The organism is Kitasatospora sp. NPDC003701, from assembly GCF_053587085.1.
Genome location: NZ_JBSFNM010000012.1, coordinates 55,773 through 113,443, shown reverse-complemented (window position 1 = coordinate 113,443; position 57,671 = coordinate 55,773). Strand labels below are relative to the sequence as shown.

General features: G+C 72.7%; 49 protein-coding genes and 3 tRNA genes (1 of these 52 only partly in view). 30 read left to right on the top strand and 22 right to left on the bottom strand.

Features of this window, described 5'->3' with window-relative positions; genetic code table 11:
* Positions 1-514, top strand: the 3' portion of a protein-coding gene (trxB, locus tag ACWDRR_RS14395) for a thioredoxin-disulfide reductase (protein ID WP_449772479.1). The gene continues 452 nt to the left of window position 1, outside the view; the window shows 514 of its 966 coding nt (coding positions 453-966); its start codon lies off the left edge, out of view; it ends in the stop codon at positions 512-514.
* 132 nt (positions 515-646) lie between these two features.
* Positions 647-973: a thioredoxin gene (gene trxA / locus ACWDRR_RS14390; RefSeq protein ID WP_449772478.1), complete on the top strand. Its 327-nt coding sequence runs from the start codon at positions 647-649 to the stop codon at positions 971-973.
* Positions 974-1,082: 109 nt separating this feature from the next.
* On the opposite strand, the gene ACWDRR_RS14385 is transcribed toward trxA, so the two are convergent.
* The 9 genes from ACWDRR_RS14385 to rpmH all read right to left on the bottom strand — a co-directional run bounded on the left by ACWDRR_RS14385 (position 1,083) and on the right by rpmH (position 8,052).
* On the bottom strand, positions 1,083-1,700 hold the full coding sequence (locus tag ACWDRR_RS14385) for a GNAT family N-acetyltransferase (RefSeq protein WP_449772477.1): 618 nt from the start codon (positions 1,698-1,700) through the stop codon (positions 1,083-1,085).
* A gap of 125 nt (positions 1,701-1,825) precedes the next feature.
* On the bottom strand, positions 1,826-2,929 hold the full coding sequence (locus ACWDRR_RS14380; protein ID WP_449772476.1) for a ParB/RepB/Spo0J family partition protein: 1,104 nt from the start codon (positions 2,927-2,929) through the stop codon (positions 1,826-1,828).
* Positions 2,926-3,915, bottom strand: coding sequence for a ParA family protein (locus ACWDRR_RS14375; protein WP_449772475.1), 990 nt, complete (start codon positions 3,913-3,915; stop codon positions 2,926-2,928). Before ACWDRR_RS14375 ends, ACWDRR_RS14380 begins: the two co-directional genes overlap by 4 nt.
* 394 nt (positions 3,916-4,309) lie before the next feature.
* Entirely contained in the window at positions 4,310-5,146 is an 837-nt protein-coding gene (gene rsmG / locus ACWDRR_RS14370; protein ID WP_449772474.1) for a 16S rRNA (guanine(527)-N(7))-methyltransferase RsmG, read from the bottom strand.
* 179 nt (positions 5,147-5,325) lie between these two features.
* A complete protein-coding gene (locus tag ACWDRR_RS14365) occupies positions 5,326-5,856 on the bottom strand; it encodes a Jag family protein (protein ID WP_449772473.1) in 531 nt (176 codons plus the stop codon).
* 85 nt (positions 5,857-5,941) lie between these two features.
* Positions 5,942-7,102 (bottom strand): membrane protein insertase YidC, encoded by a 1,161-nt coding sequence (yidC, locus tag ACWDRR_RS14360; protein ID WP_449772472.1) that lies wholly within the window; start codon positions 7,100-7,102, stop codon positions 5,942-5,944.
* Positions 7,099-7,470 (bottom strand): membrane protein insertion efficiency factor YidD, encoded by a 372-nt coding sequence (gene yidD / locus ACWDRR_RS14355; protein ID WP_449772471.1) that lies wholly within the window; start codon positions 7,468-7,470, stop codon positions 7,099-7,101. Before yidD ends, yidC begins: the two co-directional genes overlap by 4 nt.
* Complete coding sequence (gene rnpA / locus ACWDRR_RS14350; RefSeq protein WP_449772470.1) at positions 7,467-7,895, bottom strand: ribonuclease P protein component; 429 nt, start codon at positions 7,893-7,895, stop codon at positions 7,467-7,469. The genes yidD and rnpA overlap by 4 nt, the downstream gene beginning before the upstream one ends.
* A 19-nt stretch (positions 7,896-7,914) precedes the next feature.
* Positions 7,915-8,052 carry a 50S ribosomal protein L34 gene (gene rpmH / locus ACWDRR_RS14345; protein ID WP_449772469.1) on the bottom strand — a complete coding sequence of 46 codons (138 nt, stop codon included), beginning with the start codon at positions 8,050-8,052 and terminating at the stop codon, positions 7,915-7,917.
* A 442-nt stretch (positions 8,053-8,494) separates the two neighbouring features.
* Between rpmH and dnaA the strand changes: the two genes are divergently transcribed.
* From dnaA to ACWDRR_RS14280, 13 genes are all read left to right on the top strand, one after another.
* Entirely contained in the window at positions 8,495-10,345 is a 1,851-nt protein-coding gene (gene dnaA / locus ACWDRR_RS14340) for a chromosomal replication initiator protein DnaA (protein ID WP_449772468.1), read from the top strand.
* 947 nt (positions 10,346-11,292) lie between these two features.
* On the top strand, positions 11,293-12,423 hold the full coding sequence (gene dnaN, locus ACWDRR_RS14335) for a DNA polymerase III subunit beta (protein ID WP_449772467.1): 1,131 nt from the start codon (positions 11,293-11,295) through the stop codon (positions 12,421-12,423).
* A gap of 217 nt (positions 12,424-12,640) precedes the next feature.
* A complete protein-coding gene (gene gnd / locus ACWDRR_RS14330; RefSeq protein ID WP_449772466.1) occupies positions 12,641-13,516 on the top strand; it encodes a phosphogluconate dehydrogenase (NAD(+)-dependent, decarboxylating) in 876 nt (291 codons plus the stop codon).
* Between the two features lie 70 nt (positions 13,517-13,586).
* Complete coding sequence (recF, locus tag ACWDRR_RS14325) at positions 13,587-14,720, top strand: DNA replication/repair protein RecF (protein ID WP_449772465.1); 1,134 nt, start codon at positions 13,587-13,589, stop codon at positions 14,718-14,720.
* Positions 14,721-14,873: 153 nt separating this feature from the next.
* Positions 14,874-15,458, top strand: coding sequence for a DUF721 domain-containing protein (locus ACWDRR_RS14320; protein WP_449772464.1), 585 nt, complete (start codon positions 14,874-14,876; stop codon positions 15,456-15,458).
* 257 nt (positions 15,459-15,715) lie between these two features.
* Entirely contained in the window at positions 15,716-17,740 is a 2,025-nt protein-coding gene (gyrB, locus tag ACWDRR_RS14315) for a DNA topoisomerase (ATP-hydrolyzing) subunit B (RefSeq protein ID WP_449772463.1), read from the top strand.
* A gap of 56 nt (positions 17,741-17,796) precedes the next feature.
* Positions 17,797-20,403 carry a DNA gyrase subunit A gene (gene gyrA / locus ACWDRR_RS14310; protein WP_449772462.1) on the top strand — a complete coding sequence of 869 codons (2,607 nt, stop codon included), beginning with the start codon at positions 17,797-17,799 and terminating at the stop codon, positions 20,401-20,403.
* A gap of 150 nt (positions 20,404-20,553) precedes the next feature.
* On the top strand, positions 20,554-21,300 hold the full coding sequence (locus ACWDRR_RS14305; protein WP_449772461.1) for a DUF3566 domain-containing protein: 747 nt from the start codon (positions 20,554-20,556) through the stop codon (positions 21,298-21,300).
* 269 nt (positions 21,301-21,569) lie between these two features.
* Positions 21,570-22,955: a class I SAM-dependent methyltransferase gene (locus ACWDRR_RS14300; protein WP_449772460.1), complete on the top strand. Its 1,386-nt coding sequence runs from the start codon at positions 21,570-21,572 to the stop codon at positions 22,953-22,955.
* A 16-nt stretch (positions 22,956-22,971) separates the two neighbouring features.
* Positions 22,972-23,048: transfer RNA gene (locus ACWDRR_RS14295), tRNA-Ile, on the top strand.
* A 118-nt stretch (positions 23,049-23,166) separates the two neighbouring features.
* Positions 23,167-23,481: a DUF6191 domain-containing protein gene (locus tag ACWDRR_RS14290; protein WP_387885791.1), complete on the top strand. Its 315-nt coding sequence runs from the start codon at positions 23,167-23,169 to the stop codon at positions 23,479-23,481.
* 276 nt (positions 23,482-23,757) lie between these two features.
* Positions 23,758-23,886, top strand: coding sequence for a DLW-39 family protein (locus ACWDRR_RS14285; RefSeq protein WP_014137031.1), 129 nt, complete (start codon positions 23,758-23,760; stop codon positions 23,884-23,886).
* A gap of 190 nt (positions 23,887-24,076) precedes the next feature.
* A tRNA-Ala gene (locus tag ACWDRR_RS14280) sits at positions 24,077-24,149 on the top strand.
* Between the two features lie 92 nt (positions 24,150-24,241).
* Here ACWDRR_RS14280 and ACWDRR_RS14275 read toward each other — a convergent pair.
* Positions 24,242-25,126, bottom strand: a complete 885-nt coding sequence (locus ACWDRR_RS14275; RefSeq protein WP_449772459.1) for a DUF5324 family protein — start codon at positions 25,124-25,126, stop codon at positions 24,242-24,244.
* A gap of 262 nt (positions 25,127-25,388) precedes the next feature.
* Here ACWDRR_RS14275 and ACWDRR_RS14270 point away from each other — a divergent pair, with 262 nt between their 5' ends.
* Positions 25,389-26,291, top strand: coding sequence for a rhomboid family intramembrane serine protease (locus tag ACWDRR_RS14270; protein WP_449772458.1), 903 nt, complete (start codon positions 25,389-25,391; stop codon positions 26,289-26,291).
* 314 nt (positions 26,292-26,605) lie between these two features.
* Here ACWDRR_RS14270 and crgA read toward each other — a convergent pair whose 3' ends face one another.
* Positions 26,606-26,854, bottom strand: a complete 249-nt coding sequence (gene crgA, locus ACWDRR_RS14265; protein ID WP_360632516.1) for a cell division protein CrgA — start codon at positions 26,852-26,854, stop codon at positions 26,606-26,608.
* Positions 26,855-27,025: 171 nt separating this feature from the next.
* Between crgA and ACWDRR_RS14260 the strand changes: the two genes are divergently transcribed.
* The 5 genes from ACWDRR_RS14260 (at position 27,026) to ACWDRR_RS14240 (ending at position 30,873) form a co-directional block, all read left to right on the top strand.
* The gene (locus tag ACWDRR_RS14260; RefSeq protein ID WP_449772457.1) at positions 27,026-27,787 is read left to right on the top strand and encodes a DUF881 domain-containing protein; all 762 of its coding nucleotides are present in this window, start codon (positions 27,026-27,028) and stop codon (positions 27,785-27,787) included.
* 151 nt (positions 27,788-27,938) lie between these two features.
* Positions 27,939-28,118 carry a hypothetical protein gene (locus ACWDRR_RS14255; RefSeq protein WP_449772456.1) on the top strand — a complete coding sequence of 60 codons (180 nt, stop codon included), beginning with the start codon at positions 27,939-27,941 and terminating at the stop codon, positions 28,116-28,118.
* A gap of 54 nt (positions 28,119-28,172) precedes the next feature.
* Positions 28,173-28,835, top strand: coding sequence for an aminodeoxychorismate/anthranilate synthase component II (locus tag ACWDRR_RS14250; protein ID WP_449772455.1), 663 nt, complete (start codon positions 28,173-28,175; stop codon positions 28,833-28,835).
* 5 nt (positions 28,836-28,840) lie between these two features.
* Positions 28,841-30,016, top strand: coding sequence for a class E sortase (locus ACWDRR_RS14245; protein ID WP_449772454.1), 1,176 nt, complete (start codon positions 28,841-28,843; stop codon positions 30,014-30,016).
* Between the two features lie 56 nt (positions 30,017-30,072).
* Entirely contained in the window at positions 30,073-30,873 is an 801-nt protein-coding gene (locus ACWDRR_RS14240) for a class E sortase (protein ID WP_449772453.1), read from the top strand.
* A 99-nt stretch (positions 30,874-30,972) separates the two neighbouring features.
* Here the strand turns inward: ACWDRR_RS14240 and pknB are convergent, their stop codons facing one another.
* The 6 genes from pknB to ACWDRR_RS14210 all read right to left on the bottom strand — a co-directional run bounded on the left by pknB (position 30,973) and on the right by ACWDRR_RS14210 (position 39,561).
* A complete protein-coding gene (gene pknB / locus ACWDRR_RS14235; protein WP_449772452.1) occupies positions 30,973-33,123 on the bottom strand; it encodes a Stk1 family PASTA domain-containing Ser/Thr kinase in 2,151 nt (716 codons plus the stop codon).
* A gap of 261 nt (positions 33,124-33,384) precedes the next feature.
* Positions 33,385-34,842, bottom strand: a complete 1,458-nt coding sequence (locus tag ACWDRR_RS14230) for a peptidoglycan D,D-transpeptidase FtsI family protein (RefSeq protein WP_449772451.1) — start codon at positions 34,840-34,842, stop codon at positions 33,385-33,387.
* On the bottom strand, positions 34,839-36,215 hold the full coding sequence (locus ACWDRR_RS14225; RefSeq protein WP_449772539.1) for an FtsW/RodA/SpoVE family cell cycle protein: 1,377 nt from the start codon (positions 36,213-36,215) through the stop codon (positions 34,839-34,841). Before ACWDRR_RS14225 ends, ACWDRR_RS14230 begins: the two co-directional genes overlap by 4 nt.
* A gap of 172 nt (positions 36,216-36,387) precedes the next feature.
* Positions 36,388-38,040 carry a PP2C family protein-serine/threonine phosphatase gene (locus ACWDRR_RS14220; protein ID WP_449772450.1) on the bottom strand — a complete coding sequence of 551 codons (1,653 nt, stop codon included), beginning with the start codon at positions 38,038-38,040 and terminating at the stop codon, positions 36,388-36,390.
* Between the two features lie 53 nt (positions 38,041-38,093).
* Positions 38,094-38,639: an FHA domain-containing protein FhaB/FipA gene (locus ACWDRR_RS14215; protein ID WP_449772449.1), complete on the bottom strand. Its 546-nt coding sequence runs from the start codon at positions 38,637-38,639 to the stop codon at positions 38,094-38,096.
* Between the two features lie 46 nt (positions 38,640-38,685).
* Positions 38,686-39,561, bottom strand: coding sequence for an FhaA domain-containing protein (locus ACWDRR_RS14210; RefSeq protein WP_449772448.1), 876 nt, complete (start codon positions 39,559-39,561; stop codon positions 38,686-38,688).
* A gap of 417 nt (positions 39,562-39,978) precedes the next feature.
* Between ACWDRR_RS14210 and ACWDRR_RS14205 the strand changes: the two genes are divergently transcribed.
* Positions 39,979-40,062 (top strand) — tRNA-Leu (locus ACWDRR_RS14205).
* Between the two features lie 87 nt (positions 40,063-40,149).
* Here ACWDRR_RS14205 and ACWDRR_RS14200 read toward each other — a convergent pair.
* Positions 40,150-41,295 (bottom strand): sensor histidine kinase, encoded by a 1,146-nt coding sequence (locus tag ACWDRR_RS14200; RefSeq protein ID WP_449772447.1) that lies wholly within the window; start codon positions 41,293-41,295, stop codon positions 40,150-40,152.
* Entirely contained in the window at positions 41,292-41,963 is a 672-nt protein-coding gene (locus tag ACWDRR_RS14195; protein ID WP_449772538.1) for a response regulator, read from the bottom strand. The genes ACWDRR_RS14200 and ACWDRR_RS14195 overlap by 4 nt, the downstream gene beginning before the upstream one ends.
* 317 nt (positions 41,964-42,280) lie before the next feature.
* On the opposite strand from ACWDRR_RS14195, the gene ACWDRR_RS14190 reads away from it, so the two are divergent.
* Together ACWDRR_RS14190 and ACWDRR_RS14185 are read left to right on the top strand one after the other, a co-directional pair.
* Positions 42,281-44,107, top strand: coding sequence for a phosphatidylglycerol lysyltransferase domain-containing protein (locus ACWDRR_RS14190; protein WP_449772446.1), 1,827 nt, complete (start codon positions 42,281-42,283; stop codon positions 44,105-44,107).
* A 204-nt stretch (positions 44,108-44,311) separates the two neighbouring features.
* Entirely contained in the window at positions 44,312-45,085 is a 774-nt protein-coding gene (locus tag ACWDRR_RS14185; RefSeq protein WP_449772445.1) for a hypothetical protein, read from the top strand.
* 129 nt (positions 45,086-45,214) lie between these two features.
* On the opposite strand, the gene ACWDRR_RS14180 is transcribed toward ACWDRR_RS14185, so the two are convergent.
* Complete coding sequence (locus ACWDRR_RS14180; protein ID WP_449772444.1) at positions 45,215-47,998, bottom strand: SpoIIE family protein phosphatase; 2,784 nt, start codon at positions 47,996-47,998, stop codon at positions 45,215-45,217.
* Positions 47,999-48,302: 304 nt separating this feature from the next.
* Here ACWDRR_RS14180 and ACWDRR_RS14175 point away from each other — a divergent pair, with 304 nt between their 5' ends.
* From ACWDRR_RS14175 to ACWDRR_RS14160, 4 genes are all read left to right on the top strand, one after another.
* Positions 48,303-49,466, top strand: a complete 1,164-nt coding sequence (locus ACWDRR_RS14175; RefSeq protein WP_449772443.1) for a rhodanese-like domain-containing protein — start codon at positions 48,303-48,305, stop codon at positions 49,464-49,466.
* Between the two features lie 187 nt (positions 49,467-49,653).
* Positions 49,654-50,313 carry a DUF5819 family protein gene (locus tag ACWDRR_RS14170; protein ID WP_449772442.1) on the top strand — a complete coding sequence of 220 codons (660 nt, stop codon included), beginning with the start codon at positions 49,654-49,656 and terminating at the stop codon, positions 50,311-50,313.
* A gap of 14 nt (positions 50,314-50,327) precedes the next feature.
* On the top strand, positions 50,328-51,665 hold the full coding sequence (locus ACWDRR_RS14165) for an HTTM domain-containing protein (protein ID WP_449772441.1): 1,338 nt from the start codon (positions 50,328-50,330) through the stop codon (positions 51,663-51,665).
* 10 nt (positions 51,666-51,675) lie between these two features.
* Positions 51,676-53,820, top strand: coding sequence for an FUSC family protein (locus ACWDRR_RS14160; RefSeq protein WP_449772440.1), 2,145 nt, complete (start codon positions 51,676-51,678; stop codon positions 53,818-53,820).
* Between the two features lie 36 nt (positions 53,821-53,856).
* On the opposite strand, the gene ACWDRR_RS14155 is transcribed toward ACWDRR_RS14160, so the two are convergent.
* Complete coding sequence (locus tag ACWDRR_RS14155) at positions 53,857-54,516, bottom strand: hypothetical protein (RefSeq protein ID WP_449772439.1); 660 nt, start codon at positions 54,514-54,516, stop codon at positions 53,857-53,859.
* Between the two features lie 130 nt (positions 54,517-54,646).
* Here ACWDRR_RS14155 and ACWDRR_RS14150 point away from each other — a divergent pair, with 130 nt between their 5' ends.
* Positions 54,647-55,285 (top strand): TetR family transcriptional regulator, encoded by a 639-nt coding sequence (locus ACWDRR_RS14150; RefSeq protein WP_449772438.1) that lies wholly within the window; start codon positions 54,647-54,649, stop codon positions 55,283-55,285.
* A gap of 5 nt (positions 55,286-55,290) precedes the next feature.
* Positions 55,291-56,076 carry a TrmH family RNA methyltransferase gene (locus tag ACWDRR_RS14145; RefSeq protein ID WP_449772437.1) on the top strand — a complete coding sequence of 262 codons (786 nt, stop codon included), beginning with the start codon at positions 55,291-55,293 and terminating at the stop codon, positions 56,074-56,076.
* A 7-nt stretch (positions 56,077-56,083) separates the two neighbouring features.
* Here ACWDRR_RS14145 and ACWDRR_RS14140 read toward each other — a convergent pair whose 3' ends face one another.
* Complete coding sequence (locus tag ACWDRR_RS14140; protein ID WP_449772436.1) at positions 56,084-57,439, bottom strand: peptidoglycan-binding protein; 1,356 nt, start codon at positions 57,437-57,439, stop codon at positions 56,084-56,086.
* Positions 57,440-57,671: the final 232 nt, after the last annotated feature.

Below are 57,671 nucleotides of genomic sequence, written 5' to 3'. Positions count from 1 at the left end.
GGTCGGCGGCGGCGACACCGCCCTGGAGGAGGCCACCTTCCTCTCCCGCTTCGCCCGCAGCGTCACGATCATCCACCGCCGGGACTCCCTGCGCGCCTCCAAGGCGATGCAGGAGCGCGCCTTCGCCGACGAGAAGATCCGCTTCGAGTGGGACAGCGCCGTCGAGGCGATCCACGGGGACCCGAAGCTGAGCGGCGTCACCCTGCGGGACACCACCACCGGCGAGACCCGCGAGCTGCCCGTCACCGGCCTGTTCATCGCCATCGGCCACGACCCGCGCACCGAGCTCTTCAAGGGCCAGCTGGAGCTGGACGCCGAGGGCTACCTGAAGGTCGACGCCCCCTCGACCCGGACCAACATCCCGGGCGTCTTCGGCGCCGGCGACGTCGTCGACCACACCTACCGCCAGGCCATCACCGCCTCCGGCACCGGCTGCTCCGCCGCGCTGGACGCCGAGCGCTACCTGGCCTCGCTGGCCGACCTGGAGGCCCAGGCCGCCACCGTGGCGGTCTGAGCCCCACCCCGACGGACCCCCGGTGGGGGTGTTTCACGTGAAACACCCCCACCACCGGCCGGGCAGAAACAGAACGGGCCCGCCCGTTGTTCTCCTGGCAGCACCCCCTCCGTTCCACCCCTAGGAGTTCCCGTGGCCGGCGCCACCACCACCGTCACCGATGCGACGTTCCAGGCCGACGTCCTGGACAGCGACAAGCCCGTGCTGGTCGACTTCTGGGCCACCTGGTGCGGCCCGTGCCGCCAGGTCGCCCCGATCCTGGACGAGATCGCGGCCGAGCACTCCGACAAGCTGACCATCGCCAAGCTGGACGTCGATGCGAACCAGCAGACCGCTGCCCAGTACAACGTCATCTCGATCCCGACGCTGATCGTCTACAAGGGCGGCGAGCCGGTGAAGTCGATCACCGGCGCCCGTCCGAAGGCCGCGCTGCTGCGCGAGCTGGCCGACTTCATCTAGGCCCCGGCGCGGCAGCCGGGCTCCGGTCCGGCCGGCCACCACGAACGGCGGCGCTCCCCACCCGGGGGGCGCCGCCGTCGTCGTTCCCGCTCCTCCTCGGCGGACCGGTTCAGAACGGCCGCAGCGCCGGCTCCTTCCGGGCTCCGCCCAGCAGCCGCTCCAGCGCACCCTCCACATCGCCGCGCCAGGAGAGCGTGGTCCGGGCCTCCAGCCGCAGCCGCGGGTAGCGGTGGTGCGGCCGGACCGTCTTGAAGCCGACCGCCAGCAGATGATCGGCCGGGAGGACGCAGCTCGGCGGCGTCCTGCCGATCGCACCGAAGGCCTCGATCGCCCGGACCCCGCGCCCCACCAGGTCCTTGGCCACCGTCTGCACCAGCACCCGGCCGATCCCCTGCCGCTGGTACCCCGGGAGGACGCGGCTGATCATCAACTGGACGGCGTCCGGCGAGACCGGACTGGTCGGGAAGGACTGCGACCTCGGCACGTACGCCGGCGGGGCGTAGAGCACGAAGCCGGCCGGGTTGTCGTCCACGTAGACGACCCGGCCGCAGGAGCCCCACTCCAGCAGCACGGCGGAGATCCACCCCTCCTTCTCCAGCTCCGGCTTCCCGGACTCGACCGCCGCCCGACCGGTGACCGGGTCCAGCTCCCAGAACACACAGGAGCGGCAGGTCGTCGGCAGGTCCTCGAGGTTGTCCAGCGTCAGCGGAACGATCCGGCGTCCCATGCCCCGCACCTCCTCGTCCACTCCACAGTCGAGCATTCCCCCCGAACGCCGATGGGTGCATGTTTCACGTGAAACAGCCGCTCACGTGGAACATGCACCCGTCGAGATCCGTCGTCGGCCCCGGCTCAGCCCTGCGACAGCCGCAGCCCGTCCTCGCCCGGTGCCAGGCTGTCGAGGATCCGGTTCAGGTCCTCCACCGAGCCGAACTCCAGGACGACCTTGCCCTTGCCCAGCTTGCCACCGCGCTGCGAGACCTCGACCTTGACCCGGGTGTCGAAGCGGTCCGACAGCCGGCTCGCCAGGTCGTTGAAGGCCGGCGAGAGCAGCTTGCCCGCCTTCGGCCCGGTCGGGCGCTGCGGCTTCTCCTCGGGGCCCATCAGCGAGACGATCTCCTCGGTGGTCCGCACCGAGAGGCCCTCCGCGATGATCCGCTTGGCCAACTGCTCCTGGCGCTCGCCGTCCGGCACCCCGAGCAGGGCCCGGGCGTGGCCGGCCGTCAGCGTCCCGGCCGCCACCCTGCGCTGGACCCCGGGCGAGAGCTTCAGCAGCCGCAGGGTGTTGGAGACGTGCGAGCGCGAGCGGCCGATCCGGTCCGCCAGCTCGTCGTGGGTGCAGGAGAAGTCCCGCAGCAGCTGGTCGTAGGCGGCCGCCTCCTCCAGCGCGTTCAGCTCCGCCCGGTGCAGGTTCTCCAGGAGGGCGTCCAGGAGCAGCTTGTCGTCCTCGGTGGCCCGGATGATCGCCGGGATCTGCTCCAGCCCCGCCTCCCGGGAGGCCCGCCAGCGCCGCTCGCCCATGATGAGCTCGAAGCGCTCGGGCGCGACCTGGCGCACCACCACCGGCTGGAGCAGGCCCACCTCCTTGATCGAGGCGATCAGCTCGGCCAGCTTGTCCTCGTCGAAGACCTCGCGCGGCTGGCGCGGGTTCGGCGTGATCGAGTCCAGCGGCAGCTCCGCGAAGCGGGCGCCTTCCACCTGGGCGAGGGCCGGTCCGGCGGCCTCGGCCCGGTCCCGCTCGGCCAGCTCCCGCAGGCTCTCGGCGGCGGCCTTCGCCGCCACCGTGCCGCGACCGGTCGGCAGCACCGGCACCGCGGCCGGCGACACCGTCCCGGGGGACACCGGCGCGGGCGCGGGCGGGGCCGCCGCGGGCTGTGCCGCCGCCCCACCGGCCGCCGGCGTGGCAGCCGGGATCAGCGCCCCGAGCCCTCGTCCCAGACCCCTGCGACCACTCACCGATTGCCCTCCGTCGTACCGTGCTGTGCCATCGGGGCGCTCTGCCCCGGCTCGCTGCCCTGCTGCTGACCGGCGCGCTGCTGGCCGACCAACGACCCGCCGCCGATGCCCGGTGCCCGCATCGCCAGCTCCCGGGCGGCCTCCAGGTAGGAGAGCGCACCGGTCGAGCCCGGGTCGTAGGTGAGCACCGTCTGACCGTAGCTGGGCGCCTCCGAGATCCGGACCGAGCGCGGGATCGCGGTGTGCAGCACCTCCTGCTGGAAGTGCGTCCGGACCTCCTCGGCCACCTGGGCGGCCAGCCTGGTCCGGGCGTCGTACATGGTGAGCAGGATGGTGGAGACGTGCAGCGTGGGGTTGAGGTGCGCCCGGACCAGCTCGACGTTGCGCAGCAGCTGGCCGAGGCCCTCCAGCGCGTAGTACTCGCACTGGATCGGGATCAGCACCTCCTGGCCGGCGACCAGCGCGTTGACCGTCAGCAGGCCGAGCGAGGGCGGGCAGTCGATCAGGATGTAGTCCAGCGGCTGCTCGTAGGCGGCGATGGCGCGCTGCAGCCGGCTCTCGCGGGCGACCAGCGAGACCAGTTCGATCTCCGCGCCGGCCAGGTCGATGGTGGCGGGGACGCAGAAGAGCCCCTCGACGTCCACCACCGGCTGCACCACGTCGGCGAGCGGCTTGCCCTCCACCAGGACGTCGTAGATCGACGGCACCTCGGCGTGGTGGTCGATGCCGAGCGCGGTCGAGGCGTTGCCCTGGGGATCGAGGTCCACCACCAGCACGCGCAGTCCGTGCATGGCGAGCGAGGCGGCCATGTTGACGGTGCTGGTGGTCTTGCCCACCCCGCCCTTCTGGTTGGCGACCACGATCACCCGGGTGGCGGCGGGCCGGGGAAGCCCCTCGCCCGCTCGGCCGATCGCCTGCACCGCAGCCTGGGCGGCACGCGCGATGGGCGTGTCATCGATCTGGTCGATGGTCTCCGAGTCCTGCATGGGGGTCAGTGTTTCACGTGAAACCGGAGCGGCAACAGTCGCCGCCCGGAAGAGACCAAGCCCGCGGCGAAGCCGCAGATCGAGACTGTCGGAAAGCAGGGAGCGACGTTTCACGTGAAACACCATGCCCGCAATGTCGGAATTCTGACGGTGCGACACTCCGGTGGCCGGGAGTCACCCCGTCGGCCGCCCGCCCGTCACCCCCCGGCCATCACCAGCCGTCGCCCCGGCCCGACGCCTGCCCGCACCGGGACGGACCGCCCCCTACCCCCCTGCCCCTGCCCGTGCCCCTGCCCCTGCCCCTGCCCCTGCCCCTGCCCCTGCCCCTGCCCCGCAACGACGTACGGGCGGGTGGTCCCCGAGGACCACCCGCCCGTACCGGGCATCACCGCACTCAGCGGCTGCGGCGCCGTCCGCCCCGGCCGCGCTCGCCGGCACGCGCGGCGGCCCCGGCGTTGCGCCCGGCCCGGGCCGCCTTGGCCCGTCGGGTCGCCGCCTTGACCCCACCGGGGCTCTCCCCGGCCTTGACCTGGATCACCCGGGTCGAGGTCTCCAGGGTGCCCTCGCCCACCGAGATGACCGTCCACTCGACCGCGCCCAGCTTGGCCAGCCCGGCCCGCGAGTCGGCCAGCTCCTGCTCGGCGCTGTCACCCTTGAGCGCCAGCATCTGGCCGTGCGGGCGGAGCAGCGGCATGCCCCAGCCGGCGAGCCGGTCCAGCGGCGCCACCGCCCGGGCCGTCACCACGTCGACCGCGAGCTTGCCCACCATCTCCTCGGCCCGGCCGCGCAGCACGGTGACGTTCTCCAGACCGAGCTCGCGGACCACCTCCTCCAGGAAGGTCGTCCGGCGCAGCAGCGGCTCCAGCAGCGTCACCGAGACGTCCGGGCGTGCCAGCGCGACCGGGATGCCGGGCAGCCCGGCCCCGGAGCCGACGTCGCACAGGGTCGACCCGGGCGGCAGCAGCTCGGCGAGCACCGCGCAGTTCAGCACATGGCGGTCCCAGAGCCGGGGCACCTCGCGGGGGCCGATCAGCCCGCGCTGGACGCCCGCGGTGGCCAGCAGCTCGGTGTAGCGGACCGCCGCCTCGTAGCGGTCGCCGAAGACCTCCCGGGCCACCGCCGGGGCTTCGGCCAGCCCCTCGGCCGCCGTGCCTTCGCCGCCCGGGCCCTCAGCGGCCGAACTACCGGCACCCGCCGCCGGCTCCCCGGCTGCCGCGCTCTCCGTGTCCATCTCGACCTCTCCGCTCCCCGGATCCACCGACCCGCTCTCCGCACTGTTTCACGTGAAACATCTCTCGCCGGACGTCCGCCCCGCGAAGGGACGACGACCCCGCCCGCACGAGGCGGACGGGGTCGAGTCCTCTGAAGGTCACCGGTCGCCGAAGCAGCCGGTCATCGACTTCCCCGGTCTCAGGCCGGCAGCACGACCACGCACCGCTGGGGCTCCTCGCCCTCCGACTCGCTGCGCAGACCCGCCGCGGCCACGGCGTCGTGCACGACCTTGCGCTCGAAGGGCGTCATCGCCCGGAGCTTGACCTGCTCGCCCGAGCTCTTGGCCTGCTCTGCGGCCTTGGCGCCGAGCTCGGCCAGCTCGGTGCGCTTGCGGGCGCGGAAGCCGGCAATGTCCAGCATGAGGCGGCTGCGCTCGCCGGTCTCCCGGTGGACAGCCAACCGGGTCAGCTCCTGCAGGGCCTCCAGCACCTCACCGTCCTGGCCGACCAGGCGCTGGAGGGAACGGTCGTTGCCGTCGCCGACGATGGACACCAGGGCACGGTCGCCCTCGACGTCCATGTCGATGTCCCCATCGAGGTCGGCGATGTCGAGCAGACCCTCCAGGTAGTCCGCCGCGATGTCGCCCTCCTGCTCCAGACGGGAGATGAGGCTCTCGTCGGCGCTGGCAGCGGCCTCGACCTCGACGGCGGAGGTGGTGCCTTCCGTCACTGATGGACTCCTTCGGGGATGGGCCCGGGTGGTGGGCCGGGAACGAGGTTCAGGGGGCCGCTGGGACGGTCCGGGGCCGGTCGGGTCAGGACTTCTTCTTCGGCCGCTGGCCGCCCTGCCCACCGCGCTTCGGCTGCTGCCGGGCGCCCTGCTGCCGGGCCGGGCCGGACTTGGCCCCGGAGGGCCTGGTCGCGGTCGGCTTGGCGCTGCCGGACTCGGCCGGGACGGCGGCCTCGGACTCCTCGACCGGAGCCGGGGCGTCCTTGGTCAGGCTGGCCGCCGGGGCACCGGCGGAGTGCTGGCGCTGCGACTTGGACTGCTTGCGCGGCTGCTGGCGGCGCACCTGCACCGCGTCCTCGACGACGGCCTCGGCGGACGTGGCCGTCTTCTTCGGGGGCAGCAGGCCCCAGAGCGCGCCCTTGATCTCCGAGCCGTCCGGGTTGATGCGACCGGCCTTCTTCAGGCGGACCTGGCGCTCGTCCCAGGCCTTGCTGCCGGGAGTCGGGTTGTTCCGGATGACGATCAGCTGCTGGCCCATCGACCAGACGTTGGTGGTCAGCCAGTAGACCAGCACACCGACGGGGAAGTTGATGCCCATCACGGCGAACATGATCGGGAAGACGTACATCAGCATCTTCTGCTGCTGCATGAACGGCGTCTTGACCGTGAGGTCCACGTTCTTGGTCATCAGCTGGCGCTGCGTGATGAACTGCGACAGCGACATCATGACGATCATGATGGCGACGACGATCTTGACGCTGACCTCGCTGCTGCCGACGAAGGTCGCCGAGAGCGGGGCGCCGAAGATGTGCGCCTGCTGGGCGCTGTCGAGCAGGGTGCCGTCGATGACGCCGATCGGCTTGCCGTCGGCGACCTTGGCGAGCACGCCGTAGAGGGCGGTGAAGAACGGCGCCTGGACGATGATGGGAAGGCAGCTGGAGAACGGGTTGGTACCCGCATCCTTGTACAGCTTCATCATCTCTTCGGACTGGCGCTGCTTGTCGTTCTTGTAGCGCTCCTGGATGGCCTTCATCTTCGGCTGGATCGCCTGCATGGCCCGGGTCGCCTTGATCTGCTTCACGAAGAGCGGGATCAGGCAGATCCGGATGACGACCACCATCGAGGCGATGGCCAGACCCCAGGCCCAGCCACCGTTCGGGTCGAAGACGTGGCTGTACAGCGAGTGGAACTGGACGATGATCCAGGACACCGCTGTGTACAGGGGATTCAGGAAGGAGAAGGTCACCGGTCAGGCTCCTTGGACATTGGGATCGGCCCCACGGGACCAATGGTCGCCGGGCCCTCTGGGTCCGGACCGGCGGGGGTCGTGGCCACCGGCGGTCCGGCGGCGGACCCGCGGCTCAGCAGGTCGCGCAGCCGGCGGTGCCACACCGGGTGCTTGCGCGGCGGAACATGATCGACTCCACCGGGCGACCACGGATTGCAGCGCAGGATGCGCCACACGGTCAGGCCGCCGCCCTTGACCGCCCCGTGCACCTTCACGGCCTCGAAGCCGTAGTGCGAGCAGGAGGGGTAATAGCGGCACACCGGACCGAGCAGTGGGCTGATGGTCCACTGGTAGACCCTGATCAGACCCATCAGCAGGTACTTCATCGACCTGCTCCCGTCGGCGCCGTGGCGGCGGGTTCCGCCTTCAGCAGCCGCTTGAGCGCCGCGTCCAGGTCACGTTCCAGGTCCTGGTACGAGGCGGACGCGGCCTGGGGCAGCGCACGCACCACTATCAGGCTACCGGCGGGCAGCCTGGACAGACGATCACGGACGAGATGGCGCAGTCGGCGCTTGACCAGGTTACGGACGACCGCCGGACCGACGGCCTTGCTCACGACGAAACCCGCACGCGCCGAAGGAGTCCCCTCGGCGACGTGCGGGCGGGAGTCGCTGGTCCGGTCGGTCGGCCCCGTGAGGTCGCCGTCTCTGCTGAGATGGACGACCAGTAGGGGCCGGCCGGCCCGGCGACCGCGTTTCACCGCGGTCGCGAAGTCCTGGCGCCGCCGCAGCCGGTTTTCGGAGGGCAGCACAACAGACTCTTGGCGCGGATCAGGCGGAGATGGCGGTGCGGCCCTTGCCACGGCGGGCGGCCAGGATGGCGCGGCCGGCACGGGTACGCATACGCAGCCGGAAGCCGTGGGTCTTCGCGCGGCGACGGTTGTTCGGCTGGAAGGTGCGCTTGCTCACTCGGGGGCTCCTGAGGTGAATCGTAGGATGACGGGGAGTCGCTTGGCCGTCACCGTGCGTCCGCGTGATCTCCCCTGATACGGAAATCCGACCCGTCTTCCCAGTTCGGCTGGGGTTCAGGGCAATCCACGGCGCCCGTGCTGCGCGCCTTATGGAGCGGGTGGACCCGCGGACATGCGGCAGCGGCCATCGACAACTCGACCTGGTTACGGTACGCGGGACGGGGGTCGAGGGTCAAACCAGCCGTTCGCGCCCGGCGCTCCGGGGCGTGTCCACGACCTCCGTCGCCCACAGCCTGTGGACAACGACTTGATCCGGCTCTGTTCGCTGACTACCGTTGCAGGACTTGTCTGGTTTTGTTCTTCGTCAACGGACACAGATCCACAGTCTCTTGATCCACCACCCCTGCTGGAGCCGCGGGGAACCGAGAAAGCGTGCACCAGTGGCTGATGTCAACAGCGACCTCGTCCCGGTCTGGGCGAGAGTCGTCGAGCGGCTGGTCAGCGACCCGGACGTCGGGGAGATGGACAAGCAGTGGGTGCAGCGCACCCAGCCGATGTGGATGATGCACGACACCGCCCTGCTGGCGACCCCCAACGAGCGGGCCAAGCAGGTGCTGGAGGGGCGGTTGCTGCCCCAGCTGACCGAGGCCCTCAGCCGCGAACTCAGCCGCCCGGTCCGGATCGCGGTGATGGTCGACGCCAACGCCGTGCCCACCACCCCCGCGCCGGCCCACGACGAGCCGCCGGCCGCCGAGCCGTACCAGCGGGGCGAGGGCGGCGACTACGGGCACCAGGGCTACGAGCGCCCCTACGAGTCCGAGTACGAGCACGACCGGTACGAGGGCGGCTACCAGGAGCACCAGGCCCCGCCGTACGGCACCGGCCGCCCCGGCGGCTACGGCGCCGCGCCGCAGACCCCGTCCTGGGAGAGCCACCAGGACCACCAGAGCCACCAGGGCTACCCCGAGCACGGCTCCGGCTACCCGGAGCAGGAGCCGCCCGCCCAGCGCCCGGCTCCCCGCCCGCTCGCCGGCCCCTCGGCGACCACCCAGGGCGACCTCTTCGGCGGCGCCTACGGCCCCGGCCCCGGTGAGCACCCGCGGACCGCGGCCGGCCGGCGCGGCCCCGGGGGCCGCCCGGCGCCCGGCCGCCCCGCGGAGAAGCCCGGCCCCGAGCGCGCCACCGACCGCCCGGCCGTCCCCGGCGTGCCGGCCCCGCCCGGTGCTCCCCCGGCCGGCGGCTCCCGCAAGGACGAGCCCGCGGCCCGGCTGAACCCCAAGTACCTCTTCGACACCTTCGTCATCGGCGCGAGCAACCGCTTCGCGCACGCGGCGGCGGTGGCCGTCGCCGAGGCCCCGGCCAAGGCGTACAACCCGCTCTTCATCTACGGCGAGTCCGGGCTGGGCAAGACCCACCTGCTGCACGCCATCGGGCACTACTCGCGCAGCCTCTTCCCGGGGACCCGGGTGCGCTACGTGTCCTCGGAGGAGTTCACCAACGAGTTCATCAACTCGATCCGGGACGGCAAGGCGGACGCGTTCCGCAAGCGGTACCGGGACATGGACATCCTGCTCGTGGACGACGTGCAGTTCCTGGCGAGCAAGGAGTCCACGCAGGAGGAGTTCTTCCACACCTTCAACACCCTGCACAACGCGAACAAGCAGATCGTCCTCTCGTCCGACCGGCCGCCCAAGCAGCTGATCACGCTGGAGGACCGGCTGCGCAACCGCTTCGAGTGGGGGCTGATCACCGACGTCACCCCGCCGGAGCTGGAGACCCGGATCGCGATCCTGCGCAAGAAGGCGATCCAGGAGCAACTGAACGCTCCGGCGGACGTGTTGGAGTTCATCGCGTCGCGAATCACCCGCAACATCCGGGAGTTGGAGGGCGCCCTGATCCGGGTCACCGCCTTCGCCAACCTCAACCGGGCGCCGGTGGACCTCGAGTTGGCGGGCATCGTCCTCAAGGACCTGATCCCCGGCGGGGACGAGGACGCCGGACCGGAGATCACCGCGCAGGTCATCATGCAGCAGACCGCCGCCTACTTCGGGCTGGGCGTGGACGACCTCTGCGGGTCCTCCCGCAGCCGGGTGCTGGTGACGGCGCGCCAGATCGCGATGTACCTCTGCCGGGAGCTGACCGACCTCTCGCTGCCGAAGATCGGCGCGCAGTTCGGCGGCCGCGACCACACCACGGTGATGCACGCCGACCGCAAGATCCGGTCGCTGATGGCCGAGCGCCGCTCGATCTACAACCAGGTCACCGAACTGACCAACCGCATCAAGAGCTAGCCGGCCCGGCCCGGTGGCCGTCCACACCCTTCGGAAGGGCGTCAGGAGCGATCCTGACGCCCTTTCGGCACATCCGCAGGTGTGCGTCGCCGACCGGCTGGGCAGGAATGCCACGACGGACGCTCCGCCGGCCCGTCGCCCGCGCCGAACATCTGACCGGTGGTTCGAACACCCCGGGTGCGCAGGGCTGTTGTCCACAGGCCGGGCGGGTTCTCCACCGTCCACAGGCCGTGGGCCTGCGAGTTATCCAGAATTCCTCCACAGGCCGTGCGCCGCTACGCTCTTCCGCGCAGGTCAGGTGCCTGTGGACTTGTGCACAACGGTTATCCACAGGGTGTGGACAATTGGCGGGCCGTCAGGGGGCCATTCGGGTTGTCCACCGGTTGTCCCCAGGGCGGCGGCGGTTATCCCCAGGTTGTCCACAGCCGCGTCCACAGTTCGACAACCGTGGGCCCGCGTTCATGCCCTGGTGTGAAAGGCGTCACGAAATGTTGACCGGCCCCCGTGGATAACCGGGCCCGGATCTGGGGACAGCGCTGGGGATAACCTGTGGATACCCAACGTGCCCTGTGGGTAACGCTCCGCTGTCCACAGCGGGCCCTGCTCGTCCACAGCCGCCGTCCACACCTCCTGTGGACAAAAAACCGGGCCTGACCTGCGGAAACAGGGTTATCCACGGTTTCCACAGGCCCTACTACTACCACTACACCTATAGACCCATTGACTCGCTTGAAAGCAGGTGGGGCCGAAATCTGTGGACAACCGCTCCCCGACATCTGTTCGGCTTGCTTCCGCCCGTCTGCCCCGTCTGTCGGTGGAGTACGTCAGACTGTCCTCTGGCGACTGGATGCGGAGTGGCAGAGCTCGGCGGCCGGCCGTACCGACGACCAAGATCAGAAGAACCAGACTTTGCGAGCGGGAGCGCTCGATCCAGGAGGCGGTTACCGGTGAAGTTCCGGGTGGAGCGTGACGTCCTCGCGGAGGCGGTGGCCTGGGCTGCCCGCAGCCTCCCGGCACGGCCGCCGGTGCCGGTGCTGGCCGGCCTGCTGCTGACGGCACAGGAGGGCAGCCTGGCGCTGTCCGGCTTCGACTACGAGGTCTCGGCCCGGGTCGAGCTGGAGGCGGACGTCGAGGAGGCCGGCACCGTGCTGGTCTCCGGCCGGCTGCTGAACGACATCTCGCGCAACCTTCCCAACAGGCCTGTGGAGATCTCCACCGACGGCCAGCGGGTCAGCGTGGTCTGCGGCAGCTCCCGGTTCACCCTCCCCACCCTGCCGGTGGACGAGTACCCGGCCCTGCCCCAGATGCCGACCGCGACCGGCACCGTCTCCGGTGACGTGTTCGCCTCGGCGGTCAGCCAGGCCGCAGTGGCCGCCGGCCGGGACGACACCCTGCCGGTGCTCACCGGTGTGCGGGTCGAGATCGAGGGCGACCGGATCACCCTGGCCGCCACCGACCGCTACCGCTTCGCCGTCCGCGAGCTGCTCTGGAAGCCCGAGCAGCCGGACATCTCCGCGGTCGCCCTGGTGCCCGCCAAGACCCTGCAGGACATCGCCAAGTCCCTGGGCAGCGGCGACACCGTCTCGATCGCGCTCTCCTCGGGCGGCGCGGGCGAGGGCCTGATCGGCTTCGAGGGCGCGGGCCGCCGGACCACCACCCGGCTGCTGGAGGGCGAGTTCCCCAAGTTCCGCAGCCTCTTCCCGACCGAGTTCAACGCGATCGCGGCCATCCAGACCCAGCCCTTCCTGGAGGCGCTCAAGCGCGTCTCGCTGGTCGCCGAGCGCAACACCCCGGTCCGGCTGAACTTCGAGGAGGGCGTGCTGACGCTGGAGGCCGGCTCGGGCGACGACGCCCAGGCCACCGAGCGGATCGACGCCTCCCTGGAGGGCGACGCCATCTCGATCGCCTTCAACCCGGGCTACCTGGAGGAGGGCCTCAAGGCCATCGACTCCGCCTACGCCCAGCTGAGCTTCACCACGCCGACCAAGCCGGCCCTGCTCAGCGGCAAGGCCTCGGTGGACACCGAGGCCGACGAGGCCTACCAGTACCTGATCATGCCGGTCCGGCTCTCCGGCTGACGGCTGACGGCCGACCGGCGGCCCGGGGGCGGCCCCGGCCCGCCCGGCCGCCCCGCCGACGTCACGCGCGTTACCCACAGGCTGTGTGCACAGCCTGTGGAAGGCCTCCCCCGGTCGGCCCGACCACGGGGAGGCCCTCGCGCTTCAGCGCGTAGGCTCAGGGCAGCGCGGCAACGGCGCCGCAGGCAGGCACGTCACCACAGGTAAGGACTTGGTCATGGAGCTCGGCCTCATCGGTCTCGGCAAGATGGGCGGCAACATGCGCGAGCGGATCCGCCGCGCCGGCCACACCGTCATCGGGTACGACCGCAACCCGGACGTCTCCGACGTCGAGAGCCTCCAGGAGCTCGTCACCAAGCTCCAGGGTCCGCGCGTGGTCTGGGTCATGGTCCCGGCCGGGGCCGCCACCCAGGCGACCGTGGACGAGCTCGCCGAGCTGCTCTCCCCCGGCGACGTGGTCGTGGACGGCGGGAACTCCCGCTGGACCGACGACATCAAGCACGCCGAGTCGCTGGCCGCCAAGGGCATCGGCTTCGTGGACTGCGGCGTCTCCGGCGGTGTCTGGGGCCTGGAGAACGGCTACGCGCTGATGTACGGCGGCGACGCCGAGCACGTCGCCCAGGCCAAGCCGATCTTCGACGCGCTCAAGCCCGAGGGCGACTTCGGCGCGGTGCACGCGGGCGCGGTCGGCGCCGGCCACTTCGCCAAGATGGTCCACAACGGCATCGAGTACGCGATGATGCAGGCCTTCGCCGAGGGCTGGGAGCTGCTGGAGGCGGCCCCCGAGGTCACCGACGTGCGCGAGGTCTTCCGCAGCTGGCAGGAGGGCACGGTCATCCGTTCCTGGCTGCTGGACCTCGCCGTCCGCGCCCTGGACGACGACGAGCACCTGGCCAAGCTCAAGGGCTGGGCCGCCGACTCCGGCGAGGGCCGCTGGACGGTCGAGGCCGCGATCGACCACGCCGTCCCGCTGCCGGCGATCACCGCCTCCCTCTTCGCCCGGTTCGCCTCCCGCCAGGACGACTCGCCGCAGATGAAGATGATCGCCGCCCTGCGCAACCAGTTCGGCGGCCACGCGGTCGAGTCGAAGTAACCGAGAACGGCCGGTGCCCGGGGGCGACCCGGGCACCAACAGTCACAGAAGGCGAGCGCAGTCCACAGCCATGCACGTCGCGCACCTGTCGCTCGCCGACTTCCGTTCCTACGCCCGGGCCGAGGTACCCCTCGACCCGGGCGTGACGGCGTTCGTCGGGCCCAACGGGCAGGGCAAGACCAATCTGGTCGAGGCGATCGGCTACGTCGCCACCCTGGGCAGCCACCGGGTGGCCACCGACGCCCCGCTGATCCGGCTCGGCGCCGAGCGGGCGGTGATCCGCACCTCGGTGGTGGCCGGGACCCGCAGCACCCTGGTCGAGCTGGAGATCACCCCGGGCAAGGCCAACCGCGCCCGGATCAACCGCTCCGACAACGTCCGCCCGCGGGACGTCCTGGGCCTGCTGCGCACCGTGCTGTTCGCGCCCGAGGACCTCAGCCTGGTCAAGGGCGACCCGGGCGAGCGCCGGCGCTTCCTGGACGAGCTGCTGACCGCCCGCGCCCCCCGGCTGGCCGGCGTCCGGCAGGACTACGAGCGGGTGCTCAAGCAGCGCAACGCCCTGCTGAAGACCGCCGCGATGGCCCGCCGCTCCGGCGGCGGAAAGGGCGCGGACCTCTCCACCCTGGAGGTCTGGGACGGCCATCTGGCACGCGCCGGAGCCGAGTTGACCGCCTTCCGGATCCAGCTGGTGGCCTCCCTCCAGCCCCTGGTGACCGCCGCCTACGGGCAGCTCGCGCCCGGTGGCGGGGAGACCGTGCTGGAGTACCGCAGCTCCTTCGAGGGCGAGCTGCCGACCAGCCGCGAGCAGGCCGAGGAGCAGCTGCTCCAGGCCCTGCAGGCGGCCCGCAAGCAGGAGGTCGAGCGCGGTCTGACGCTGGTCGGCCCGCACCGCGACGAGTTGGGGCTGCGGCTCGGTCCGCTGCCCGCCAAGGGCTACGCCAGCCACGGCGAGTCCTGGTCGTACGCGCTGGCGCTGCGGCTGGCCTCGTACGAGCTGCTGCGCGCCGACGGCGGCGAGCCGGTGCTGATCCTCGACGACGTCTTCGCCGAGCTGGACGCCACCCGCCGGGACCGGCTGGCCGAGCTGGTCGCCGGTGGCGAGCAGGTGCTGGTCACCGCAGCGGTCGCGGAGGACGTGCCGAAGGCGCTGGCCGGGGCCCGGTACACGGTGGCCGACGGCGCGGTGCGCCGGGTCGACGCCTGACGCCGCGCGGCCCCCCGCCCCTCCACCGACCCGACCCGTTCGGCCTGCCAGGCGTGCCCGGCGTGCTCCCGTCCCCGTCCGCTCCCGTACGCTGGACGGCTCACCGGCGCGCAGCCGCGACCGTTGTCCACAGGCTGGGGAAAGGAGATCGCCGTGAGCGATCCGACCGGGAAGTCCCCTCAGCCGGGAGCCGCCCCGCCGAGTGCCGCCCAGCCGGGCGCGCCGGCGCCGGAGGGGGCGGAGCTGACCGGGGCCGACCTGGCCCGCTCGGCGCTGCGGGCGGCCCGGGCGCAGGCCCGCCAGCGGGGCGAGCAGGTCCGGGAGAAGCGCGAGGCGAAGCGGTACGGGCTGCGCAGCGGGGCGCGTTCGGACGGCCGGGACCCGGTGCCGCTGGGCGCCGCGCTGAACCGGCTGCTGACCGAGCGCGGATGGGAGTCCTCGGCGGCGGTCGGCGGGGTGATGGGCCGTTGGGCGCAGATCGTCGGCCCGGACATCGCGGGACACTGCGAGCCCACCTCCTACGACGACGCGGCCGCGGTGCTCACCGTGCAGTGCGACTCCACCGCCTGGGCCACCCAACTGCGCTGGCTGGCGCGGCAGTTGGTGGCCCGTCTGAATCACGAGCTGGGCCACGGCACGGTCAAGACGATCAAGGTGCTGGGCCCGGCCGCACCGGTCCGCGGCTACGGCCGGCTGCGCGCGCCCGGGAGCAAGGGGCCGGGCGACACCTGGGGGTGAGCGCGGACCGCCCGGGATCGAGCGGACCGGAATCTTCCGGAACCCCTGACGGCCCTTCCAGGCGCTCTGGGCCCCCGGGGCGAGTATCGGGACATGTGCAGAGGGGATTCAGGGCGGCGTATCTGCCCTCAGGGGCTGCCAAAAGCCCATCTCTGTCAGTCCTACCGGTAGACTGAGAGCCAAACACTGTTGCTAGTGGCAACCGAGTCGAAACGCCGTGGTCGCACGCCCGCCCACACGGGGCGGGGATGCGGCCCGTGCTGTGCCAGAGAGGGCGCTTCGTGGCCGATTCCGGCAACCCCAGCCAGACCCCAGACCAGACCGAGCAGGCGGCCGAGAGCACCTACACCGGAAGCAACATCCAGGTGCTGGAGGGCCTCGACGCCGTCCGCAAGCGCCCCGGCATGTACATCGGCTCGACCGGTGAGCGTGGCCTGCATCACCTGGTGCAGGAGGTCGTGGACAACTCCGTCGACGAGGCGATGGCCGGGTACGCCGACACCATCGACGTCACGCTCCTCGCCGACGGCGCGGTCCGCGTGGTCGACAACGGCCGAGGCATCCCGGTGGACATCGTCCCCGGCCAGGAGAAGCCGGCCGTCGAGGTCGTGCTCACCGTGCTGCACGCGGGCGGCAAGTTCGGCGGCGGCGGCTACGCCGTCTCCGGTGGCCTGCACGGCGTCGGCGTCTCCGTGGTGAACGCCCTCTCCACCCGCCTCGCGGTGGAGATCCACCGGGACGGTCACCGGTGGACCCAGGAGTACAAGATGGGCGCGCCGACGGCCGCCCTGGTCAAGGGCGAGACCACCGACAGCACCGGCACCACCGTCACGTTCTGGGCCGACCCGGACATCTTCGAGACCACGGTCTACTCCTTCGAGACGCTCTCCCGGCGCTTCCAGGAGATGGCGTTCCTCAACAAGGGCCTGACCATCTCGCTGACCGACGAGCGCCCGGAGCACGCGGACGAGGAGGGCAACCCGCTCTCCGTCACGTACCGGTACGACGGCGGCATCGCCGACTTCGTCGCCCACCTCAACTCCCGCAAGGGCGAGGTGATCCACCCCTCGGTGATCGACTTCGAGGCGGAGGACAAGGAGAAGACGATCTCGGTGGAGGTCGCGATGCAGTGGAACTCCTCGTACACCGAGGGTGTCTACTCCTTCGCCAACACCATCCACACCCACGGCGGCGGTACCCACGAGGAGGGCTTCCGCGCGGCGCTGACCGGCCTGGTCAACCGCTACGCGCGGGACAAGAAGCTGCTCCGCGAGAAGGACGACAACCTCTCCGGCGAGGACATCCGCGAGGGTCTGACCGCGATCATCTCGGTCAAGCTCGGCGAGCCGCAGTTCGAGGGCCAGACCAAGGACAAGCTGGGCAACACCGAGGCGAAGACCTTCGTCCAGCGGGTCGTCCACGAGCAGCTGAACGACTGGCTGGACCGCAACCCGAACGAGGCCGCGGACATCATCCGCAAGTCCATCCAGGCCGCCACCGCGCGCGTGGCCGCCCGGAAGGCCCGCGACCTGACCCGCCGCAAGGGCCTGCTGGAGTCCGCCTCGCTGCCCGGCAAGCTGAGCGACTGCCAGTCCAAGGACCCGTCCGAGTGCGAGATCTTCATCGTCGAGGGTGACTCCGCAGGCGGCTCCGCCAAGCAGGGCCGCGACCCGCGCATCCAGGCCATCCTCCCGATCCGCGGCAAGATCCTGAACGTCGAGAAGGCCCGGATCGACAAGGTGCTGCAGAACACCGAGGTCCAGGCGCTGATCTCGGCCTTCGGCTGCGGCATCCAGGAGGACTACGACGAGTCCAAGCTCCGCTATCACAAGATCGTCCTGATGGCGGACGCCGACGTCGACGGGCAGCACATCCGCACCCTGCTGCTCACCCTGCTGTTCCGCTTCATGCGGCCGCTGGTGGAGTCCGGGTACGTCTACCTGGCGATGCCGCCGCTGTACAAGATCAAGTGGGGCAAGGACGACTTCGACTACGTCTACTCCGACCGCGAGCGCGACGCCACCATCGCGGCGGGCGTCGCGGCCGGGCGCCGGCTGCCCAAGGACGACGCGATCCAGCGCTTCAAGGGCCTCGGCGAGATGAACGCCGAGGAACTGCGGATCACCACCATGGACCAGGCGCACCGACTGCTGCAGCAGATCACCCTGGAGGACGCGGCCCGTGCCGACGACCTCTTCTCCGTCCTGATGGGCGAGGACGTCGAGGCCCGCCGCTCCTTCATCCAGCGCAACGCCAAGGACGTCCGCTTCCTGGACGTGTGACGGGGCCCGCCCCTGCCAGCACAGTCCAGTCACGCGTGAAAGGAAACTGACCACCAGTGGTCGACGACAACCGTCCCGACGGCGAGCAGCCGGACGCCAGCACCGCCACCGACCTCGACACCTTCGTGTCCCGGGTCGAGCCGATCGAGCTCGAGACCGAGATGCAGCGCTCGTACCTCGACTACGCGATGAGCGTGATCGTCAGCCGTGCGCTGCCCGAGGTCCGCGACGGCCTCAAGCCGGTGCACCGGCGCGTGCTCTACGCGATGTACGACGGCGGGTACCGGCCCGAGAAGGGCTACTACAAGTGCGCCCGCGTCGTCGGCGACGTCATGGGCAACTACCACCCGCACGGTGACACCTCGATCTACGACACCGTGGTCCGCCTGGCCCAGCCGTGGTCGCTGCGGATGCCGCTGGTGGACGGCAACGGCAACTTCGGCTCGCCGGGCAACGACCCGGCGGCGGCCATGCGCTACACCGAGTGCAAGATGATGCCGCTGGCCATGGAGATGATGCGCGACATCGACGAGGAGACCGTCGATTTCGCCGCCAACTACGACGGCCGCTCGCAGGAGCCCACCGTCCTGCCCGCGCGCATCCCCAACCTGCTGATCAACGGTGCCACCGGCATCGCGGTCGGCATGGCCACCAACATCCCGCCGCACAACCTCCGCGAGGTCGCCTCCGGTGCGCTCTGGGCGCTGGAGCACCCGGACGCCTCCAACGAGGAGCTGCTGGAGGCCCTGATCGAGCGGATCAAGGGCCCGGACTTCCCGACCGGCGCCCTGATCGTCGGTCGCCGCGGGATCGAGGAGGCGTACCGCACCGGGCGCGGCTCGATCACCATGCGCGCGGTGGTCGAGGTCGAGGAGATCCAGGGCCGCCAGTGCCTGGTGATCACCGAGCTGCCCTACCAGGTCAACCCGGACAACCTCGCGCTGAAGATCGCCGACCTGGTCAAGGACGGCAAGGTCGCCGGCATCGCCGACGTCCGCGACGAGTCCTCCTCGCGCACCGGCCAGCGCCTGGTCATCGTGCTCAAGCGCGACGCCGTCGCCAAGGTCGTGCTGAACAACCTCTACAAGCACACCGACCTGCAGACCAACTTCGGCGCCAACATGCTGGCCCTGGTCGACGGCGTGCCGCGCACGCTGTCGCTCGACGCCTTCATCCGGCACTGGGTCAACCACCAGGTCGAGGTCATCGTCCGCCGCACCACCTTCCGCCTGCGCAAGGCGGAGGAGCGGGCGCACATCCTGCGCGCCCTGCTGCGCGCGCTGGACATGATCGACGAGGTCATCGCGCTGATCCGGGCCTCGGAGAGCGCCGACGCCGCGCGCTCCGGCCTGATGGGCCTGCTCTCGATCGACGAGCTCCAGGCGAACGCCATCCTGGAGATGCAGCTGCGCCGGCTGGCCGCCCTGGAGCGCCGGCGGATCATGGACGAGCACGACGAGCTGCAGCGCAAGATCGACGAGTACAACGTCATCCTGGGCTCGCCGGCCCGCCAGCGCGAGATCATCTCGGAGGAGCTCACCGCGATCGTCGAGAAGTACGGCGACGAGCGGCGCTCCACCCTCATCCCCTCCGACGGCGACCTCTCCATCGAGGACCTCATCGCCGAGGAGGACATCGTCGTCACGATCACCCGCGGCGGCTACGTCAAGCGGACCCGCTCCGACCTCTACCGCTCGCAGAAGCGCGGCGGCAAGGGCGTGCGCGGTGCCCAGCTGAAGCAGGACGACATCGTCGACCACTTCTTCGTGACGACGACCCACAACTGGATCCTGTTCTTCACCAACAAGGGCCGGGTCTACCGGGCCAAGGGCTACGAGCTCCCGGACGCCGGGCGTGACGCCCGCGGCCAGCACGTGGCCAACCTGCTGGCCTTCCAGCCGGAGGAGCACATCACCCAGGTGATGGCGGTGCGCACCTACGAGGACAAGCCGTACCTCGTCCTCGCCACCCGGGCCGGCCTGGTGAAGAAGTCCGCGCTCAAGGACTACGACTCCCCGCGCTCCGGCGGTCTGATCGCGATCAACCTGCGACAGGACGAGGAGGGCCGGGACGACGAGCTGATCGGCGCCGAGCTGGTCTCCGCCGAGGACGACCTGCTGCTGGTCTCCCGCAAGGCCCAGTCGATCCGGTTCACCGCGACCGACGACGCGCTGCGGCCCACCGGCCGTGCCACCTCCGGCGTCAAGGGCATGTCCTTCCGCGAGGACGACGAGCTGCTGTCGATGAACGTGGTCCGGGCGGGGACGTACGTCTTCACCGCCACCGACGGCGGCTACGCCAAGCGCACCGGGGTGGACGAGTACCGTGTCCAGGGACGCGGCGGCTTCGGCACCAAGGCGGCGAAGATCGTCGAGGGCCGGGGTTCGCTGGTCGGCGCCCTGGTGGTGGACGACACCGACGAGATCATGGCGATCACCCTCTCGGGTGGGGTGATCCGCACGAGGGTTTCCGAGGTTCGTGAAACCGGACGTGACACCATGGGCGTCCAACTGATCAACCTCGGAAAGCGCGACGCGGTGGTGGGCATGGCCCGCAACGCGGAGGCCGAGGACGAATTGCTGGAGGACGAGGCGGTCGACGCCGAGTCCACCGAGGTGGCCGAGGGTACGGAGACGGTGGGCGGCGAGGAAGCCCAGGCCTGATCCTTACCGCGCAGGCCGGTGCCGCCGCGTCCGTGTACGGGCGCGGCGGCACCGGCCGCCGACCAGTTCCGGGCAATCCCGCCGGGTGCTGGATGACGAGTGACGACGCAGGGCGGCGCCGCCGCCCTGGTGGGAAGTGCGGGAGGACCAGTGAGTGGAGCCACGGGTGCTGCGGGAGGAGCCACCGGCGGCCGTCCGGGCGCAGCACAGGGCGGCGGGGGCTACGGGGTGCCGCAGCCGCCGGCCGAGCACCCCTCCGCGTCCACCTCGCTGATGCCACCGGTCGGTGCGGCGGGTCAGGGCGGCGGAGCGACCTACGGCGGGCAGCAGACTCCCCCGCCGCCGCCGGGTGCGCCGGCCGCGAGCGGGTTCTCGCAGCCGACGACGTACGCCAAGGGGCAGCCGACGCCGCCCCGGGGCACCCGGGTGGGCGGGAACACCCCGCCCGGCGGGACGCCCGTCCCGGGCGGTGCGCCGCGCCGGTCCGGCCCCGCGCCGGCCGCCGGGGGCCCGGGCCTGGGCCGGACCCGCAAGGCCCGGCTGCGCGTGACCAAGGCCGACCCGTGGTCGGTGATGAAGGTCAGCTTCCTGCTGTCTTTGGCGGTCGGGATCATCATCATCGTCGCGGCCGCGGTGCTGTGGATGACGCTGGACTCGCTCGGGGTCTTCGACTCGCTGGCCAAGACCCTCAAGGAGGTCACCGCCGGCGAGGCCCCCAACAGCGGGATCAACCTGATGGACTACATCGGGTTCGGCAAGGTGATGACCTTCACCTCGCTGATCGCGGTGGTCGACGTGGTGCTGCTCACCGCGCTCTCCACGCTCTCGGCGTTCATCTACAACGCGGCGGCCGGCTTCACCGGCGGCATCGAGCTGACCCTGGCCGAGGAGGACTGACCCCGGCCGCGCCGTCCGGGGACTGACCCCCGGTCATATCTTCGTCCCCGGACGGAATGTGCGGGCCCCGAAGGCTGTTGCAGCCCGAGGGGCCCGTCGGCATTTCGGGTGACAGCCGGTCCCCGCGGCGTGCCGCCCGGTTGGGCGTCCGTCGCGGTGGGATTAGCTGGACGCGCTCGTGCCGAGTTTCCGACTGCCGCAGGCCGCCCCCCGGTCCGACCGGCCGGGGCAGGTACGGCTGTGCAGGTACGGCTGGACGGAGGCGCGCGATGGCTCAGCTCGCAAGGCAACTGGTCGAGGCCCTGGAAGGGCTGCTGGGGGTCCCGGTACCGCTGCGGGTGCAGGTGTGGGACGGCAGCGCCGCCGGGCCGCCGGGGGCGCCCACGGTGGTGCTGCGCAACCGGCGGGCGCTGCGCCGGCTGCTCTGGCAGCCGGGCGAGCTGGGCCTGGCCCGCGCCTACGTCTCGGGAGACCTCGAGCTCGCCCCCGGCACCGACCTCTACGAGGTGCTGACGGTCGTCGCGCACCTCGCCGAGCGCCCGGAGATCCGCCGGCTGGCGCTGGGCCCGGCCGACGTGGTCGGCCCCAGGGGCCGCCGGGTGCTCGGCGCCCTGCTGCGGGCCGGCGCGCTCGGCCCGCAGCCCTCGCCGCCGCCGGAGGAGGCCGGGGCGGTCCGGGGGCGGCTGCACAGCCGCAGCCGGGACCGCGCGGCCATCAGCCACCACTACGACGTCGGCAACGACTTCTACGGGCTCGTCCTGGGCCCGTCGATGGTGTACTCCTGCGCCTACTGGGAGCCCGCCGCGAAGAGCCTGGAGGCGGCCCAGGAGGCCAAGCTCGACCTGATCTGCCGCAAGCTCGGCCTGCGGCCCGGGATGCGCCTGCTGGACGTCGGCTGCGGCTGGGGCTCGCTGGTGCTGCACGCGGCGCGGCACTACGGCGTCACGGCGGTCGGCGTCTCCATCTCCGCGGAGCAGGTCGCCCTGGCCCGCCGGCGGGTCGAGGAGGCCGGTCTGGCCGACCGGATCGAGATCCGGCTGCAGGACTACCGGGAGATCCCGGACGGCCCGTTCGACGCGATCTCCAGTGTCGGCATGGCCGAGCACGTCGGCACCGAGCAGTACCGGGTCTACGCCGAGGGCCTGTACGGCCTGCTGGTGCCCGGCGGCCGGCTGCTCAACCACCAGATCGCCCGCCGCCCGAACCACCCGGGCGAGCCGCACCGCCCCAGCCCGTTCATCGACCGCTACGTCTTCCCGGACGGCGAACTCTCCCCGGTCGGTTCCACCGTGGCCCGGCTGGAGGAGGCCGGCTTCGAGGTCCGCGACGTCGAGTCGCTGCGCGAGCACTACGGGCTGACGCTGCGCGAGTGGGTGGCCAACCTGGAGGCGCACTGGACGGAGGCGGTCCGGCTGGTCGGCCGGGGCCGGGCCCGGGTCTGGCGGCTGTACATGGCGGCCTCCGCGCTCGCCTTCGAGGAGAACCGGATCGGGATCAATCAGATCCTCGCGGTCCGGACCGGTCCCGAGGGCGCCGCCCACCTTCCGGCCACCCGTGAGGAGTGGCTGCTGCGCCGCCCCACCGCTTCCCACCAGCAGACTGCCGCCGCGGCCCCCGCCGATCAGGATTTTGGAGATCGGCCGTCGGTCCGCTAATCTTTCAGTGCGGCAAGGGCCTATAGCTCAGACGGTTAGAGCGCTTCCCTGATAAGGAAGAGGCCACAGGTTCAAGTCCTGTTAGGCCCACCACCGCGAAGGGCCCGGAGCGATCTCGCTCCGGGCCCTTCGGCGTTTTCCCGACCGTCCGGGAACCACGGGCCCGTCCCGGGGGTTGTCCGGGGAGGACGGGTGGAGGGATGGTGGCGGTATGGCGCTGTTCTGGGCGATGAGCATTCCCGGGTTGGTCTGCGCGCTGGTGGCGCTGGCCTTCGTCGATCAGCTGGCGCTGCGGGCGCGCAGGTCGCGCTGGATCCCGTGGCGGGGCACCGGCCGGGAGGGCCAGGTCTCGGCGACGGGCTTCGAGCAGCTGCACGCGCAGTTCGCGGCCGGCAAGCAGCACGAGCTGGACGAGCGGCGCAGCACGCTGATGCTGCGCGACGAGGAGGGCGAGGGGGCGCCGCCGCGGACCAGGGTGGACCTGGCGTCCGGCACCGCCGTGGTGGTCGCGCGGCCCCGCCGGTGACCGGCCCGGGGTGCGCCGGGGGCGGTCCCCGGGCCGGTCCGGAGCAGGCCGACCGTACGACAGAAGGTATGGCGTCAATCCTGCGGCCGGACGCCTTGGTTGGCGGCAGCGGTGGCTGGTCACGATTGGGACACCGGTGTGTATCATCGGCCGCAAGGGCAGTCTGGCACCCGGCAGCCCGTTCGTGCTCGTAACAACTCATGGACTCGTCGGCCCGGCCAATCCGGTCGGGGCACGGCTGTTGAGTCCGATACGCAAGAAGGACGAGGTCCCGCGGTGAAGAAGCTTCTCCTGGTCGCCCTGGTCGCCCTCGGCGGCTTCTTTGTCTACCGTCAGGTCCAGGCGGACCGCGCCGAGCAGGACCTGTGGACCGAGGCCACCGACCCGGTTCCGGCCGGTCGCTGAGGCCCCGGACGATCTGACGATCGACGATCTTCGGAGGCGCCGCACGGCGCCTCCCGGGCCGTCCGGCCCGGTCCGGTGACCGGGGCGGACGGCTTCCGGGCACCGGCCGGGCACGAGTGTCGGAACCGGGCGTGGGATTCGCGCCGGGACCCGGTACGCTAGTGCCCGGCGGTACACACGGTGCCGTCCCGGGGCTTTAGCTCAGTTGGTAGAGCGCTGCCTTTGCAAGGCAGATGTCAGGAGTTCGAGTCTCCTAAGCTCCACAGCACGCGTTCCACGGAACGAACAGCCGATCGGCCGCAGACCCTGAATCCGGGTCAGCGGCCGATCGGCGTTTCTGCGGGCGGCGGGGCCGTCAGTGCGGCTTGCGCGGGTCGTGCGGCTTGGGGCGGTCGTCGTCGTGGTCGGGCCCGCCGGGCGCCGACGGGCCCGGCTCGGGGGTGCCACCGCCGGGCCCGGCCGGGGTGTCGGCCGCGGCCGCCGTCCCGGCCGTGGAGCCGTTCACCGGGCTCGTGGTGGCGCCCGGCGCGGTGCTGTCCGTCGGGCCGCTGCTGGCGGCGTGGGAACCGCCGTGCGGCCCGGTCGCGGCGGTGGAGCCGGACGCCGCGGTCCGTTCGTTCGAGGGCTCGACCAGCCACTCGGGGTCGCCCTGCCCGCGCCACCAGTGCCAGATCAGGATGCCGCTGCCGATCGCGACGGCGCCCGCCAGGGCGAGGCCGGTGGCCCAGCCGTTGCGGTGCTTCTTCTTGATGTTCCGCGCGGCGAGGTCGCTGATCTCGGCCGAGGTGACGTTGCCCTGCAGCGCGGTCAGTGCGGCGGCGCCGCGGGTCTGGGCCTCCTGCGCGACCGGGCCGACGGTGGCACGGGCCTCCTCGACCACGAGGGCGACCCTGGGGACCACGGTGGAGCGGGCCTGGTCGGCGGCGCGGATCGCGGAGAGCCGGGCCGCCAGGGCGGTCTCCTGGGCCCGGTGCAGGGCCTTGAGGGTGCTCTTCTGCGCTTCGGGCGGCAGGCTGGCGAAGGCGTGTTCGAGTTGCGGGGCGAGGTGCTTGGCGTACTGGACGCGGACGTTCTGGGCCGCCTGGGAGGCCTTCGGCCCGACGGCGTCCACAGCGGGGCCCAGCCGCTGCTTCGCGCCGTCCGCGAGGTGCACCGCGGTTTCCTTGGCGGTGGCGGCGTAGGGCGCGAGAGTGTCCCGGGTCTTGCCGGCCGTCTCACGAGCTGAGTCCAAACGGGTCACGAGTCTCTCCTCCTGGTGGCGTCCTTTATGCACATATCCACCTGAATGCTGATCATGCATCCTGATTTGTCCGACAGCACTCCGGAGTGGGCCGTACGCGGGGCGCGGGACGGCTCGGGCCGCCCGGTGGGCGAGGTCCGGATCGGGCCGGCGGAGATCGCTCGCCGCCGACCCGCCGCAGTACGCTGACGATCCCGGTGCCACCCGTACGGCGGGTGCCGGCGGGGCCGCGCAGCCGACGTACGAGAAGGGGTTACCGCTGATGCTCCCGGACGAGTCCAGGCCGCCGACGGACAAGGACCCGCGGCCGGGCGGGTCCGGGCTGTCCCGCTGCTACCGGCACCCGGAGGAGGAGACCGGCATCGGCTGCTCCCGGTGCGGCCGGCCGATCTGCCCCCGGTGCATGGTGAACGCCTCGGTGGGCTTCCACTGCCCGGAGTGCGTCAGCGGGGACAACCGGCAGGTGCGGCGGGCGACCACCCGGTTCGGCGGGCAGCCGACCGCCGACGGCGCGCTGGTCACCAAGGTCCTGATCGGGATCAACCTCGCGGTCTTCGTGCTGGCCGCCTACGTGCTCACGCCGTGGCTCTCCGAGGACCTCTCGCTGTTCAGCGTCGGCCCGCAGATCACCGGCTTCCCGTACGGCGTCGCAGCCGGGCCGGACCAGTGGTACCGGCTGCTGACCGCGACCTTCCTGCACATCGCGCCCTGGCACATCGCCACCAACATGGTGATGCTCTGGGTGATCGGCCCCGCGCTGGAGGCCTCGCTCGGCCGGCTCCGCTTCCTGGCCCTCTACCTGCTGTCGGGCCTGGCCGGCAGTGCCTTCGCCTTCGTGGTGGCCGGCGGGTTCATGAACTCGCTGGGCGCCTCCGGCGCCGTCTTCGGCCTGCTCGGCGCGACCGCGGTGATGCAGAAGCAGAACAGGGCGCCGCTGGGCCCGGTGATCGCGCTGCTGGTGTTCAACCTGATCGTCACGTTCTCGGTGTCCGGCATCGACTGGCGGGCGCACATCGGCGGGCTGGTCGCCGGCATCCTGACCGCGGCGGGGCTGATGTACGCCCCGAGGGAACGCCGGGCGGCCGTCCAGGCCCTGACGGTGGCGGCGGTGGCGGGCCTGGTGCTGCTGATGGTCCTCGTCGGAACGGCCCGCTACGGCGGGTGACGCTCCCGCACGTTTGTCCACAGCGGGTGGGCGGTTGTGCACAGCCGGTGCGAGGACCGGGGTGCGGACTGCTGTTCTACGCGTGTCCTGCTGTGCGGATCCGGTATTCGGAGAAGGGCGTGCACGGGTGTGGAACGTGCGCCCGGCGTGAGTTATCCACAGGCTGGGGAGACTTTTCCCCAGTGTGGATAACCATGTGGATAAGCGCGATAAGCGGGATAACCACCGCCCGGAATCCGGGCACACCACAGCGCCGCCCCGCGGAACGGGTCCCGGGGCGGCGGGGGAGAACGCTCAGGGCAGCAGCCCCGGCGTCACTTCCACTGGGTGGAGACGCCGAATCCCGCCGCGATGAAGCCGAAGCCCACCAGGATGTTCCAGTTGGCCCAGCTCTCCACCGGCCAGCTGCCGCTGGTCACGTAATAGGTGACGATCCAGACCAGACCGACCAGGAACAGTGCCAGCATCAGGGGGGCTACCCAGCTTCGGCCCGAGCTGATCTTCACCGTGGCCGTGGTCGGCGGGGTGTAATCGGACTTCTTGCGGAGTCGAGACTTCGGCACGAGGAGCTCTCCTGTCGATGCGCTGTGAGACCGCGCAGGGGTTCAGCGGGTGAGGCGGCTGGTGGTGGTGGCTGTGGAGCACGTTAGGGGAACCGATCCCGCACATGCCACCGGCGTCCGTTAGCGTAGTGGCTCGGCGGGTCAGAAGGAGATAAGGGTACGGTGCCTAATTTGTCGATTCCTCCTCGGCCTGCCCGCTCCCGCGCCGCCGGCACCCGAATTGTCGGCCGTGCCCTGACCTGCGCCGTCTTCGCGCTCGCCGGCCTGCTCTTCTACATCAGCGCGCAGACCGCCCGCGGCACCGATCTGCGCACCGACAACTCGCTGCTGAGCCTGAGCGACGTGATACGCCAGCGCAGCTCGCAGAACCAGCAGTCCCAGGCGCAGCTCGCCGAGCTCCAGGCGCGGTCCCAGGCGCTCACCGGTCAGCAGGGCCGCAGCCCCGCCGACGCCGCGCAGCTGAGCGCCCTCCAGCGGGCCGCCGCGCTGGAGCCGCTGCAGGGGCCCGGACTGACCGTCACCCTCAACGACGCCCCGCCGAACGCCACCGCGCGCATCCCCGGGGTGCCCGAGCCGGGCGTCAACGACCTGGTCATCCACCAGCAGGACATCCAGGCGGTGGTCAACGCGCTCTGGCGGGGCGGCGCCGAGGGCGTCCAGGTGATGGACCAGCGGCTGATCTCCACCAGCGCCGTCCGCTGCGTCGGCAACACCCTGCTGCTCCAGGGCCGGGTCTACTCGCCCCCGTACGTCGTCAAGGCGGTGGGGCGCACGGACGCGCTGCGGGCGGCGGTGGACGCCGACCCGACGATCCGCAACTACCTGCAGTACGTGCAGGCGTACGGGCTGGGCTGGAAGGTCCAGGAGAGCGGTGAGCTCACCGTGCCCGGCTACTCCGGCACGGCCGACCTGCGCTCGGCCGGGGGCCAGTGACCGGCGGTCGGTGACCGCCCGATCGACGCCGGTCCGACCGCCGCCCGGGCCGCCGGGAGCGCAACGGGCGGGCGCAGCCGGGGAAGCCCGCCTCACGCGGCCGGATCACGGGTCTACTCTTGACCCCAGTCTGTTGCGTCGAGGGAGCATCATGTACGGCTGGATCTGGCGACACCTTCCGGGGCACCCCCTGGTCCGGGCCCTCATCTCGCTGCTCCTCGTCCTGGGGGTGGTCTACCTCCTGTTCACGTACGTCTTCCCGTGGGCGGAACCGCTGCTCCCCTTCGGCGACGTCACAGTGGACGGCGACGGCGGCGGCGCCGCCGGCTGACCGGCGGCCCTGCTCCTCCCCCCAGTCCCCGCAGCCCACGGAGATAGCGCGCGAATGACCCCTCAGCTGACCTCGCCCCGCATCCTGGTCGTCGACAACTACGACAGCTTCGTCTTCAACCTCGTCCAGTACCTCTACCAGCTCGGCGCCACCTGCGAGGTGGTGCGCAACGACGAGGTGACGGTCGAGCACGCGGTGCGCCGCGAGGGCGGGACGGGCTTCGACGGGGTGCTGCTCTCCCCCGGCCCGGGTGCGCCCGAGGAGGCCGGGGTCTGCATCGAGATGGTCCACCACTGCGCGCGGATCGGGCTGCCGGTCTTCGGCGTCTGTCTGGGCCTGCAGTCGATCGCGGTCGCGTACGGCGCGGTGGTCGGCCGGGCGCCCGAGCTGCTGCACGGCAAGACCTCGCCGGTGGAGCACGAGGACGGCGGGGTCTTCGAGGGCCTGCCCTCGCCGCTCACCGCGACCCGGTACCACTCGCTGGCGGTCGAGCCGGCCACCGTGCCGGACGAGCTGGTCGTGACCGCCCGGACCGGGAGCGGGGTGATCATGGGCCTGCGCCACCGCGAGCTGCCGGTCGAGGGCGTGCAGTTCCACCCGGAGTCGGTCCTCACCGAGGGCGGCCACCGGATGCTCGCCAACTGGCTGGCGGAGTGCGGCGATCCGCAGGCCGTCGGCCGTTCGGCCGGGCTCGCCCCGGTGATCGGCCGGGGCTGAGCGGCATGACCGCCGTGCGCCCGGAGGGGCGTTACCAGTCGGGGACGGATCCGCAGGGGGCCGACGCGTACGGCCCCGGCGGCCCGTACCGGCAGCAGGGCCCGCAGTACGGCGGCCGGGGCCAGTACGCGCCGAACAGCCAGTACCAGCAGCACGACCCGTACGGGGCGCAGTCGCCCGGGCCGGACGGCCCCCGGCCGGGCCACCCGGAGCAGGGTGGGGCCGAGGACGGCTGGAGCGTCTACGAGCAGGCCGCGCAGCCCGGTCAGGGCGCCCAGGCCCTCCCGGAGCAGCCCGAGTACCCCTGGCTGGCCGACCAGACGCTCCAGCTGCGCCTCCCGGCCGACCTGGGCGAGGCGGCGCCGCCCGTCGGCGGCCGGGCCGAGCGCCGGCGCGCCGCGCAGGGCCGGATGTCGGTGCGCTCGGGCGGGGGGCGCCGCCGGGCGGCCGGTGCGGCCGCCACGGGCCGGGCACGGCCCAAGGAGTCGCCGGCCGTGGTGGTCGCGCGCCTCGTCGGCGAGCTGTGCATCACGCTCGGCCTGGTGATGCTGCTCTTCGTCTCCTACCAGCTCTGGTGGACCAACGTGCAGGCCGACGCGGCCGCCGACGGTGCCCGCAACCAGCTGGAGCAGCAGTTCGACGCGGCCCCGGCGCCCGGTGCGCCCGGGCAGCCCGCACCGGACCCGGCCAAGCCGGAGACCTTCGAGCCGGGCAAGGGCTTCGCGATCATCCATCTGCCGAAGCTGGGCCTGAAGTTCCCGATCGCCGAGGGCACCTCCAAGTCGGCGGTGCTCGACAAGGGCCTGGTCGGCCACTACAGCGGTACCGGGATGCCGGCCGACAAGGCGGGCAACTTCGCGCTGGCCGCGCACCGCAACACCCACGGCGAGCCGTTCCGGCACATCAACCAGCTCGGCAAGGGCGACAAGATCGTGGTGGAGACCGCCACCGCGTACTACGTCTACGAGATCACCGGCGGCATTCCGGAGACCCCGCCGTCCAACGTGAGCGTGATCAAGCCGGTGCCCAACGGCTCCGGGTACAACCAGGCGGGCCGCTACATCACCCTGACCACCTGCACGCCGGAGTTCAGCTCCAAGGCGCGTCTGATCCTCTTTGGCAAGATGATCGAGGAACGGCCGCGGAGCCAGGGCAAGCCGCCCGGCCTCACGGTCGGCTAGCGGCCGCGGCGGTCGGGCCGTCGCGCCGGTCGGACAGCAAGCGAGGGGGAGTACAGGTGACCCAGCACGAGACGGTCGAGCCGGCGACGGAGGCCTTCCCGCCGCCCGCGCCCGCCCGCCGGCGGCGGGGCCGGGCGCTGGCCGCGCTCGGCGTCTTCGGCGAACTGCTGATCACCCTGGGCCTGGTGCTCGGCCTGTTCGTCGCCTACTCGCTCTGGTGGACCAACGTGCAGGCCGACGCGGCCGCGGCGCAGGCCTCCGACCGGCTGCGCAGCGCCTGGGCGGCGGGGCCGACCAGCGCCCCCCCGGCCGCCCCCGGCGCCCCCGCCACCCCGGGCCCCTCCGCGGCGCCCGGCCCGGCCTTCGCGGCGGGCGACGCGGTCGGCTTCCTGCACGTGCCCGCGATGGGCAAGGACTACCAGGTGCTGATCCGGATGGGCACCGACGCCGACACCCTGGCCGAGGGCGTCGCCGGGGTGTACGAGCAGCCCTACCGCGCCGCGATGCCCTGGGACGAGAGCGGCAACTTCGCGCTGGCCGCGCACCGGGACGGCCACGGGGCGAAGTTCCACGACCTCGACGCCGTCCACAAGGGCGCCGCGATCGTGGTCGAGACCAAGGACAAGTGGTACGTCTACAAGGTCGACAGCACCCTGCCGGAGACCTCCAAGTTCGACACCGGCATCGTCGCCCCCGTCCCCAAGGGCTCGGGCTACCAGGCCCCGGGGCGCTACATCACCCTGACGACCTGTACGCCGGTCTACACCTCGCGCTACCGGATGGCCGTCTGGGGCAGCCTGGTGCGGGTCGACCCGATCGACGCCGCGCGCACCCCGCCGCCCGAGCTGCGCCACTGACCGCGTCGCGGGGCAGGAACGCCGAACGCCCGAGGGCCCGTCGCAGCAGCTGCGACGGGCCCTCGGGCGTACCTGCCTCAGAACCAGGGGAACCAGGGGCTAGGGGTTGCCCCCTTTGGTGTTGGACGGTGAGGGGTTGGTGGGGGAGTCGCCCCCTTTGGTGGGCTCGGGCGGCTTCACCATCAGGGTGATCGAGGTGTTCGGGTCCACCTGGGTGCCCGCGATCGGCATGACACCCGTGACCGTGCCGTTCGGGTCCTGCGAGCCGAGCAGCGTGTAGCCCAGGCCGAGCTGCGCCAACTGCTTGGTGGCGTCCTTGACCAGGACGTTCTGCAGCGGCGGCACGGTGACCTTGTCCGGCGCCTTGTAGATCGTCAGGGTGATCTTCGAGTTGGCCGGGGCCTTGCTGTTCGCCGGGAGCGACTGCGAGAAGACGGTGTTGACCTTGGTGGGGTCGTTGGTCGGCGTGGTCTTCGAGGCGTCGACCTGGAAGCCGGCGCTCTCCAGAGCGGTCTGCGCGGCCTCCTTCTGCTGGCCGACCACACCGGGGACCTGGACCTTGGTCTTGCCCTGGGAGACCGTCAGCTTCACCGGCGCGGTCGGGTCACCGGGAGCGCCGGCCGCCGGGTCCTGGGCGGTGACCTGCTCCTGCGGAGCGGTGTCGTCGTCCTTGTACTCGGGGGCCGGGATGTTGGTGAAGCCGGCGTCGTTGAGCGCCTTGATCGCCTGGTCCTTGGTCTTGCCGACGACGGACGGCACGTTGGCCTTGGCCGGGCCCGAGGAGAGCTGCACCGTGATGGTGGCGGTCTCCGCGATCGAGCCGCCGGCCGCCGGGTTCTGGGTGCAGACCTGGTCCTTCTTGACGGCGGCGTCCGGGCAGGCCATCTTCTCGCCCTCGGTCACCACCAGCTTGGGGCCGGCCTGCGCGGCCAGGGTCTTGGCGTCGGCGAGGCTCTTGCCGACCAGGCTCGGCGCGGTGACCTTCGGGGCTTCCTTCTTGTCGTCGCCCTTCTTGTCGCCGAACATCGCCTGGGCGACGAAGAAGGTGCCGACCAGGACCAGCACGGCGGCCACCGCCAGCAGGATCCAGGAGGTGTTGCTCTTCTTCGGCGGCTCCTCGCCGCGCCGGCCCCGGCCGCGGCCGTAGCCGTCGTCGTAGCCGTCGTTGCCGCCGCCCGGGGCACCGGAGTAGGTCTGGCCGTAGCCGTCGTCCTGGTAGCCGGGCTGCTGGCCGTAGCCGGGCTGTCCGCCGGCCTGCGGCAGCATCGTGGTCGGCCCGCCGCCGGGCTGCTGCGGCAGCACGTTGGTCTGGCCGTACGGGTCGTGCTGCGGGTAGCCGTTCTGGTCGTAGCCGTACCCGGCCGCGCCGCCCATGCCGTACGCGGCGGCCTGCTGGGCGGCGGCCACGGGGAGGCCGTCCAGGAAGCGCTCGATGTCGTCGCGCATCTCGTCGGCGCTCTGGTACCGGTAGTCGCGGTCCTTGGCGAGCGCCTTCAGCACGATCGCGTCGATCTCGGGGCGCACCTCGGGGTCGAAGACGGACGGCGGCTGCGCCTCTTCCCGGACGTGCTGGTAGGCCACCGCGACCGGCGAGTCGCCGACGAACGGCGGGCGCACGGTCAGCAGCTCGTACAGCAGGCAGCCGGTGGAGTAGAGGTCGGAGCGGGCGTCGACCTGCTCGCCCTTGGCCTGCTCGGGGGAGAGGTACTGCGCGGTCCCGATGACGGCGGAGGTCTGCGTCATGGTCATTCCGGCGTCGCCCATCGCCCGGGCGATGCCGAAGTCCATGACCTTGACGTTGCCCTGCCGGGTCAGCATGACGTTGGCGGGCTTGATGTCGCGGTGCACGATGCCGGCCCGGTGCGAGTACTCCAGGGCCTGGAGGATGCCGATGGTCATCTCCAGCGCCCGCTCCGGCAGCAGCCGGCGGCCGGAGTGCAGCAGCTCGCGCAGGGTGGACCCCTCGACGTACTCCATCACGATGTACGGGATGGAGATGCCGTCGATGTAGTCCTCGCCGGTGTCGTACACGGCGACGATCGCGGGGTGGTTCAGTGACGCCGCGGACTGCGCCTCACGGCGGAAGCGGGCCTGGAAGGACGGATCACGGGCCATGTCGGCCCGGAGCGTCTTCACTGCGACGGAACGGCCGAGCCGGGAGTCATGGGCGAGGTACACCTCGGCCATGCCGCCGCGTCCGAGGACGCCGCCGAGCTCGTACCTGCCGCCTAGGCGACGAGGCTCTTCCATAGTTCCGACCCTCTCCCTCACCCGCCGGTGAGGTTGTGACGTAGGTGTCCCCGCACGCTCTGAGTGACGCCGACCCGGCCCCGGGTGGTTCTGCGATCAGGACCCTTTGACGTCTCGCGGGCGGCAACGGGCACACCCGCTGCTGCGGATACGCTACCGGTCGCACCGGGCCGGACCGGAGTCGGCCGTCGGCCGATACCAGACCGGTATCCGGACGGAGGGGCCGATCGTGACATTCCACGCACCTGTGACGGCCGCTCCCTACTTGCCGAGGGCGGCCTGCATCACCGCCTTGGCGATGGGTGCGGCGAGCCGGCCGCCGCTGATGCCGTCACGGTTGTTGGAGCCGTCCTCGACCACCACCGCCACCGCGACCGACTGGCCGTCGGCGGTCTTGGCGTAGGAGGTGAACCAGGCGAACGGCAGTCCGGCGTTGTCCTCGCCGTGCTGCGCGGTGCCGGTCTTGCCGCCGACCGTCAGGCCCGGGATCTTGGCGTTCTTGCCGGTGCCGTTCTCGACCACCGAGACCATCAGGTCCTGCATCTTCTGCGCGGTGGCCGGGCTCATCGGCTGGGAGAACTGCTTCTCGGTGTGCTTGGAGACGGTGGTCAGCGAGGCCGAGCGCTCCTGGTCCACCAGGTACGGCTGCATCAGCGAGCCGTTGTTGGCGATCGCGGCGGCGATCATGGCCATCTGCAGCGGGGTGGCCCGGGTGTCGTGCTGGCCGATCGAGTCCATCGCGGTGCCGTCCGGGGTGGAGCTGCTCGGGAAGAAGCTCTTCTCGGAGCGGATCGGGGTGTCCACGGTGCTGTTGAAGCCGAACTTCTCGGCCTGGGCGCGCATCTTGTCGCCGCCGAGCTCGGCGCCGATCTTGCCGTAGACCGTGTTGCAGGACTGGTCCATCGCGGACTTGAGCGTGGCGTTCTCGCAGCGCTCGTTGGGGCTCTCGTTGTTCAGGTTGGTCTTGGTGCCCGGCAGGGTGTACGGCTCGGGCGTCTGGGTCTGGTCGTCGATGTTCTGGAACACGCCGTTCTCGAACGCCGCCGTCGCGGTGACCAGCTTGAAGGTCGAGCCGGGCGGGTACGTCTCGCGCAGCGCGCGGTTGAGCATCGGCTTGTTCGGGTCCGCGTTGAGGTCCACCCAGGCCTTGGAGTCGGCGGACTCGCTGCCCGCGAAGGCGCCGGGGTCGTAGGACGGGGTGGAGACCAGCGCCAGGATCGCGCCGGTGCGCGGGTCGAGCGCGACCACCGCGCCCTTCTTGTTGCCGAGGCCGTCGAAGGCCGCCTTCTGGGCCTTGGCGTTGATCGTCGTGACGACGTCGCCGCCCTTCTTCGGCTCCCCGGTCAGCATGTCCAGGGTGTTGCGGAAGAAGAGCCGGTCGTCGCTGCCGGAGAGGATGCCGTCCTCCAGCTGCTCCAGCTGGCTGGCGCCGAAGGACTGCGAGGAGTACCCGGTCACCGGCGCGTACATCGGGCCGTCGACCCAGGAGCGCTTGTACTTGTAGCGCAGGCCGTTGACGAAGTCGGACTGGGTGACCGGCTGGCCGCCGACGATGATGTTGCCGCGCGGGTGGGCGTACCGGTCGTAGACCTGCCGCTTGTTGTTCTTGTTGGTGGCCCAGGCCTCGGCCTGGACGCCCTGCACCCAGTTGGTGCGCACCATCAGGGCCAGGATCAGGACCAGGCAGAAGATCGAGACCCGGCGGATCGGCTTGTTCACGAGGCTGTTCCCCCCTGGAGCTCGGTGGCCGGGGCCGGTTCCACCCCGGGGCGGCGGGCGCTGTCGCTGATCTTCAGCAGGATCGCGACCAGTGCCCAGTTGGCGACCACCGAGGACCCGCCCTGGGCGAGGAACGGCATGGTCATACCGGTCAGCGGGATCAGCCCGGTGACACCGCCGGCCACCACGAAGACCTGGAGCGCCATGGCCGAGGAGAGGCCGACGGCGAACAGCTTGCCGAACGGGTCCCGGGCCGCGATGGCGGTGCGCAGGCCGCGCTGGACCAGCAGGGCGTAGAGCATGAAGATCGCCATGATGCCGGTGAGGCCGAGCTCCTCGCCGAACGAGCCGAGGATGAAGTCGCTCTTGGCGGCGAAGTCGATCAGCCAGGAACGGCCCTGGCCCAGGCCCGAACCGGTCACCCCGCCGGAGCCGAGCGCCATCAGCGACTGGCCGATCTGTTCCGTCGAACCCGGTGGCGGTTTGGGGGCGAAGGCGGCCATCGGGTCGAGCCAGGCGTCGATCCGGGTCTTGACGTGGCTGGCGGTGGAGGCCACCGCGACGGCACCGCCGACGGACATCAGCAGGCCGAAGACGATCCAGCTGGTGCGTTCGGTGGCGACGTACAGCATCACCACGAAGAGGCCGAAGTACAGGAAGGACGAGCCGAGGTCGTTCTCGAAGATCAGGATCAGCAGGCTGAGCAGCCAGATCACGATGATCGGCCCGAGGTCGCGGCCGCGCGGCAGGTAGAGGCCCATGAAGCGGCGGCTGGCCAGCGCCAGGGCGTCGCGCTTGACCATCAGGTAGCCGGCGAAGAAGACGGTCAGGATGATCTTGGCGAACTCACCGGGCTGGATCGAGAAGGCGCCCATCCGGATCCAGATCTTGGCGCCGAAGTCCTCCTTGCGGGCCGGGAAGAAGGCCGGCGCCGCGAGCAGCACCAGGGCCGCCGCCATCGAGATGTAGGTGTAGCGCTGGAGGACCCGGTGGTCCTTCAGGAAGATCATCACAAAGATGAAGAACGCAACCCCGAGGCCCGACCACATCAGCTGGTTGGCGGCCGCCGGGTAGTTGTTGTGCAGCAGCTTCCCGGCCTTGTCGAGCCGCCAGATCATCACCACGCCGAGCCCGTTGAGCAGGGTGGCGATCGGCAGCATCAGCGGGTCCGCGTACGGCGCGAAGCGGCGCATCAGCAGGTGCGCGACCAGGGCCAGCGCCCCCATGCCGAGGCCGTAGCCGAGCATGCCGGCCGGCAGCGAGTCGTCCATCGCGAGGCCTACGTTGGCGTACGCGAGGACCGGCAGCAGCACCGCGAAGGCCAGCATCGCCAGCTCGGTGTTGCGCCGGTTGGGCGTGCCGGGCGCGGAGATGGTGGTGTTGCCCCGGCGCCGGGAGGAGGCCCGGTCGGGCGGTACGCCGTTGGCCCGGCGGTCGCCGGACCGGCTGTCGGCGCCGTTGCTGAGGTCGAAGGTGCTCACGTGGTGACCGCTCCCTGACGGCCGGCAGGCCCGCTCGGGGCGGGCCTATGTCGGGTCGCGGCCGTCACGGCTTCGGGCAGGAGTCGGCCTTCTGCCGCTCCTCGTCCGTCAGGCCGGGCAGGTCGCCCTGCGCCCCGGTGCCCGGGGCGGCGGCGCTCTGGCTCGGGGCGGCCGTGGTCGGGGTGGGGGTCGGGGTGGCCGTGTTCGTGGGAGCGGCGGCGGCCGGGGCCCGGCCGACCGTCCCCGAGGGCGACGGCGCCGGCGCGGTGGCCGTCAGGAACCCGGCGTGCGCCACCGCGGCGGTGGCCGGCTGGCCGGCCGGCGCGGTGCCCGGCAGCGCCGGGTTGGCCGCGGCCGTCCGGGCGTCGGCGACCTTGTGGCAGAACGCCGCCTGCTCGCCGAGCTTCTTCACCTTGTCGTCGGCGTCACCCAGGCTGCTGGCCGAGATGGTGTTGGTGACGTGGGTGCGCTGGTCCTGCGGCAGGTACTTGAGCTCGATGTCCTTGTACGAGGTGTGCACCGAGGACAGGCTCACCCCGGCGAGGCTCTGGTTGAGGCCCTGGTAGACCGCGACGTGGTCGCCGTCCACGCCGACGTAGTACTGGTCCTGGGTCCACTGGTAGCCGAAGAAGCCGACGCCGCCCAGCACGCCCAGGGCGACCAGCGCGGCCAGCGAGAGCTTGAGCGCCCCGCTCCTGCGCTTGGGCCGGGCCTCGTCGTCGAACTCCTCGGTGCCGTACACCGACGGCTCGCCGGCGCCGAAGCCGTCGTAGCCCTCGGCGGGGCCGAAGCCGGCCGGGGCGGCGCCGTAGCCGGCGTCGTAGCCCTCGGCCGGGCCGAAGGCGCCCTGCGGGGAGCGACCGAGACCGGCCGCCCGGCCGGCCGGGGTGTCCCGGATCGACTGGTCGGCGACGGTCGAGGACGGCGGGGTCTCGGCGACCGCGCCGACCACCACCGGGACGTCGTTGAACTGACCGCTCAGGGTGTCCGTGGCGCCGACGTCGAGGACGTCCGCCACGATGCAGGTGATGTTGTCCGGACCGCCGCCGCGCAGCGCGAGCTGGATCAGCTCCTGCACGGTCTGCTCGGGGGAGTAGAAGCTCCCGAGGGTGTCCTGGAGGGTCTGGTGGCTGACCGGGCCGGAGAGGCCGTCGGAGCAGATCAGGTAGCGGTCGCCGGCCCGGACCTCGCGGATCGACAGGTCGGGCTCGACCTGGCCGCGGCCGTCCAGCGCCCGCATCAGCAGCGAGCGCTGCGGGTGGGTCTCGGCCTCCTCGGGCGTGATCCGGCCCTCGTCGACCAGGCGCTGCACCCAGGTGTGGTCCTGGGTGATCTGCACCAGCGAGCCGTCCCGCAGCAGGTACGCGCGGGAGTCGCCGACGTGCACCAGGCCCATCCGCTGGCCCGTCCAGAGCATCGCGGTGAGGGTGCAGCCCATGCCCTCCAGCTGCGGGTCCTCCTCGACCATCTGCCGGAGGCGGTCGTTGGCGCCCTGGACGGCGTCACCGAGCAGGGTCAGCAGATCGGCGCCGGGCACGTCCTCGTCCAGCCGGACGATCGAGCCGAGCACCTCGGAGGACGCGACCTCGCCGGCCGCGGCGCCGCCCATGCCGTCGGCCACGGCCAGCAGCCGCGGCCCGGCGTAGCCGGAATCCTCGTTCCCCTCCCGGATCAGCCCCTTGTGGGAGCCGGCGGCGAAGCGCAGCACCAGGGTCATGCGACCTGAGCCCCCCTCTGGGTCATGGACGGGATGCTGTCCCTCATGCGCTACTACTTCCGCAGTTCGATGACGGTCCTGCCGATACGGATCGGCATGCCCGGCTGGAGCGGGGTCGGCGCGGTCAGGCGCTGCCGGTCCAGATAGGTGCCGTTGGTGGAGCCTAGATCCTCGACCGTCCACTGCCCAGTCTGATCCGGATAGATCCTGGCATGCCGGGAGGACGCGTAGTCGTCGTCCAGCACGATGGTGGAGTCGTGCGCCCGGCCCAGCGTGATGGTCTGGCCCTGCAGCGCGACGGTCGTACCGGCCAGCGAGCCCTGCACCACGACCAGCTGGGTCGGGGCGCCGCGGCGCCGGCCGCCGCCCTGGGTCTGGGGGGCGGGAGCGGGCTGGCCCTGCGGGGCCCGCCCGGGCAACGGAGCGGTGGCCGCGGTGGCGGCGGCGGCCGCGGTCGCGGCACCGCCCCGGCGGGAGGAGCGGGGGTTCACCCTGGTCCCGAACAGGTCACTGCGGATCACCTGGACCGCGACGATGACGAACAGCCACAGCACGGCGAGGAAACCCAGCCGCATGACCGTCAGGGTCAGTTCTGACATGGCCGGCCCGCCCGTGAGTGAGCGAAGCGAGCGAACAAATCGGACACTACCCTTCGACCTGTCGGTAGACGATGGTGGTGGAACCCACGACGATTCGCGAGCCGTCGCGGAGCGTAGCGCGCTGGGTGTGCTGTCCGTCCACCACGATGCCGTTCGTGGACCCGAGGTCGAGCACCATCGAGGGGGTGCCGGGCCGGATCTCGGCGTGCTTGCGGGAGACCCCGGGGTCGTCGATCCGCACGTCGGCCTCGGTGGAGCGGCCGAGCACGCAGGCGTTCCCGGTGATCTGGTGGCGGGAGCCGTTGACCTCGATCCAGCGGCGCACGGCGGTGCCGTGGCCGGCGCCGGGGAACGGGCGGACGTTGCCGCCGGCGCCCGCCGGCGGGCCGGCGGGCATGGCGGGGGGTGCGGCCGGGGGCGGGGGCGCGCTGTAGGGGGCGGCGCCCTGCTGCTGCCACGGTGCGCCGGGGGCCGGGGCGGCCGGCGGCCGGCCGTAGCCTCCCCCCTGGGTGGGCTGCGCCGGGGCCTGCTGCTGCGCCTGCGGCTCCTCGGCGGCCAGCGTGCGGCTGCGCACCCGGTAGAGGCCGGTGTCCAGGTCGTCGGCCTTCTCCAGGTTCACCTGGAGCGTGCCCATGAAGGAGTACCGCTGGGCCTCGGCGTACTCGCGGACCATGCCGGCCAGCTCGGTGCCCAGCTGGCCGGAGTAGGGGCTCAGCCGCTCGAAGTCGTGCGGGCTCAGCTCGACGATGAAGTCGTTGGGCACGACGGTGCGGTCGCGGTTCCAGATGCTCGCGTTGTTGTCGCACTCGCGCTGCAGCGCACCGGCGATCTCCACGGGCTGGACCTCGGATTTGAACACCTTGGCGAAGGTGCCGTTGACGAGACCCTCAAGTCGCTGCTCGAACTTCTTCAGCACTCCCATGGGGCACCCCCTTCCAGGGTTCGTTCGCCTGCCTGCCGACCGGATCCCGGGGAGCCGGTCGCGCCTACTTGCGGTACTTCCGTACTGATCGTATCCACGCCGGGGCCATCCATACGGTTCCCGGACCGCGTGGTGCCCGGGGGTGGGCTCGGACACACAGGGTGACGCATTCCGGCGGCGGCATGCCAGGGCTACCCGTCGGAGCGGCCCCTCATCCCTCGCTCACCCGTTCGTCCGGGCATCCGTTCGGATGCGCTCGGCCGCCCCGGGAAACGGATTCGGAGGCGGCCCGCAGGTCGTGCTACTGTTTTCCACGTCGGAAGGGGCGCCCGCAAGGGAGCCGGACCGAAGAACCGCGAAGGCCACATGGTACCGAGCGGATCGGCTGGTCGGCTGGCAACCACGACAAACACCCATGCGCGGGTGGCGGAATAGGCAGACGCGCTGGATTCAGGTTCCAGTGCCCGAAAGGGCGTGGGGGTTCAACTCCCCCCTCGCGCACAGCGAAGCCCCGCAGATCTTCGGATCTGCGGGGCTTTCTCGTGTTCGCGGGGAGGTCGGCGCCCGGCCCCCGGGGAGGCGGCGCCCTCAGTCCCGGCCGGCGGGGAGGTCGGCCCGCACCGCGAAACCGCCGTCGGGGGTGGTGCCGGCGGTCAGGGTGCCGCCGAGCAGCTGTGCCCGTTCACGCAGACCGACCAGGCCGTGCCCGCCGCCCGGCAGGGTCTCGGCGGGCCGCACCGGCGGGGCGTCGTTGCGGACCTCGACCCGGAGCCGGCGGCCCTCCGCGCGCACCCGGACCCGGACGGTGGCCTGCGGGGCGTACTTGGTGATGTTGGTGAGCGCCTCCTGGACCGTCCGGTAGGCGGCCCGCTCGACCGCCTCGGGCCAGGGGTCCTCCCCCGGGAACAGCTCGGCCTCGGCGGCCAGGCCGCTCTCCTCGATCAGCCGGGGGAGGTCCGCCAGCCGGGGCTGCGGGGCGAGCGGGGCGTCCGGGCGCGCACCGGCGGCCCGCAGCACGCCGACCATCTGCCGCAGCTCCTCCAGGGTGCGCACGGAGAGTTCCCGGATCGTCCGGGCGGTGGCCGCGGCGGCCGGGTCGGCGGTGCTGACCTGCAGCGCGCCGGCCTGGATGCTGATCAGGCTGACCTGGTGCGAGACCACGTCGTGCATCTCCCGGGCGAGCCGGCCGCGCTCGCTGATCAGCACCCGCTCGGCGAGCAGCCGGCTCTCCCTGGCCTGGCCCCGGGTCAGCTCGTCCAGCCGGGCGGCCAGCTCCCGACGGGTGCGGGAGAGCAGACCGGTGGCGGCCGGGCCGGCGGCCAGCATCACCGACTGGATGGCGTACAGCGCCGTCTCCCGGCTCGGTTCGAGGGACTGCTCGGAGAGCGGCCAGTGGAAGAACTCGACCAGCGCGAAGAGCGTCGCGCAGGGGACCACCACCCGGGGGGCGGGCCGCTCGGCGGCCACCGTGTAGACGGCGGTGATCGGGGCCAGCCAGATGTCGGCGAGATAGCTGCCCGGCATGGTGAGCAGCAGCACGGTGACCGGGAAGCGCCGGCGCCAGGGCAGGACGACGGCCGCGAGCAGTGAGAGCAGGACCTGCCACCAGGTCGCGCCCCGGGCCACCAGCGCGGCGTCCATCAACGAGTAGAGGGCCGGCAGCAGCAGCATCAGCCAGGGGGCGGTGAGCCGGGCCGGCAGGCGTCTGGCGGGGGGCAGGTCGGTGGTGGTCATGCCCCGTTGCCGGGTTTCGGCCGGACCAGGCCGGCCCGGTGGGCGACGACGGCGGCCTGCACCCGGTTGGCGGCGCCGAGCTTGCCGAGGATCGCGCTGATGTGGTCCTTCACCGTGCCGGTGCCCAGGAAGAGCCGGTCGGCGATCTCGGCGTTGGACAGGCCCTCGCCGAGCAGCGCCAGGACGTCGAGTTCGCGGCCGGTGAGGGTGCGGGCCAGCGTGGCGGCCTCGGCGTCCGGGCCGCCGCCGTCCACGTAGCCGCCGATCACGGTGCGGGTGACGGTCGGGGAGAGGATGCTGCCGCCGGCCGCGAGCACCCGGACGGCGTGCACCAGCTGCTCCGGGGCGGTGTCCTTGAGCAGGAAGCCGGACGCGCCGGCGCGCAGCGCGGTCCCGATGTACTCGTCGGTGTCGAAGGTGGTGAGCATCGCCACCGACGGCGGGTCGGGCAGGGCGCGCAGCCGGCGCAGCACCGAGATGCCGTCGAGGTCGGGCATCCGGATGTCGAGCAGCACCACGTGCGGACGCAGGCGCTGGACGTGCTCCTCGGCCTGGCTGCCGGAGCAGTCGCCGACCACCTCCAGGTCGGGGGCGGAGCCGACGATCAGGCCGAGGCCGGAACGGACCAGGATCTCGTCGTCCACGATCAGCACGCGGGTGGTGGTGATGGTCCCTCCTCGGTTCGGGCGGCCGGGCCCGGCCGGTCCGCTCGATGCAGTCTTCTTGAGCATTTCGAGACTAGGGCCAGTGGGGGCGGGCTGCCGAACGCTCGGTCGCCGGGACACCCCCGCCGTTCGGCGGGGGTCGGAATCGGCTACCGGGTTCACGTAATTCTCACCCGGGGTGCGGAACGATGGAGTTGGCTGCCCCTTCACCGGTTTTCGGTCATGGCCAGGGTCGCTGGTCAGTCCGTCGGGCGCACGGATGCCCGGCGCCGGCCCGTGTTGCGGATGCGCCCCACCATCTGATCGTTTGGAATTGAGCTGTGTCGTCCACTGTGAAGTCGGAGCCGTCCGCCGCGTCCGCCGGGCCCCGGCCCGCCGGCCTGCTGGAGCGCTGGCGCCCGAGGGCCGCCGCGGCGACCGTCTGGTACCTGCGCCTGATCGCGCTGCTGAACCTGGTGACGGTGCTGCTGGTGCCGTTCCGGGACCAGGTGACCGAGCACAACGAGGGCGAGTACTTCACCCCCTACCTGATGACGGCCGGTCTGAGCAGCGCGGTGCTGTCGGTGTTCCTGGCGATCGCGATGCGGCGGCGCAAGCGGGCCGCGTGGATCTTCAACATCGCGCTGGCCGGGCTGTTCGCGGTGCTCTACCTGCTCGCCATGGCGGTGCCGGGCGAGCGGTTCAACCACCACGCGCTGAACTACATCTCCACCGTGCTGACCTGCCTGTTCGTGCTGGCGCTGCTGGTCGGGCGGAAGGAGTTCACCTCCAAGGGCGACAGCTCCAACCCGAAGACGGCGGCGGCCACCTTCGTCGGCGGCCTGGCCTTCGGCGGGGTCGTCGGCGCGCTGCTGGTCTGGGCGAACAACACCGCCCAGGGCTCCGACTTCTGGGACCTCTTCCGCTACTCGGTCGGCCGGATGATCACCATCACGCCCTCCGAGCACCTGCGGTCCGTGGTCACCGCGCCCACCTGGGTCAACGCCGTCATCAACGCGATGGGCGGGGTGCTCTTCCTCCTGGTCCTCTACGTGGCGTTCCGCAGCCCCAAGGACAAGGAGCTGCTGACCCCGGAGGACGAGGAGCGGCTGCGGGCCCTGCTGGAGAAGCAGGGCGACCGGGACTCGCTGGGCTACTTCGCGCTGCGCCGGGACAAGGCGGTGGTCTTCTCCCCCAGCGGGAAGGCGGCGGTGACCTACCGGGTGGTCGGCGGGGTCTCGCTGGCCTCGGGCGACCCGATCGGGGACCCGGAGGCCTGGCCCGGCGCGATCGACGCCTGGCTGGCCGAGGCCCGCGAGCACGCCTGGGCGCCGGCCGTGATGGGCGCCTCCGAGGAGGCCGGGGTGATCTACGCCCGGCACGGGCTGGACGCACTGGAGCTGGGCGACGAGGCGATCGTCGAGCTGGACGAGTTCTCGCTGGACGGCCGGGCGATGCGGGTGGTCCGCCAGGCGTACAACCGGGTCAAGCGGGCCGGGTACACCGTGCGGATCCGGCGCCACGAGGACATCCCCGAGTACGAGATGGCCGAGCTGGTGGCCAAGGCCGACCAGTGGCGCGACGGCGCGACCGAGCGCGGCTTCTCGATGGCGCTCGGCCGCCTCGGCGACCCGGGCGACGGGCGCTGCGTGATGCTGGAGTGCCACGACGGGGACGGCGAGCTGAAGGCGCTGCTGAGCTTCGTGCCGTGGGGTGCGGACGGGCTCTCGCTGGACCTGATGCGCCGGGCCCGGGACACCGAGAACGGGCTGATGGAGTTCATGGTGATCGAACTCCTGCAGCGCGCCGAGGAGGTCCAGCTGGCCCGGGTGTCGCTGAACTTCGCAATGTTCCGTTCCGTTTTCGAGCGCGGGTCGCGGCTCGGCGCCGGGCCGGTGCTGCGGCTCTGGCGCTCGGTGCTGGGCTTCTTCTCGCGCTGGTGGCAGATCGAATCGCTGTACCGCGCCAACGCCAAGTACCGGCCCATCTGGGAGCCGCGCTATCTGCTGTTCGAGAAGAGCAGCGAGATTCCGCGCATCGGCATCGCCAGCGCGCGCGCCGAGGGCTTCATCACCGCACCGAGTCTGCCCGCCCTGTTCCGTCGCCGGCACAGGGGAGCCGACGCGGCGTCCCGGGTGCCGGTGGCCGCACGGGACGGGAAGGGGTAACCCCTCCGCCGGGGGGCGGAGGGGGCCGGTCGTCCGGATGGGGGGCTTTCGGGGTTTTCTCTCCCCCCAGAGGATGAGGCAGCTCAACTTTTATGCCGATGTGGATTCATTAACCGGCTTCTAATGTTGGAGTGGTCGAGAAGGCGTTCGCGGCTTCGGGGATTTGGAGAGACGGTTGTGATTTACAGGACCCACGCGGGGGGCGTGCGAAAGGGGCCGCTGGCTATTGCCGGAGCGGCCGCTGTCGCCGAGTGGGGGACGTTGTTCGGGGTGGTCCGGGAGCGGCTGGTGGCGAAGAAGTTCGCCGCCGTTCCGCTGGCCACGACGGCGACCGCCCTGATCCTGCTGTTCAGCGTCGTGCAGCACCTGCCGGGCGGCGAGCGGTTCGTCACCCGCATCGGGGTGGTGAAGGCGGCGCTGCCGCTGGACGTCTCGCTGCTGCGCACGCCGCTGTCGTTGTACGTGCCGGCGCTGGACCTGCCGGTCTGGGGGGCGCTGGCCCAGGTCTTCGTGGTCTTCGGGATCGCCGAGATCGTGCTCGGCCGGCGGCTGACCCTGGTGGTGGCCTACGCCTGCACCCTGGCCGGGACGCTGTTCGCCCGGGTCGGCGTGGCGATCGGCCCGGACCACATGTTCGGCTTCCCGAAGTGGGTGGCCTACGTCCGCGACACCGGCCCCTCGGCGGCGGTGGTGGCGCTGGCGATCTGCATCGCGTTCCGCTGCCGGGCCTGGTTCACGGCCGGTCTGGTGGTCGCGCTGATGGTCGGCGAGGCGGTCGTCCTGCCGAACCTGGCGGGCCTGGAGCACGTCGTCGCGGTGATCACCGCGCTGCTGATCGCCGTCTCGGTGGAGGTGTTCGGGGACTTCTGGCCGCGGGTGCTGGCCGGGGTCGGCGCGGCGGCCTCGGTGGCCGCGGCCGCCTCGATCGAAGTGGCCACCGAGGCCCGCCGCCGCTCGGCGGGCGCGGCCCGGGCGTAGCCGCCGGCCGACGGATTCCCGCCCGAGCGCCCGAGCGCCCGACCGCCCACCGGCGGTCGGGCGCTCGGCGTGCGGACGGCAGGTCGGCCCGCAGGGCACCGGGTCGAGCGCCCCGGAGGCGAGTGGGCTCTAGACGATGGGCAGCTCGAACCAGACCACCTTGCCGACCGCCTTGCGGGCGGTGCCCCAGTGTTCGGCGAGCTTGGTGACCAGGGTCAGCCCGCGGCCGGTCTCGCCGAGCTGTTCGGCGGGCTCCAGCGACGGCAGGTTGTGGTTGTCGTCGCTGACCTCGACCAGCAGCTTGTCCACCCGGATCAGCTGGAGCTGCACGCGGTCCCGGGCGACCCGGACGGCGTTCGTCACCAGCTCGCTGACCAGCAGCTCGGTGGTGTCGCTGAGCGCCTGCAGGTGCCAGGCGGCGAGCTGCTCGCGCACCAGGGCGCGCGCCCGCCGGACCTCGCGGTGGTCCACGGTGAGGTCCCAGGTGGCCACCTCGGTCGGTGCGACGCCGTCGAAGCGGGCCACCAGCAGGGCGACGTCGTCCTTGCGGTCGTCCGAGTGCAGCCGGTCCAGGACGACGTCGCAGGCCTCCTCGGGGCTGCGCTGCGGGTCGATCAGGTTGCCGCAGAGCGCGGCCAGTCCGGTTCCTATGTCGCCGCCCCTGACCTCGACCAGGCCGTCGGTGCAGAGCACCAGCATCGAGCCGTCCGACACGTCGATGGTCTTGGCGACGAACGGCACCCCGCCGACGCCGATCGGAGCCCCGGCCGGGATCTCCAGCAGCTCGCCGGTGCCGTCCGGGTGCACCAGCACCGGCGGGACGTGGCCGGCGCTGGCCAGCTCGCAGGTCCGGTTGATCGGGTCGTAGACCGCGTACAGGCAGGTGGCCAGATGGTCGTCGCCGAGCTTCTGGGCCAGGTTGTCCAGGTGGCGCAGCAGCTGGCCGGGCGGCAGGTCCAGGGCGGCGAGGGTCTGCATCGCGGTGCGGAAGCGGCCCATCGCGGCGGCCGAGTGGATGCCGTGGCCCATCACGTCGCCGACCACCAGCGCGACCCGGCTGCCGGGCAGCTGGATCGCGTCGAACCAGTCCCCGCCGACCTCGGCCTTGGGGTCGCCCGGCAGGTAGCGGTGGGCGATCTGCACGCCGGGGATCTGCGGCGGGCGGGTCGGGATCATCGAGCGCTGGAGGGTGGTGGCGACCTTGGACTCGGCGCGGTGCAGCCGGGCGTTGTCCAGCGAGAGCGCGGCGCGGGCGGCCAGCTCCTTGAGGGTGGCGGCGTCGCCCTCGTCGAAGGGGGCGCGGTCGGGCAGCCGGAGCAGCTTGAGGATGCCGAGCACGGTGCCCCGGGCGGAGAGCGGCACCACCAGCATCGAGCGGCCGGAGACCACCGAGGCCAGCCGGGCGCCGCCGAGCGCGGCGGCGTAGTCGACCGCGACGTCCTCGCTGACCACCGGGACCAGGACCGGCTGGTTGAGCTGGAGGGCCATCCCGGGCGGGGTGTGGCGGGGCATCGCGACCAGCGAGCCCTCGGCGAGGACGTGGTCCCACTGGCCGGCGGAGTCGTTGTTGGCCAGGGCGACCCGGCGCAGCATGGTGTCGTCGTCCGGCCGGGCCTCGGGCAGCTCGGAGTCGGAGATCAGGCCGTCCACCAGGTCGACGCAGGCGAAGTCGGCGACCCGGGGGACGAGCACCTGGCAGAGCTCGCGCGCCGTGAAGCCGAGGTCCAGGGTGGTGCCGACCTTGCCGCCGACCTCGTTGAGCAGGGCCAGTTGCTCGCCGGCCTGGCCGTTGGTCAGGAACGGGGTGAGCCGGCCCACCGGCGGGGCGCTGCCCGGGCAGGTCAGCACATCGGCGGAGGCGGAGGCGGGGGAGGGGACGGCGACGGGTGGGACCTGGTCGCCGCGGTGGACCTGGTGGCCGTTGGCGGACGACTCGACGGCGGCCTGCTCGATGGTGGCGCCTCCTCTGGGCGGTGCCGGGACGGTCGGGGCGGCCGCCGGGGTGCCGCTCACGGCGCCGGCGGGCCGGGCGGCCGGCGCGGCGGGCCGGTCGGCGGCCTCGCGCTGGACGGGCAGCGGGCCCGCCGGCCGACGGCCGGGGGCGGGCTGCTCGGGCTGCGGGGGCGGGCCGAGCCGGGCGGCGCGCTGCTGGGCGGTCGGGTAGCGGCGGCCGATGCCCGCGGCCGCGTGCGCGGTGCCGGCCTGCGGATCGGCCGGCAGCACGGGGAGCACGGTGGTGGCGTCCAGCCGCAGGGCGGGCAGGCCGGCCCGGCGCAGCCCGTCGAGCAGCTGGGCCCGGCGGTCGGCGGAGCCGGCCGGCAGCAGCCGGGCGAGCGGTTCGGGCACCGGGCGGCCGGGCGCGGTGAGGGCGGCGGTGAGCCGGTGGAAGCCGCCCTGTGCGGCGGGGGTGGCGGCGAACGGCAGCAGGCGCTCGCCGAGCGCGAGCCGCGGCCCGGCGGAGCGCAGCGGGCGGGCGTCGGCGGCCAGGGCCAGCAGGCCGCCGGCCGGGCCGGCCAGCGGGTAGGCCCACCAGAGCACGTCGCGCAGGTGTTCCTCGCGGTCCACGACGGGCATCTGCCCGGCCCACGGGCGGTCGGTGGCGGTCAGCTCGGCCAGCGTGTCCAGCGCGTCGCGGCGGTGCCGGACGGCGGGGGCGGCGGCCGGCCCGGGGACGCTGCGCGGCTCGACGGCGGGCAGCAGACCGGAGGCGGGGCGGTCGTGGGTGACGTCGGCGCGGTGCCCGAACAGCTCCTCGGCAGCCCTGCTCCACTGCGCCACCCGGCCCGTCCGGTCGACCAGGACAAGGGCGAGCCGGACCAGCGCGACCACCCCTGAGGGCTGGTCACCCGGTGCGGCCCCGGATTCGGCCGTGACGGCCGCCGGACGCGGTGTTGAGTTGGGCTCGTCCACCATGGATTCGGTCTGCTCCCGCCTGGCCGCCACGCCTGGAGGTGGCCGTCTCTCTGGAGGAGGCACGCTGTGCGTACCAGCGAAGCACGGAGAGGGCTGGGCTCGATAGCGAAACGGGGAGATTCATCAGTACTTGTTGCGTGTCCTGGGGTGTACGCCCGCCCGCACTCCCCGTCCACCCGGTCGGAGCAGCGCGCACGGAGGTAGGGTGGCAGGCCGGGCCGCCCCGCGGGGCGGGCGTGCCGGTCCCGGTACGGCGGACGGCACGGCAGCAGGACGAGCCGGCAGGACGAGACAGAGGCGAGACGTGACCGCGCAGAGCCCCGCCCGTTGGACGGATCCGGAGCAGCAGGAGCTGGAGGAGCGGGTCGCCGCCGCCGAACTCGCCTGGCTCACCATGGACGTCGACATGCAGACCCTGCGCGTCGAGATCGACAACTTCGCCCTGATCCACCATCAGCTGCTCGGCCCGCTCTACGCCCGGCTGGACGAGCTGGACGCGCTGATCGCCGAGACGGTGGCCACCCGGACCGGGCACCCCGAGGACGTCCGGCGGGCCGCCGAGGCGCGCCAGCGGGTGGACGAACTCCCGGACCTGGACGCGCTGTTCGACAGTGTCCAGGAGCAGGACGCCGCCACCGCGCCGCCGGCCGCGCCGACCCGGGTGCGGCCCGGCCGGGACGCCCAGCGGATCTACCGCGAGCTGGTCCGCCGGGCCCACCCCGACCTGACCACCGACCCGGCCGAGCAACAGCGCCGGGCCGCCTTCATCGCCCGGGTCAACGAGGCCTACGCGTACGGCGACACCGCCGCGCTGGAGGGCCTCGCCGCCGAGTGGTCCACCGCCCCCGAGGCGGCGCCCGCGGTGGACTCCCCCGACCGGTTCGGCTGGCTGCGCCGGCGGCTGGAGTGGCTCACCGCCAAGATCGCCGAGACCGCCACCGAGCAGGTCAGGCTGGAGAACACCGCGATGGGCCAGCTGCTCGCCCTCGCCCCGCAGGACCCGGACGGGCTCCTGGAGGAGCTCGCCGACCAGCTGCTGGCCAAGGCCTCCGCCCAGCAGGCCGAGCTGGAACGGCTGCTCGGCGGGCAGCCGGTGGGAGACAATGGACCGGACCGGACCGAGCCCCAGGAGAACCAGACGATGTTCGCGCAGATCCCCACCGCCGAAGCCGCCGCCGTCCCTGCCGACGCCGCCCTGCTGGACGTCCGTGAGCAGGACGAGTGGGACGCGGGTCACGTGGACGGTGCGCTGCACATCCCGATGGGCCAGGTGATCGCCCGTCTCGGCGAGCTGCCGGACGAGAAGCTCTACGTGCTCTGCCGGGTCGGCGGGCGCTCCGCGCAGGTCGTCCAGTACCTGGTGCAGAACGGCCGGGACGCGGTCAACGTGGACGGCGGGATGTACGCGTGGGAGGGCGCCGGCCGCCCGATGGTGAGCAGCGACGGCCGGGACGCCTTCGTCCTGTAGCGCGGCAGGTCCGGGGGACCGCCGGGATTCCCTCCCCGTCGCAGGCACCGACGGCCCTCGGGTAGGGCAGGATGGGCGCGCGACCGAGCCGGGACGGGACCGGCGGCGTACGTCCGGCGGGGTGGTTGCACCTCCCGGCCGAAAGGCCGGGGCGGGGGCACCTCCCGGCCGGAGGCTGGGGGAATCCATGGCCGAGGGCACCGGGGCACCGCCGGGCGGGCGGGCTTGGTCGACGCCGGCGCTGGCCGTGCTCGTACTGGCGGCCGCGGTGCTGGTCGCCGGCACCGGGTTCTTCCTGGCCGCGGTGTTCCTGCACGTGGCCCCGGCCAACACGGCCTCCCGGGAGTACCGGGAGCAGGTCGACGGCCTGGTGTACCCGGAGTTCGAGCAGAACTGGAAGCTGTTCGCGCCCAACCCCTTGCAGCAGAACGTCACGCTGGACGCCCGGGTGCGCACGGTCGCGGACGGCGGTGCGACCAGGACCCACGACTGGACCGGGCTGACCGCCCGGGACATCGCGGCGATCCGCGGCAACCCCGCGCCCAGCCACGCCGACCAGAACATGCTCCGGCGGGCCTGGGACTTCTACGAGGGCTCGCACAGCGCGCAGGACGACTCGCCGACCAACCCGCGCGGCAAGCTGGCCGAGCAGTACCTGAAGCGGATCGCGCTGCAGCGGATCGGCCGGAGCGTCGACGGCGAGCGGATCCTGCAGATCGAGTTCCGGGTGACGACCGCGACCGTGCCGCCGCCGGGCTGGAGCGGCGAGGCCGCGCCGCCCGCGCCGAAGGTCCGGGAGCTGCCGTGGTGGCCGGTCGGCGACGAGGACTTCCGGGGGCTCGGGTGAACGAGGTGTCGCCCGTGGTCGGGTCGCAGCGGCTCGACGGCATCCTCCCCCAGCCTTCGGCCGGGAGGGACCCCCACCCCTGGCCTTCGGCCGGGAGGGACCCCCACCCCCAGCCCGGCCCGCCGGACGCGGGGTACCCCCACCCCGGCCCGCCGGACGGGCCGGCGCCGGCTCCCGGGCGGGCCCGCCCGGCGCCCGGCGCCGCGGCCGCACGGGCCCTCGCGGCGTTCACCGGGCGGGCGCTGGGGCGTCACCAGGCGGCGGCGGTGCGGATCGGCTTCGGGCTGGTCTGGCTGGCCTTCCTGCTGCGGGAGTGGCCCAACCGGCGGCTGCTGTACGGCGACACCTCGCCGTGGTCGCTCGACCTGGCCGAGCGGCTGCTGGCCGACAACGGGGCGCTGACCGTGCTGCCGTGGTTCGGCGGGCGGCTCTGGTTCGAGCTGGTCTACCACCTGGCGGTGCTGGCCGCGCTCGCCGTCCTGCTGGGCTGGCGGACCAGGGCGAGCACCGTGCTGTTCCTGGTCACCGTGCTGTCGCTGCAGAACCGCAACGTCTTCCTCGGTGACGGCGGCGACAACGTCGTCCACCTGATGGCGGTCTACCTGGTCTTCACCCGCTGCGCGCAGGTCTGGTCGCTGGACGCCCGGCGGCCGGCCCCCGGGCGGTCCGGGGTGCTGCTCTGGGCGGTGCTGGGCGCGGTGCTGCTGGTCTGCCAGCTCGGCGCCTTCTCCGGCGAGAGCCTGACCTGGACCACCGCCGGCTTCCCGCACGTCGGCTGGGCGCCGGTGTTCTGGGGCCTGTGGGCGGTGGCCGGGCTCTGGTGGGTGCTCGGGCGGCTGCGGCCGGACGGCGAGCCGCGGGCGGTGCTGGACGCGCTGGCGAACATGGTGCACAACTGCGCGATGCTGGTGATCGCCGCCGAGGTGGTGCTGATCTACGCCACGGCCGGCTGGTACAAGGTGCAGGGCTCGCGCTGGCAGGACGGCACCGCGCTCTACTACCCGCTGCACCTGGACTACTTCACGCCCTGGCCGGGACTGTCCGCCCTGGCCGGCTCGGCCCTGCTGCCGGTCTTCCTGATCTCGTACGGGACGGTGCTGCTGCAGGTGGCGTTCCCGTTCACGCTGGTCCACCGGCGGGTCAAGAACGTGCTGCTGGCGGTGATGATGGCCGAGCACCTGGGGATCGCGGTGCTGCTGGGGCTGCCGGTGTTCTCGCTGGCGATGGTCGCGGCGGACGCGGTCTTCCTGCCGACCGGGGCGCTGCTCTGGGCGGCGGCGCGGTTCGGGGGCGCGGGGGCACGGGTCCGGAGCCTCGGCCGCCTCCGCCCCCGGAGGGCGCCGCTCCCCTAAGCTGACCGCTATGTCCTGGTTTGCCGCACTCCGAGACACCGCGCGGACCGGACTGACCCTGGACCGGGCGCTCACCGACCCCAAACGTGCGGCCCGCGGAGCCGTCGCCGTCGCGCTGGTGCTCTTCCCCACCCTGGCGCTGGGCGGGGCCCGGCTCGCCACCTCGGCCGCGATGGGCGCGTTCATCGCCGGGACGGCCACCTTCCAGCGCAGCTTCCGCCCCCGGCCCACGCTCGCCGTCGCGGCCGGGATCGGGCTCGGCACCAGTACCTTCCTCGGCTACCTGGCGGCCGGGGTGACCGGGGCGTTCCCGGTGCTGCTCGCGGTCTGGGCCTTCGGGGCCGGCCTGGCCTGGGCGATCGGGCCGACCGCCGGGGTGGTCGCCGCCAACACCCTCTCGGTGATGCTGGTCGTGGTCCAGCTCCCGGTCAGCGCGGCGACCGCGCTCGGCCACGGGCTGGTCTGCGCGCTCGGCGGCGCCGTCCAGGCGGCCGTCATCACGCTCTGGCCGATCGGCAGTTGGACCGCCCAGCGCGAGGCGCTCGCCGACACCTACGCCGAACTCGCCGACTACGCCCGGCGGCTGCGCCAGGACCCGACCGCGCACGTCGACCCGGCGCCGTTCATGACGGCCCGGCACGCGGCCGCCCTGACGCCCTGGCAGGACCGCCGCCGACCGCCCGAGCTGCGCGGGCTGCGCGGCATCGCCGAGCGGGTCCGCCCGACCCTGGCGGCGATCGCCGATCCCAAGGTCGGCGCCCCCGAGGAGGGGCCCGAGCGCGACCGGGCCCGGGCCGTGCTGGCCGCCGCCGCCGAGGCGATGGACGCCCTGGCGCGCGCCGTCCGCACCGGTGATCCGCTGCAGCTGCCCCGCTCCGCACCGGCGCTCACGCTGGCCGCCCCGGCCGACGGGCCGGAACTGCAGGGCGCCGCCCGGCGGGCCGCCCGCCGGCTGGCCGGGCTGCTGCGCAAGGCCGCCGACGCCCTGGAGCGCGGCGACGAGGACACCATCAGCACACCCGTGGTCGGCGCCGGCGGGGCCCTGCTGAAGCCGCCGCTCTCCCGGATGCTGCCGGTCGCGCTGCGCGCGGTGCGGCGCCAGCTCCAGCCGCACTCGGCGGTCTTCCAGCACGCCGTCCGGCTCGCCGGGGTCGTCGTGCTCGCCTACCTGCTCGCCCGGTTGCTCGGCTTCGAGCACGGCTACTGGGCCCCGATGACCGCCGCCATGGTGATGCGGCCCGACTTCGCGCAGACCTACAGCCGGGGGGTGGCCCGGCTGGCCGGGACGATGGTCGGTGTCGCCGTCTCCACCCTGGTGGTGCAGCTGGCCCACCCCGGGGAGTGGGTGCTGGCCGCGCTCGCGGTGTTCTGCATCGGCGGCGCGTACCTCACCCTGCGCACCGGCTACGCGCTGATGACGGTCTGCATCTCCTCGTACGTCGTCTTCCTGCTCGGCCTGCAGGAGGGGAACCCGCTGGTCACCGCGGTGGAGCGGGTCGGGCTGACCTTCCTCGGCGGCTCCGTCGCGCTGCTCGCCTACGCGCTCTTCCCGACCTGGCAGACCGCCCGGCTCGGGGAGCGACTGGCCGAGTGGCTGGCCGCCGCCGGGCGCTACGCGGCCGCGGTGCTCGCCGTCTACGAGAACCCGGGCGCCCCGCGCGGGCGGGAGGTCCGCTCGGCGCTGCTGGACTCCCGGGAGGCCCGCTCCGAGCTGCTCCAGGCCATGCAGCGGGCCGACGCCGAGCCGGGCCGGCACGCCTCCGGGCTGCCCGGGGTGAGCCGCCGCCAGCTGGACCGGGCCCGGGCGGCGGTCGGCCACCTCGGGCGGGTCGCCGTGCTGCTGGAGGCCCACCTGCCCACCGCCGACGCCGAACCGGTGCCCGGCGCCGCCGAGTTCGCCGAGGAACTGCGGCTGGCCACCGCGCTGGCGGCGGCCGCGCTGCTCACCGAGCGTCCGGTCGAGTTCGACTCGGTGCGGGAGGCGCAGGCCCGGCTGGAGGAGCGGCTGGCCGGGGCGCCGCCCAGCGTGCAGCGCGAGGTCGTCCGGACGAGCTCCCGGCTGCTGCTCCAGGCGCTGAAGGACCTGGAGCGCGCGCTGCGCGGGGGCGGCTCGGCCACCCCGGAGCAGCGCGCGCAGGAGTCCACGGCGCGTTAGGTCCGGGCCGGTCCGGGACCGGCGCGGCGGTCCGGGTCAGGCGGCGGCCGCGGCCTCCAGCCAGTTGGCGAACTCGCAGGCGAAGTGCCACTGGTGGCCCGCCGCCAGCTCGTCCGGGGCGGCCGCGGGGAACTCGACGGTGAGCCGGATTCGCAGGCCCCCGGGCGAGTCGGCGAACTCGTGCATGACCCGCAGCACCTCGGAGCCGTCCGCGAGCCGCCCGGTGCCGCCGATCCGGACCGGGTACTCGGGGGTGGCGGTGGGCGCGTCGAAGCGGAGGAAGAAGCGCAGCGGCCCGGCGCCGACGGTCTCGATGATCTCGACCTGCCCGCCGGTGGAGTCGGCGAGGTAGTGCTCGGGGTTGGCGGCGAGCAGGGCGGCCCGGTCGGGCGCGTGCAGCCGGCCCTGCCACCAGCCGAGGAAGCGTTCGGCGTCGATGCCCTCGGCGGTCAGCTCGGTGACGGCGCGGCGCCACCGGCCGCCGGAGGCGCTCAGCAGGCCGCGCAGCACGGTGTCGGCGTCGGCGGTGTCGGCGGCGAGCAGGTCGCGGGTGCGGTCGTCGCCGAGGCGCTGCTTGAGCAGCCGCAGGGCGGCGCGGGCCCGGTCCAGCTCCCAGGCCAGGACGGCCTCCCGGGGGTACCGGGTGCCGTCGATGTCGGTGCGGACGGTGGGAGGGGGCGTGGCGGTGGTCGTCATGGCGTCGCTCCTCGGCAGGGCGGCCGCCCGGGCAGGGGGGCCGACGGGACAGGGCCTAGGCGGAGAGATTTTCTCCGGTTCCTGGACGGTAGCATAGGGGGAGAGAATCTCTCCGGTTAAGGGGTTGGCGATGAGGGCGGACGCGGAACGCAGCCGGCGCAGGATCCTGGACGCGGCCTGCGAGGTCTTCCTGGAACGCGGGCCGGACGCCCCGCTGGACGCGGTGGTCCGCCGGGCCGGGGTCGGCCCGGGCACGCTCTACCGGCGCTTCCCCGACCGCGAGGCGCTGGTCCGGGCCCTGGTCACCGACCTGCTGGCCCGCCTCGCCGAGGCCGCCGAGCAGGCCCGCAGGGAGGAGGACGACCCCTTCCGGGCGCTGCGCCGCTTCGTGCACGCCGCCGCCGACCTGCGGATGGGCGCGGCGATCGTGGTGCTGCTGGAGCGGCTCGTGGTGGACGGGGAGCTGACCGCCGCCCGGGCCGGGGCGGTCACCGCCGTGGAGTCGCTGGTCGCGGCGGCGCAGCGGGCCGGGCAGCTGCGGGCGGACGTCGGCATGGGTGACCTGGTGCTGCTCTGCGTCCGGGTCTCCCGGCCGCTCCCGGGCGGGCTGGCCGCCCTGGACGCCGACGGCACGCTGGTCCACCGCCAGCTGGACCTCGCCCTGGCCGGGCTGCGGGCGGGCGTCACCGACGGCGCGGGCGTGCCGCTCGGCTTCGACCAGGTGATCGCGGCCGCCGGCCGGCCCGGTGAGGCGGGGGTGGCAGAGTGAGCGGCATGAACGACGAGCTGGTGCGCGCCTGGCGGGCGGGCGCGGCGGCCCCGGACACGGTGCTGCTGGACGGATTCCACGCGCTCAAGCACGCGCTGCGCTTCGGCGGGGACGTCCGGCAGGTGCTGACCGCCGACCGGGCCGCGCTGCTGGCGCTCGCCGCCGAGCTGGCCGAGGACGTCGCCCCCGCGCTGGCCGGCCTGGCCACCGAACTGCCGGAGGCGGCGCTGCGCACCCTGGTGCCCAGGCTGCACCCGACCGGGGTGATCGCGCTGGCCGGCCGCCCGACCGCGGAGGCCAACCTGGCGGCCCTCGGCCGGCGGCCCCGGACGGCGCCGGTCGTCCTGCTGGAGAACCCGCGCAACCTGGGCAACGTGGGCGCGGTGATCCGGCTGGCGGCCGGCTTCGGCGCCACCGGCGTGGTGACCACGGGGGACCTCGACCCCTGGCACCCGAACGTGGTGCGGGGCAGCGCCGGCCTGCACTTCGCCACCGCCGTCGAACGGCTGGCGCTGCCCGAGCTGCCCGCCGGCCCGCTGTTCGTGCTGGACCCGGAGGGGGCGGACATCCGGACGGTGGCCGTGCCGGACGACGCGCTGCTCGCCTTCGGCACCGAGCGGCACGGCGTCTCGGCGGAGCTGAGGGCGCGCGCCGACCGGCTGGTCGCGGTGCCGATGCAGCCCGGGGTCTCCAGCTTCAACCTGGCGACCAGCGTGGCGATGGGGCTCTTCCACTGGATGTCGGGCCGCCCGCCCGGTGGTCCCCCGCCGGGCGGGCCCGCGGGCGGCTGACGCGCGCCTACCGGTCGAACAGCCGGCGCCAGGTGTCCGGCCCGGGGTAGCCGTCGGCCTCGCCGCCGCGCCAGCCCTGGGCGAGCTGGAAGGCCTGGACGGCCAGCCGGTCGCTCTCCGTCCAGCGCGGGCCGGGACCCTCGCGGTAGAAGCGGCCGAAGCCCTTGCGGACCAGCTGCTCGCCGAGCGCGGTGACGGAGGCGTGGTCGGCCCCCGGGCGGAACGCGTCCGCGCCGGGGAAGGCGGGCACCACGCCACCGGTGCCGGGGGTGGCCGGGGGCGGCGGGAGCGGGGTGGTGGCGGCGGCGATGTCGCGGCCCTTGTGGTTGACCAGGTAGTCCCAGGTGTCCTTGCCCGGGAGGCCGTCGGCCTCGCTGCCGCGCCAGCCCTGGGCGAGCTGGAAGGCCTCGGTGGCCCTGCGGTCGGCCTCGCCCCAGCGCGGGCCGGGGCCCTCGGTGTAGAACCGGCCGCCGCCACGCTGGACCAGCAGCTGGCCGAGCTTGGTGACGTAGGCGTTGTTCGCGCCCGGGCCGAACGAGTCGGCGCCGGGGTAGGCGGTCGACGCGGAGCCGTCGTTGCTGGGGTCGTCGGCGCCGGTGCCGTCCGAGAGCGCCTTGGCGCGGTACGGGAGGTACGAGGCGGAGTTGTTCCAGTAGGCGTACGGGGTGTCCCGCCTGGTGGTGCCGGGGGAGGTCTGCTCGTAGGCCAGGTAGCGGGTGCGGGAGGAGTCCGTCCAGCCGCCGAAGAGGGTGACGTGCGAGCCGGCCTGCGGATTGGCCGGGTTGTTGTAGATCAGGATGTCGCCGGGCCGGAGGTCCGCCTTGGTGATCCGGTCGGCGAAGTCGGGCAGCGTCCAGGTGGTCTGACTGCTGCCCAGGCCCCAGGCCATCGAGACGAAGCCGGAGCAGTCCTGGCGGTAGCCGTCGGACCAGTAGCGGCTCATGCTGTACGGGACCTTCCGGTCGACCCAGCCCTGCGCCCGCTCGATGATCTGCGCCCGGGTGAGCGGCTGCGCGGTGGCCCGCGGACCGGCGAAGGCGCGGGCGCCGGGGGCTTCGCCGTAGAGACCGCTGACCCCGCCCTGCGGTGTGGTCGGCGCCTCGGCGGCGCTGGTGCCGCCGGGGGTGGGCGCGGGGGCCGCCGCGGCCCCGGTGGCCCCGCCGCCCAGGACGGTGCCGACCGCGGCCATCAGCACCGCCGCCCGGCGGCGGACGCTCCGGGCCGCGGCGTGGCCGCCCTCGTGCACCGGCGCGGCGTGCAGCCGGGCGCGGCGGCGGTCACGGCAGCCCCCGCATATGCAGTCCTCGTCCGGTGCGACCTCGTCGAATTCCAGCAACGGGGTCGATTGCTCGGTAGGGGTCATTTCTCCGCCTCATTCCCGGTCAGTCCTGATGGCACGACAGGAGTGACCTTCCCGGGCCGGTATCGCGTGTTATCGGGACCAAAGTCCCAAACCGGACGGGTGGTCGGCGCGGCGAGTGGGCCGCCCGGGTGACAACCGTTCGGCGGCCCGGGCGTGGCGCGGGGAAACGGGAGGCGGTAGTGCCGGGGCCGGTCCGACGCCGGTCCGACGCGCGGTCAGCTCCCGGCGGCGG

What these genes read in the sequence shown, in the direction of transcription:
- ACWDRR_RS14385 (WP_449772477.1), bottom strand. Translation starts at nt 1,700, where the DNA reads ATGGGACGCCGGATCGTTCCGCTGACGCTGGACAACCTCGAGGACCTG.
- ACWDRR_RS14375 (WP_449772475.1), bottom strand. Translation starts at nt 3,915, where the DNA reads ATGCAGGACTCGGAGACCATCGACCAGATCGATGACACGCCCATCGCG.
- rsmG (WP_449772474.1), bottom strand. Translation starts at nt 5,146, where the DNA reads ATGGACACGGAGAGCGCGGCAGCCGGGGAGCCGGCGGCGGGTGCCGGT.
- yidD (WP_449772471.1), bottom strand. Translation starts at nt 7,470, where the DNA reads ATGAAGTACCTGCTGATGGGTCTGATCAGGGTCTACCAGTGGACCATC.
- gnd (WP_449772466.1), top strand. Translation starts at nt 12,641, where the DNA reads ATGGAGCTCGGCCTCATCGGTCTCGGCAAGATGGGCGGCAACATGCGC.
- recF (WP_449772465.1), top strand. Translation starts at nt 13,587, where the DNA reads ATGCACGTCGCGCACCTGTCGCTCGCCGACTTCCGTTCCTACGCCCGG.
- ACWDRR_RS14300 (WP_449772460.1), top strand. Translation starts at nt 21,570, where the DNA reads ATGGCTCAGCTCGCAAGGCAACTGGTCGAGGCCCTGGAAGGGCTGCTG.
- ACWDRR_RS14290 (WP_387885791.1), top strand. Translation starts at nt 23,167, where the DNA reads ATGGCGCTGTTCTGGGCGATGAGCATTCCCGGGTTGGTCTGCGCGCTG.
- ACWDRR_RS14270 (WP_449772458.1), top strand. Translation starts at nt 25,389, where the DNA reads ATGCTCCCGGACGAGTCCAGGCCGCCGACGGACAAGGACCCGCGGCCG.
- ACWDRR_RS14255 (WP_449772456.1), top strand. Translation starts at nt 27,939, where the DNA reads ATGTACGGCTGGATCTGGCGACACCTTCCGGGGCACCCCCTGGTCCGG.
- ACWDRR_RS14250 (WP_449772455.1), top strand. Translation starts at nt 28,173, where the DNA reads ATGACCCCTCAGCTGACCTCGCCCCGCATCCTGGTCGTCGACAACTAC.
- ACWDRR_RS14245 (WP_449772454.1), top strand. Translation starts at nt 28,841, where the DNA reads ATGACCGCCGTGCGCCCGGAGGGGCGTTACCAGTCGGGGACGGATCCG.
- pknB (WP_449772452.1), bottom strand. Translation starts at nt 33,123, where the DNA reads ATGGAAGAGCCTCGTCGCCTAGGCGGCAGGTACGAGCTCGGCGGCGTC.
- ACWDRR_RS14220 (WP_449772450.1), bottom strand. Translation starts at nt 38,040, where the DNA reads ATGACCCTGGTGCTGCGCTTCGCCGCCGGCTCCCACAAGGGGCTGATC.
- ACWDRR_RS14215 (WP_449772449.1), bottom strand. Translation starts at nt 38,639, where the DNA reads ATGTCAGAACTGACCCTGACGGTCATGCGGCTGGGTTTCCTCGCCGTG.
- ACWDRR_RS14210 (WP_449772448.1), bottom strand. Translation starts at nt 39,561, where the DNA reads ATGGGAGTGCTGAAGAAGTTCGAGCAGCGACTTGAGGGTCTCGTCAAC.
- ACWDRR_RS14200 (WP_449772447.1), bottom strand. Translation starts at nt 41,295, where the DNA reads ATGACCACCACCGACCTGCCCCCCGCCAGACGCCTGCCGGCCCGGCTC.
- ACWDRR_RS14180 (WP_449772444.1), bottom strand. Translation starts at nt 47,998, where the DNA reads ATGGTGGACGAGCCCAACTCAACACCGCGTCCGGCGGCCGTCACGGCC.
- ACWDRR_RS14170 (WP_449772442.1), top strand. Translation starts at nt 49,654, where the DNA reads ATGGCCGAGGGCACCGGGGCACCGCCGGGCGGGCGGGCTTGGTCGACG.
- ACWDRR_RS14160 (WP_449772440.1), top strand. Translation starts at nt 51,676, where the DNA reads ATGTCCTGGTTTGCCGCACTCCGAGACACCGCGCGGACCGGACTGACC.
- ACWDRR_RS14155 (WP_449772439.1), bottom strand. Translation starts at nt 54,516, where the DNA reads ATGACGACCACCGCCACGCCCCCTCCCACCGTCCGCACCGACATCGAC.
- ACWDRR_RS14150 (WP_449772438.1), top strand. Translation starts at nt 54,647, where the DNA reads ATGAGGGCGGACGCGGAACGCAGCCGGCGCAGGATCCTGGACGCGGCC.
- ACWDRR_RS14145 (WP_449772437.1), top strand. Translation starts at nt 55,291, where the DNA reads ATGAACGACGAGCTGGTGCGCGCCTGGCGGGCGGGCGCGGCGGCCCCG.
- ACWDRR_RS14140 (WP_449772436.1), bottom strand. Translation starts at nt 57,439, where the DNA reads ATGACCCCTACCGAGCAATCGACCCCGTTGCTGGAATTCGACGAGGTC.